The following is a 55,767-nucleotide window of genomic DNA, read 5'->3' as shown; positions in this document are numbered from 1 at the left end:
TTGCAGGAGACGCTGGCGGGTCTGATTGATTTCGACCTGATCAATTCCGGCGCCATCCGGCTGAGCCTCGGCGCCGTCGATGTGATGAGCGGCAATTTCAACTATTTCGACAATCGGCACTGCGAATTCACCACCGAACATATCGCCGCCTCCGGGGCGCTACCGCCGGCTTTCGCGCCGGTCGAGATCGACGGGCGCTACTACTGGGATGGCGGCATCGTTTCCAACACGCCGCTGCAACGCATTCTCGCCGGCGAGGAACTGGAGAGCGACCTCTGCATCTTCCAGGTCGATCTGTTCAGCGCCCGGGGACCACTGCCCAAGGACCTGTTCGATGTCGATGCCCGCGAAAAGGAAATCCGTTTTTCCAGCCGCACCCGTTTGAACACCGACCAGTTCCGCAAGCTGCAGACTATCCGCATGGCGGCCAAGCGCCTGATGGAGAAACTGCCCGACGAACTGAAGGACGATCCGGACGCGCGGCTGCTTGAAAAGATCGGCAATGATTCCGCCGTCACCATGGTGCACCTGATCTATCGCCATGCGGCCTATGAGGGCGGGTCGAAGGATTACGAGTTCTCGCGGCTTTCTGTCGAGGAGCACTGGAAGGCCGGGCATGACGACGTTGTTCATACGCTCACCCATCCGGACTGGCAGGAGCGCACCCGCCCGACAAACGGTATCCGTGTCTTCGATCTCTGCGAAAAACACGTACGGGAGAAAAAATAGTGAAAATCGATGACGTGAAGCGCAATGCCTTCGCCATGCCACTGACCAGCCCGTCCTATCCGCCGGGTCCCTATCGGTTCATCAACCGCGAATATATGATCATCACCTACCGGACCGATCCGGAAGCGCTGCGCCGCGTGGTGCCTGAACCGCTGCAGTTCGACGAGCCGCTGGTGAAATACGAGTTTATCCGCATGCCGGATTCTACTGGCTTTGGTGACTACACCGAATCCGGTCAGGTCATTCCCGTCACCTATGAAGGCGTCCATGGCGGCTATGTGCATTCCATGTATCTCAACGACGACGCGCCGATCGCCGGCGGCCGCGAGATCTGGGGGTTTCCGAAAAAGCTCGCCGAGCCGTCGTTGACTTCGGTCAAGGATGCCCTCGTCGGTACACTGGATTACGGCGGCCAGCGCGTCGCCACGGCAACGATGGGCTTCAAGCATCGCACGCTCGACAAGGCCAAGGTGCTAGAAAGCCTGAAACAGCCGAATTTCATGCTGAAGATCATTCCGCATGTGGACTGCACGCCGCGCATCTGCGAACTGGTCCGCTACTATCTGGAGGATCTGACGGTCAAGGGCGCTTGGGAAGGGCCGGGCGCGCTCGCGCTGTTTCCACACGCGCTGGCGCCGGTCGCCGACCTGCCGGTGCTTGAAGTCAAATCCGCCATCCATATTCTCTCGGACCTGACGCTGGGCCTCGGCGAAGTGGTCCATGATTATCTTGCGCAATAGGGAGTTAGAACCATGAAACTCAAGGACAAGGTCTGCATCGTCACCGGCTCGGCCAGCGGCATCGGTCTGGCGATCGCGAAGAAATACGTGTCGGAGGGGGCCAAGGTCGTGATCGCGGACCTGAAGCTCGACGCGGCGGAAGCGACGGCGAAGGATCTGACGTCCGCCGGCCCGGGCGAGGCCATCGGCGTCGCCATGGATGTGACCAGCGAAGACGCCGTCAATACCGGCGTGGCCGAGGTCATCGCCAAGTGGGGCAGGGTGGATGTGCTCGTCTCCAATGCCGGCATCCAGATCGTCAACAAGATCGAGGACTATGCCTTTTCCGACTGGAAGAAGATGTTGTCGATCCATCTCGATGGTGCCTTCCTGACCACCAAGGCCTGCATCCCGCACATGAAGGCGCAGAAGGGCGGCGCCATAATCTATATGGGGTCGGTGCATTCGCACGAGGCCTCGCCGCTGAAATCCGCCTATGTCACCGCCAAGCACGGCCTGCTCGGGCTTGCGCGCGTTGTTGCCAAGGAAGGCGGGCCGGACGGCGTGCGCGCCAATGTCATCTGCCCCGGTTTCGTCAAGACGCCGCTGGTCGAAAAGCAGATTCCGGAACAGGCCGTGCGGCTCGGCATTTCCGAGGAGGAAGTCGTCAAGAAGATGATGCTCGGCGGCACGGTCGATACCGAATTTACGACGCTTGAGGACGTCGCTGAAGTGGCGCTGCTGTTTGCAGGCTTCGAGACCAATGCGCTGACCGGCCAGTCGCTTGTCGTCAGCCACGGTTGGTACATGCAATAGGCTAATGCCCTGATCCGGCCGTGGTCCTCACGGCCGGATCACGTTTACGTCAAGTTAACGGGTCGGCCGTTGCCACCTGCGGGCGATGTCGCAATTCTGTTGCTCTCGTGCCCGCAGTATGCCGGACAGGAACATTGCTTGCCACCATCAAGCGCGCTTGCCTTGAGCGCAGGACGCGCCTCACCCCGGGAGGAACGACAATGGAACAGCCGAAGATTACCCAGGCGATGATCAACGCCTATGACGAATACACGCACCTGAGCCTCGACCGCCGAGGCTTCATGCAGAAGCTGACGGCCCTGACCGGCTCGGCGGCAAGTGCCGCTGCCATCGCGCCTCTGCTGGCCGCCAACAGCGCCCAGGCGGAAATCATCCCGGAAGCCGATCCGCGCGTGAAAGCGGAAGACGTCACCTATCCCGGCGAAGGCGGCGACATGAAGGGTTATCTGGTGCGCCCCGCCGATGCCTCCGGAAAGCTGCCCGCCGTCATCGTCATCCATGAAAATCGCGGCCTCAACCCGCATATCAAAGATGTCGCCCGCCGAATGGCGCTGGAAGGTTTCGTTGCGCTGGCCCCGGACTTCCTGTCGCCATCGGGCGGCACGCCTGCCGATGAGGACAAGGCACGCGAAATGATCGGCGCGCTCGATGGCAAGCAGACCATCGGTAATGCGGTTGCGACCGTCACCTATCTCGAAGGCAACGAGGCCACGACCGGCAAGGCCGGCGCCATCGGTTTCTGCTGGGGTGGCGGCATGGTCAACAAACTCGCCGTCGCGTCCCCCAACCTCAAGGCCGGCGTTGCCTATTACGGTTCCCAGGCACCGGCCGAAGATGTGCCGAAGATCAAGGCCGCGCTTCTCCTGCACTATGCCGGCCTCGACGACCGCATCAATGCCGGTATCGACGCCTATAAAAAGGCGTTGACCGACGCCGGCAAGGATTTCACCATCCAGATTTACGACGGCGTCAACCACGCCTTCAACAACGACACCTCCGCCGCCCGCTACGACAAGGCCGCCGCCGATCTCGCCTGGAGCCGGACGGTGGAGTTTCTGAAGGCGAAGGTGGTGTGATAACTTTCCGAGACATCTGAATTCGAGGCTCACCCCCCTCTGTCACTCCGTGACAGAGGGGGGTGAGCCTCCGCAAACTCGGAACGTTGTCTCAACTGTGCTTCTTCTTATCACCCCAACAACTCCCCCGCCGCCTCGGTTACCAAAGCCGCTAGTGCCTGCTGGTCGCCGTCGCGGCCGCTGCGGTTGCGCCAGATGAGGCCGATCTGGCGGGAGGGCTGCGGTTCGGCGAAGGGGACGATGCGCATGCGGTTGCGGGTGCGCTCGTCCTTCACCGCGATCTCCGGAATGAGCGTGATGCCCATGCCATGGCTAACCATCTGCAACAGCGTCGCCATTGACGTTGCACCATAATTGGCGACGCTGCGGCCGGCATTGGTGCCGCAGACAGCGAGCGCCTGGTCGCGCAGGCAGTGTCCTTCTTCCAGCAGCAGCAGCCGGTCCATGTCCACCTGCGCTTCCGTCATCGGCGAGACCAGGACGGTGTTTTCGTCCTCGGCACTGGCGATCAGGAAACGGTCCTCGAACAGTGGGCGCGATTGAAGGCTATCGTCTCCGTGGGGAAGCGCGATGATGGCGCAGTCGAGCTTGCCGTGCTTGACGTCATCGACGCAGCCGGTGGTCAACAGTTCGCGCAGTTCCACATCCAGTTTCGGATAACGCTGTCGCATCATCGGGATGAGCTTGGGCACCAGATATGGCGCGACCGTGGGGATGATGCCGAGCCGGAGGCGTCCCTCCAGCACGCCGGTGGCTTGCCGGGCACGGTCATACAGAGCATCGACAGACAAAAGGATGGCGCGGATATCCGGCAGCAGCGCCTCGCCCTGCCGTGTCAGAAGCGCGCCGCTGCGGTTGCGCTCGATGACCTTCACGTCGAGATGGCGCTCCATTTCGGCGATCTGCGCGGAGAGAGCCGGTTGACTGACATTGACCATTTCGGCGGCCCGCCCGAAGTGCCGTGTGGTTGCCAGAGCATCGAAATAACGCATTTGTCGCAGGGTGATCATGATAAGTCTATCCTATCGATAATCCTATTAAATACAATTGGAAACTATGGAGAATATGGACGAAGGTGCGGCCGAACCAATTCCATTGCGTTAAAAACAGGAGGCACACATGGACGCCAAGGTCGAAAAAACGGGTAAGTGTCCGGTCATGCACGGCTCGCTCACCAGCAATGCGGGCGAGGGCACGTCGAACCGGGAGTGGTGGCCGAACCAGCTCAATCTGAAGATTCTGCATCAGAATTCCGCCCTGTCCGATCCGATGGGAACCGGCTTCGATTACGCCGAAGCGTTCAAGACGCTCGATCTTGCCGCCGTCAAGCAGGACCTGTTCGCGCTGATGACGGATTCGCAGGAATGGTGGCCGGCCGACTTCGGTCATTACGGCCCCTTCTTCATCCGCATGGCCTGGCACAGCGCCGGCACGTACCGGACGGGCGACGGTCGCGGCGGCGCTTCCTCGGGTACGCAGCGCTTCGCGCCGCTCAACAGCTGGCCGGATAACGTCAACCTCGACAAGGCCCGCCGCCTGCTCTGGCCGATCAAGCAGAAGTACGGCAACAAGCTCTCCTGGGCCGACCTGCTGATCCTCACCGGCAATTGCGCGCTCGAATCCATGGGCTTCAAGACCTTCGGTTTCGCCGGCGGCCGTCCCGATGTCTGGGAGCCGGAAGAAGACATCTACTGGGGTGCCGAGCGTACCTGGCTCGACGACAAGCGCTACACCGGCGAACGTGACCTCGAAAACCCGCTCGCAGCCGTGCAGATGGGCCTGATCTATGTCAACCCAGAAGGCCCGAACGGCAATCCGGACCCGATCGCTTCTGCCCGCGATATCCGCGAAACCTTTGGCCGCATGGCCATGAACGACGAGGAAACCGTCGCGCTGATCGCCGGTGGCCACACCTTCGGCAAGACCCATGGTGCGGGCGATGCCGCCCATGTCGGCCGCGAGCCGGAAGCCGCCGATATCGAACTGCAGGGCCTCGGCTGGGCGAGCAGCTATGGCAGCGGTCATGGCGGCGATACCATCTCCAGCGGTCTCGAAGTCACCTGGACCTCAACGCCGACGAAATGGAGCAACAACTTCTTCTGGAACCTGTTCGGCTATGAGTGGGAACTGACGAAGAGCCCGGCCGGTGCACACCAGTGGACCCCGAAGCATGGCATGGGTGCGGGTTCAGTGCCGGATGCGCACGACGCATCGAAGCGCCATGCGCCATCCATGCTGACCAGCGACCTCGCGCTGCGCGCCGATCCGGCCTATGAGAAGATCTCGCGCCGGTTCTATGAAAACCCCGATCAGTTCGCCGACGCCTTCGCCCGCGCCTGGTTCAAGCTGACCCACCGCGACATGGGACCGAAGGCTCGTTATCTCGGTCCGGAAGTGCCGAGCGAAGACCTGATCTGGCAGGACCCGATCCCGGCCATCAACCACGTCCTGGTCGATGACGCCGATATCGCATCGCTGAAGGAAAAAATCCTTGCCTCGGGCCTGTCGGTCTCGCAGCTGGTTTCGACAGCCTGGGCATCCGCCTCGACCTTCCGCGGGTCGGACAAGCGTGGTGGTGCCAACGGCGCCCGTATCCGCCTTGCCCCGCAGCGCCATTGGGAGGCTAACCAGCCCGATCAGCTCGGCACGGTGCTTGTTGCGCTCGAAGCGATCCAGGCGGCCTTCAACGACGCCCAGTCCGGGGCTAAGAAGGTCTCGATTGCTGACCTGATCGTTCTGGGCGGTGTTGCCGCCGTCGAAAAGGCAGCCAAGGACGCCGGTCACGACGTCTCGGTTCCCTTCACGCCGGGCCGCACCGACGCCACGCAGGAAGAGACCGATGTCGAATCCTTCTCGGTTCTCGAGCCGGTTTCGGAAGGTTTCCGCAACTATCAGAAGACCGCGTTCACGGTTTCGGCCGAGGAACTGCTGATCGACAAGGCTCAGCTTCTGACGCTGACCGCGCCGGAAATGACGGTTCTCGTCGGTGGCCTGCGCGCGCTGAACGCCAATGTTGGCCAGTCCCAACACGGTGTCTTCACCAAGAGCCCGGAAACCCTGACGAACGACTTCTTCGTCAACCTGCTCGACATGGGCACGGTGTGGAAGGCTGTTTCGGCTGACAAGGACGTCTTCGAAGGCCGTGACCGCAAGACCGGCGAGGTCAAGTGGACCGCAACCCGCGTCGATCTGGTCTTCGGCTCGAACTCGCAGCTGCGCGCTCTTGCCGAAGTTTACGGCCAGAGCGATGCAGGTGAAAAGTTCGTTCGCGACTTCGTCGCTGCCTGGACCAAGGTGATGAACGCGGACCGGTTCGATCTGAACTGATCGTCACCGTCGCTGTGAAATCGAAACCGGGCTCCGCAAGGCGCCCGGTTTTTTCATGTCTCCGCCTGTTTTGAGTGCAATCCGCAGATAAGACCAAAAATGGTTCACCAGCCCCTCTTGGGACATGACCCGTGTTCGTCTATGAGTTCCCCGCACCGGCGATTAAGCCTTTGCGACTGTTAACTATTTTGATGACGAGAAGCTAATGTAGGGTGCCTTCAGGGGCGCATTTGGCCATACGGCAATACCGGCTGCGTAAAGCAGAGCCGCGCCCTTTCCACCGAAAGAGCGCGGTTTTTTATTGTCACGATGGTTGGTTTACCAGCCGGGCAGCATATGGCTCTGGCGCAGGCGCGGATAGCGAGGGAAGCTCTTGATGTCTGTGTCGAGATCATCGGTGGCCGCGTTCGGCGTGATGTTGTCGAGGCAGGCCGTGATGTGATTGGTGATCGCGTTCGACAGCGATGGCGAGAGGCCTGGACGCTTCATGATGCCGATCTGCACCGGCGCCAACGCCGGAAAGCCGTCCGCCTGGGTCAGCACCTTCATGCCGGTGCGCAGCGCCGATTCCGGCAGGACCGAAACCGCCATGCCGGCGAGCACGGCCGCCGCGACAACGGTCGATGACCAGCTTGTGAACAGGATGTTGTATTCCTTGCCCGTCGCGTCCAGCGCAGAACAGGCAGCTTGCCGCCATTGGCAATCGCGTTTGCCGACGGCCAGCGGCACCGGCGCATTCTCCGGCAGCGGATGATTGATGGAACTCACCCAGCAGAGCGGCTCGGTGCGCACGACATCCGAAGCGCGCGCGCGCGGATTGTGCGTCACCAGCGCGATGTCGAGTTCGCCCTTCGCCATCTTCTCGGCGAGGTCGACGGATGGTTCGCAGACGATGTTAAGCTCGACATTCGGATGCGTCTTGGCAAAGCGGACAATGATTTCAGGCATATAGCGGTCGGCATAGTCGTCGGGTGTGCCGATCCGCAGCGTGCCTTCGAGCCTGTTGTCATCGAAGGAGGCAATCGCTTCGTTGTTCAGCCGGATCATCCGACGGGCGAAGTTCAAGAGCCGGTCGCCCTCCGCCGTCAGCCGGTTGCCGCGGCCATCCTTGGCGAAAAGCTGCTTGCCGATCCGCTCCTCGAGACGCCGCATCTGCATCGACACGGCTGACTGGGTCTTGAAGACCCGATCCGCCGCCTTGGTGAAGCTGCCGGTGTCGGCGATGGCCACGAACGTCTGCAATTGATCGATATCGAGCGGTGCGGCCATGGCCCCAGGTCCTTCGAAAGAGTACCTATAAAATTGTTTGATGAATATCATTAGAAACATTCGTTGGACTGATCAATAAGGATTTGCGAATTTGATCGTGCAAATCGCATCAAACAAGCGGCCAGCCAGTCTCTGGCGACACCGATCACCATCAAAGTTTCGACCCGACCCCCGCGCTGACCTCCCTGCGGGGGATGGGTCGCTTCGTGCCCAGGAAAAAGGAGTAGTATCATGCGCACGACCGATTCCACCCTCGATCTCACCCTGACCGGGAAGCTGACCGCCGCATCCCGCCTTGCGGGGCTGACGGGCGTGATGACGTCGGTTTGGCGCCTGCTGCGAAACCGAAGCGCCATCGGCCGCTTGGACGATCTCGACGATCATCAGTTGCTGGACATGGGTCTCAGCCGTCATGAAGTCCGTGAAGCCCTGACCTCGTCGTTCTTCGACGATCCCAGCCGTCATCTGACGCAGGCTTCTCGCAACCGAGCGAATATTTTCTACAGGAATGCGCGCCAAGATTGACGTATTCCTCCGCTGCAGTATGGTGTCGGCCGATTAAACCGACCAGCAGCTTCAAAATTTTGTTGCGCTCCTCATGCGTCGAAAGATGCGCCGCGCAACAGGGACGCGCAGCCGCCTCTGCGCGTTACCGTTCCCCGCAGGGTTGAGCCAATATGCCCTGCTGCTTGCCCGGTGCGCGGTCCCGAGCCCGCACCGGGCTTTTTCTTTGATGGCGATCCCGATAAAGGCGGACACGTCTCAGACGAGCACGAAATCCGCCGCTGTCAGTGTCGAATTGACCCCCGACGTGTTGTCGATGATGGCGAACTTGATTGCGGAGTAAGTCGCCCCGGATCCGTCACGGTCATAGAAGAGCTCTCCCGTCGTGCGGTTGTAGATGATCCGGTCGCTGGAATCGGCTGCGCCGCTGCTCAAGTCCTTGAAAGCGGCGGAGACGAGTGTGCCGTCAGGATGCTTCGCAATGTTGACGAAGATCGAATCCTCCAGATGGATCGTATCGTCCAGGCGGACATAATCGTTGATCGTGTCGACATTGGTGCCTGCGCTCAGGGTGGTATTGAAGAGGAAGAAGTCCTTGCCGGCGCCGCCTGTCAGCAGATCGTTGCCAGTGCCTCCATTGAGGATGTCATCGCCGCTGGCACCATCGAGAATGTCATTGCCTGCGCCGCCAAGAATCGTGTTGGCGATCGAGTCCGCACCGGTCAGATTGTCGGCGTGCGCGCTCCCCTCAATGTTCTCGATCACATTGTAGGTGTCGCCCGATGCATCCCCCGTATTGACCGCCGGATTTTTCAGACTGACCACGACGCCCGCGGTTGCCGTTCTGTAGGAAGCCGTATCGGAACCTGGTCCGCCGATCAGGGTATCCGCGCCCGCACCGCCAATTAGGATGTCGTCGCCATCCTGGCCTCTGAGCGCGTCGTTGCCGGCCCGGCCATCCAGCGTATCATTGCCTGTTCCGCCATAGATCGTGTTGGCGGTGCTGTTGGCGGAAAGGGTATCGTTGAAGCTGGAGCCGAGCAGGTTTTCGATCGAATTGTAGGTGTCGCCCGCCGCCTCACCAAGATTGCCGGCGGGGGTCGAGAGATCGACCTTCACGGCAGCGGCCGCATTGGCGTAGGACGCCCAATCGGCACCGGTTCCGCCGATCAGGTAATCGGCCCCCTTGCCGCCTTCCAGGGTGTCACTGCCACCTTGGCCATAGATCTTGTCGTCGCCGTCGAGGCCCTGCACAATGGCGCCGTCAATCCGGCTCGTCAGCACGTCATTGGCGCTGGTGCCCTGGATCGGGCTGGTGCGCGGATCGAAGATGGTGAGTTGGATGTCCCTGTCGCCACCAACGTCGGCGGTGAAGGTCGCCACGAAGCGGCCGTCATCGAGCAGCGCGAATTGCATCTGCGAGGGATTGCCCGTTGTTGCAAGTGTGAATTCCGTACCCACTTCCTGGCCGGATGCGTTGAAGCGCTGCCCTTTCAGGCTGTGAGACGTGCCATCAGCCCAACCGAGAACGAAACCGCCGTCGGCGAGCGCCGTCACCGTCGGTGCGCTTTCGGCACCCGAAGTCTCGCGCAACACTTCGACACCGACGACGCCCGGCGCGGAAAAGTAGCGGGCGATCGCGCCCGGCGCGCCGGGACCGGCATCGGAATCTGTCCAGGCGATGACGAAACCGCCATTCGAAAGCGTGGCGATGACAGGCTTGGCGGCCGTGCCAAGATCGGTGCTGGCAACGAGCCTCTGGGTCAGCGTGCCGCCGCTTGTTCTGACCGAATACCAGATCTGGGTATAGTCGGTGCCCGCGCCGATGGTCAGGTCGCGCTCATAGGTTACGATCAGGCTGCCGTTCGACAGCACAGCGAGATCGGCCGCGCGGGTGGCTTCCGCCGTCGTCTCGAAATTGATCAGCGTGCCCGCCGCCTTATTCGAGAGGATATGCCCGACGATATTGGAGGCGGCGCCATTGTCGCTTTGCTCATAGACGATCGCCGCATCGCCATTGGCGAGCGCAACAATCGACGGCGCGCGATCATCGACCCCGAGCGGACCCGCAAAGTTCTGCCGCAGATCGATATTGTAGTCGAAGCTGCCGTCAGCTTTGAAATAATCGATGTTGATGTTCTCGGCGTCGCCGATCGGCACGGCGTCCGTCGATTGGTAGGCGACGGCAAAACTGCCGTCGTCGAAAGAGATGATGTCCGGAGCCTGCTGGTTGTCGTCGTTGTATATGACGCTGGCAGTAAATTCGTCGCCGACCGGACGCCCCAGCGCATCATAAATCTGGCCGAGCACTTCCAAGCCCGGAAAACCGAACTGACCGCCGGAGTCATCGATCCATGTAACCAGAAAACGGCCATCGGCGAGCGCTACGACCTTGGAACCGTATTGTGTGTTCCCGTAGGTGCCGTCGTCGATGGTATTCACTTGGAAACGCGACTTCCACAGCGTGGGCTTCGTTGTCATGGTGCTTTCCCCGGCAATATCTCATCCTTGGCGTCCTCCATCGATTGATGTCGCGATTGGTCGGAGCGCTTCGGTGCTGAATGTATGATGCGATATGTCACATGCCGCCAGTCATGCAGATGCTTCGGCATCATAGCTGCACGGCTTTATTCAACTTCAGGTATAGAATATGCGTCAATCTTGTCGCTGTGTCAGGCTTTGTCAATCTGAGTTTTATGACATCACCAAAACACCGGATTCGGGTCTTGTCAGCCCGACGTATTCTTCCGGTAGGTCTCGAACAGACCGTCGATGGTCTTCTGATATTCCTTCTGTGCCTCAAGCCCGCTGTCAAACATCTTGTTCATCATGTCGGTAAATGGAACCATGGGGCTGGTGTCGGTTGTTTTCTTTTCCGGTTCGGGTTTTCCACCCGGCGCGCTCATCATGTCCTGAAACGCCTTCATGAACGGATTGCCGGCAAACATATCCGGCGCAGTTGGCTGTTTTTCCTCCGGCTTGCTCATACCGAAGAACCCCTGCATGGCCTGCGTAAAGGGATTGTCAAAGGGATTGGGGGCGGGTTGCGGCTTCTTGATGAAGCCGGAAGCCTCCAGCCACGGCTTCATCATCGTTTCCATGGGCGTATTGGCGAAGGGATTCTGCATTCCGCCCAATTGGCCGGACGCCTGCTTGAACAGGCCACCCATGATGGCGCTCGCTATGGCGGGCATCATCTGCTTGTAGATTTCCTGCCCTATACCGGTTACGTGCGCCGCCTGTACCGAGACGGCCTGCAGCATCTCCTTCGAACCGAAAAGCTGGTTGAGGACATTGTTTCCATCCGTGAGGCCTTGGGGCGTGAAGGCCTTGTTCAAATCCTCGAAATATTGCGCATAGTTGCCGCTCGACATCGCGGTCAGCATGGCCCCGACATCATAGGGATTGGCCGAGTTGTGCTTCAGCGCTGCGGAAAAGGCCGGCATCAGCGCCGCCGTCGCCTTGGTCATCTGTTCCTGCGCGAGTCCGAATTGCTTGGCCATCACGTCGATCGCCTTGCCGTTCTGCGCCTGCATCATCATGTCAAAAAGCGGGATCATGTCCTGTTCTCTCCTGCAGGCGAAACGACGCATCTCGTTGCACTATAACGAGGAAATGACAGGTGGAAACCGCTTTTTCAGAAAGCCGGCAACCATCGGTTCCCGGATCATTGATAGCCGAGCGCCGAAAACTGTTCCTTGAACCACCAGAAGCCGGCAGCCGTCGCAAGCGCAACGAGGCCAAACAGAAACCATCCTGTCGGTGTGAATGTCTGGCGCTCCACATTGCGGTAGGAAAGGTTCGATCCCTTCACGACAAACGCCGCACCGAAAATGATGCACAGGGGAACGATCAGGAAAATCTTGAGGGAGTAACTGACCTCCGGCGCGCCCTGCCGTGCCTCTTCAAGTGGGCGGATTGCAAAGAACCAGCCCAATGCGACGCCAAGCGCGATCAGCGCCAGCCCCGCCAGCCTTGCCTTCAGTTCCTGCATGCTTGCTCTCCCCCCCCCTCGGGACGGCAATCAGGACGTGGCGCCCATCAATATTGATAGTCGGCGAACACCGGATCGACCGAACCGTTCCAGCGCCCGTTGTAAAGAGCCAGCAAATCCTCGGCAAGCGTTGCCTTCTTGGCCAGCACTTCGTCGAGAGGCGCAAGGAAGATCGTCTCGTCAACTTCGTCGCCGTTCAACCGCTTGCGGTTCTTAAGGCCGAGGCGCGAGATCGACAGAACCTCGCGGGAAACGTCGTAGAGCGACTTACCGCCATGCGCGGTTTTAAGTCCCTGCGCCGGGACGGCGTTGCGCATGGCAAGTGTGTCCTCGTAGGTCCATTCGCGCGTAAGGTCTTCCGCCGCTGCAAGCGCTTCGTCGTCGTAAAGGAGCCCGACCCAGAAGGCCGGCAGCGCACAGATCCGCCGCCAGGGGCCACCATCGGCGCCGCGCATTTCGAGGAAGCGCTTGAGGCGCACGTCCGGGAAGAGCGTCGAGAGGTGGTTGGTCCAGTCGCCCATATTGGGTTCCCAGTCGGCCAATTCACCCTTCAGTGCGCCGTTCATGAACTGCCGGAAGGTCACATGCGTACAGTCGTGATACCTGCCGTCGCGGACGACGAAATACATCGGCACGTCGAGTGCCCATTTGACATAGTCCTCGAAGCCGAAATCGGCGTTAAACACGGCTGGCAACACGCCGGCGCGCTGGTTGTCGGTGTCGCGCCAGATGTTGCCGCGCCAGGACAGAAGGCCGTTCGGCTTGCCGTCGGTAAAGGGCGAGCTTGCAAACAGCGCCGTGGAGAGCGGCTGCAGCTTCAAGGAAACCTGCATCTTGCGGCGCATGTCTTCTTCGGACGAGAAGTCGAGATTCACCTGAATCGTGCAGGTGCGATACATCATGTCGAGGCCCTGCGTGCCGACCTTCGGCATGTAGCGGCTCATGATGTCGTAGCGGGATTTCGGCATGCGCGGGGTTTCCGCCAGCGTCCATTTCGGGCTGCCGCCGATACCGAGGAAACGGATGCCGAGCGGTTCGGCGATTTCGCGCAGCACGGCCAGATGCTGGTTGGATTCCTTGCAGGTCTGGTGCAGGTTTTCGAGCGGCGCACCCGACAGCTCGAACTGTCCGCCGGGCTCCAGCGAGATCGCGCCCTGTCCGGACTGTTCGGCGAGACCGATGATGTTGCCGGCGTCGATGATCGGCTCCCAGCCGGTCTTTTCCGCCATGCCGTTCAGGAGCGCAGAAATGCTGGCTTCGCCGAAATAGGGAACGGGGCTGTTATCGGCCTTGAAGAAGGCGAATTTCTCATGCTCGGTGCCGATGCGGAACCTGTCCTTCGGCTTGTTGCCTCCGGCCAGATATTCGGTCAGTTCTGCGACGGAGCTAACCGGCGTCTGGTCGGTGGTATCTCTGGCCATGGGCGTCTTCTTTTGAATGGGCTTAAGCCTGCCGGACGGCAGAATTCAGGAGGGTGATTGAACCGGTTTCACGTGTGGTGCAAGTGAAATTCTTTCAAGTCCGGTTCAATTTTTCAACACCTTGCAGTCGCGAAAATGTCGCATGTGCTATTGCCAATCGCCGATGGCCGCTTGGATAACCGCCATGGCTGCGACGGCGGCGGTATCGGCCCGCAGGATTCGGGGGCCGAGTGGGATCGCGGTGACGAAATCGAGGCTGCGCAGCAGGCTGCGTTCCGTATCGGAAAAGCCGCCTTCCGGGCCAATCAGCAGCGCATGCTTACGCTCCTTGATCCCGGCCAGCACCGGCAGGGGATTCTGGCCTGCATCGCCTTCGTCGCAGAAGATGATTCGACGGTCGGTCGGCCAGTTTTCCAGAACATCTTCCAGCCTGCGTGGTTCGGTGACATCCGGAATGCCGAGCACCCCGCATTGTTCGGCCGCCTCGATGACATTGGCGCGGACACGATCGAGATTGGTGATCTTGCCCTGGACATGCTGGGTCATCACCGGCTGCAGCAATCCGGCACCCATTTCAACGGCCTTCTGCACGAGATAATCCAGCCGCCCGACTTTTAGGGGAGCGAACAGATAATGCAGATCGCAAGGCGCGGGCTGCGGTCGTGTCTGCTCGACCGCCGTCAGGAACAGCCGCTTCTTGGTCGGGAAGGACAGGTCTGCCCGCCACTCGCCATCCCGGCCGTTGAAGATCAGGACCGCATCGCCTGCCTCGAAACGCAGCACATTGACCAGATAGTTGAACTGTTCCTTCAAGACCTCGTAGATCGCGCCCTTGGCAAGCGGCACATCGACAAACAGCCGCTGCATGCGGAAATTGGCGCGCATGGGATACGTCCTTAGATGAAGAGGGCTGTGAAAATGAAATAAAGCGCGGCGGATAGCAGCGCCGAGATTGGAACGGTGATAACCCAAGCGCCGACGATTGTCATGAAATGCGAGCGCCGGACCAGGCGCCGCCGATGGCTTTCCTCGGGGCTGTGCTGAACACGCCGTTCGAAATCCATCTGACCGGTTTTCTTGCGGACATATTCCAGTCGCCGCGTGGAGTTGCGGGTATACCACTCGCGGAAGAAACCGATGCCGAAAACAGCGCCGACCGCCGTATGGGTGGTCGAGACCGGCAGGCCGAGCGATGTGGCGATGAGCACGGTGATCGCCGTCGCCAACGCCACGCAATAGGCGCGCATCGGATTGAGCTTGGTGATTTCCTCGCCGACGACGCGGATGAGCTTTGGTCCGAACAGCAGAAGGCCGCAGGAAATGCCGAAGGCGCCGATCAACATCACCCAGAGCGGAACATAGGTTGTCTTGACGATCGCCAGCCCGTTGACATTGGCGACGATAGCCGAGAGCGGGCCGACGGCATTGGAGACGTCATTGGCGCCGTGGGCGAAAGAGAGCAGCGCCGCGGACAGGATCAGCGGCATGCGAAACAGCTTGCGCAGAGACTGATTGCGGTTTTCGAGGCCCCGCGCCTGCCGGGCAACCCATGGGCGTGTGACGAGAATGGTGACAGCCGCGACCGCAAGGCCGATCAGGATGCCGTTGGTCAAAGAAACAGTAACGACCTTTTCCAAGGCGATGACGGCGAAATAGGCGGCAAAGGATCCGGTCATCGCGGAGATGAGGAACGGTGTCCAGAACACGGCCGCACGTATCTTGTCTTCACGATAGATGATGAAGGTCTTGATGAACGCCAGCAGGATGGCCGCGATACCACCGCCGAGGATCGGTGACACCATCCAGCTTGCGGTGATCCCGGCAAGCGAAGTCCAGTGGATAGCGTCCATACCGGCCGCCGCAACACCGGAACCAAGAATACTGCCGACGATCGAGTGGGTGGTCGAAATCGGTGCGCCGGACCAGGTGGCGATATTGATCCAGACGGCGGCCGAGACGAGCGCCGCCATCATGACCCAGACGAAGGAAAGCCCGGTCGGCATTTGCGCTGCATCGACGATACCGGCCTCGATGGTAGACACCACACGGCCACCGGCGAAGACAGCGCCAGCGATCTCGAAGATTGCGGCGATGACGAGCGCCATTGCCATGGTGATCGCCTTCGATCCCACAGCGGCGCCGACATTGTTGGTCACGTCATTGGCGCCAATATTCATGGCCATGTAAGCGGCAACAGCGGCGGCAGCGACGATGATCAGGAAGCCCGGTTCCTCGGATACATAAGCCGCCGCAAGGATCATGCTGAGAACGAGGAAGAGCATGCCGAGCCCGATGCCCGCCCACGGCCGCAGCACATGGTTAGTCGCCTGCTCATTGAGCGTGACCTTGTCGAGGTAGCTGTCGAGTGTCGGCTTTTCGAGGCTCGGGAGCGGTTTCACCGTCTTTTCTCCATTCATGCAGGCGACGGGCTGTTCTGTCGGAACTATGCCCGGTCGGCCTTACGTCACGCTATCCGCTTTACCGGATGGCGGACGTCTATCGCGCCATCGATTCGGGAGCGGAATGCATGGTGGCCAAAAGCCGTTTTTCAAAATTCAGGATCAGGTCCTTGAGCATCGGCTCGGCGACACGGTTGGCCGCCTCGTCGAATGTCACCCACTCCATCTTCCGGCTGCCCTTTTCCGGAAAATTCTTCAGCATGTCCAGCACGACAATCGGGTAAACCTGCACCATGCACTGAACTTTCAGTCCATGGTCCATGCCTTTGTCATACATGTAGAAACCGATACGTTCCGCGCCGGCCTCACCCTTGACGCCAGCCTCTTCATACGCTTCGCGTGCGGCAGCCTCGTGACACAACTTGCCTTCCATCGGCCAACCCTTGGGAATGACCCACCGGCCAGTATCGCGGCTGGTGATCAGCAAGATTTCGGGTATGGCCGTCTTCTTCTTGAATCGATAACACAGTGCAGCGCACTGCATTCGCACCGGGCGGCGGAACATCAGGCGGACGTCTGTGGCGATTCGATTCAAAATGTTCAACGTCAGGGTGACCTTTCAACCAATAGAATCATCAAACTGTAATATCGTTTCACTATGCTCGCTTCGTGCAGGCTGTAAACGGGTAGATTTAGTGAGACACATATAGTGCCGCAGCGCGCCCACGGGAGAGGGTACGAAGCGGAAGGCGGCTAATTTAGGTGGATTGCACCAGCGAAACGTGTCGTTCGCGCCGTCCTAGAGTTTGTTTGCGGCATTGGCGAGGCAATCCACGCCATTTTTCACAGAAATCTCGATCAGTGCTCGTCGTCGATAGCCGTTTTCGGGTTGGCGGCGGACGGCTGGCGGCCGCGTTGCTGCATGCGCAACTGAGAGATGCGCGCCCACTCGCCGGAGCGCTCGGCGTCGCGCGTCGCCGTGATGATGAAGTCGATATGGTTCTGCGCCGCTTCCCGCGCCTGCTGCGGATTGCCGGCCATGATCGCTTCGTAGATTGCTTCATGCTGGGCCAGCAGCCTGTCGCCGGCGCCGGGGGCAGCAAACAGGACCTCGCGATTGAAGAAGATGCCGCCGCTCAAGAGCCGGTAACAAGCGCGCAGCGTATGCAGCAGGATGATGTTGTGGGCCGCCTCGCCGATCGCGCTGTGCAGGTCGACATCCGTCTTCAAGCCACCTTCGGCAGAGCCCGCCAGATGGGCTGCGCGCATCTCCTCCATGATCCGTGTCAGCATGTCCTTGTCGAAGCGCGTCGCGCGCCGCGCTGCCAGTTCCGCCGTCATGCCCTCAAGTTCGCGGCGATATTCGAGATAATCCTGCGTCGCCTCCTGGTGACGGGCGATCAGTTCGATCACCGGCTTGGAGAAGACCTGGCCGATGACATCGGCGACGAAGGTGCCGCCGCCATGATGGCTGACGAGCAGCCCACGCGCTTCCAGTTCCTTCAGCGCTTCGCGCAGAATGGGGCGGGAGACATCGAGACGACGTGACAGGTCGCGTTCGCTCGGCAAACGCTCGCTGTCGCGCAGCACGCCGTCCAGGATCAGGAGTTCGATCTGCTCGATGATCTCGTCGGAGGTTCGGCTGTGCGGGATGCGGGCAAAGGCATCGATGATCTCGTCTGTCACGGCAAATCTCCTTGACCGGCAATCTAGCTGCCCGTGAAAAAGTGGTCAAATTCTTTAGCCACTTTGACCGCCGTTGCGACGGAGAATGTCGGGGCTGCGTCAATGCGTCCTTTCCCTTTTGCTCATCCTGTTGATAAGAGGGTTCTGATTGATGCGTGAGAGGGGAAAACGCTTCATGGCAAAACGCAGCTTTGCTTTTCCATCGGCACCGGCTCGCGCGCAGGCGCTGGGCGAGATCCATGCGCGTCCATATGCATTGGTGAGATCGCCGCGGGTGATCTTCCAGCTTGCCTTCATGACGGACGGTGGCTCGGGCGTCGATCATGCCGTCCTGTCCGATCTGTCGCGTGCCCGCGGCGTTTCCCCGCCCAGCCGAGAAGCCAATCACCATGCCTTGTCCTGGGGGCAGGGCACGCTGCGCTGGGAGCGGCACACAGAATTTTCGACCTATTTCTGGGACGGCGAAATCCCCGACCGCTTCGGCGGCGAAGTCACGACTCATCCGTTCGGCGACGGCTTTTCTCCGCCCGGCACGCTGATCTCCGGCATCCGGCTGGAAATCCGTCCTGACACGCCGGAAACGCGCGCCGCCATGAGCCAGTTCGATCCGACCAGCCTCTGTTACAGCGACGTCAAGGGTGGCCAGGCCGTCGTGCTGACGGATTTTCGCCAGAACGGCGATGGCCTGACGCCGATCCTGGTCATTGATCGCGGCATGACGGAAGCCGGCACGGGCGCGCTCATCCAGCGTCTGCTCGACATCGAAACCTACCGCACACTTGCCATGGTTGGACTGCCTCTGGCGCAGTCGCTTTCGCCCGATATCCGCCGGATTGAGGATGGGCTCACCGGGGTGACCCAAAGGATGCGCACGTCAGCCCGCGAAAAGGCGGACGAGATGTTGTCCGAGATCACGCTGCTTGCCGCCGAGCTTGAGGCCGGAGCCGCGCTCAGTCTCTATCGTTTCGGCGCTAGCCGCGCCTACTACGGCATTGTGCAGGAGCGTATCCGCTCGCTGACGGAAACCGGAGTGCCCGGGTACGAGACGCTAGGCACCTTTCTCGAACGGCGGCTCGCGCCGGCCATGCGCACCTGCCAGTCGGTCGAAGAGCGGCAGGCCAACCTGTCGCGCAAGCTGACCCGCGCCACCGCCCTGCTGCGAAGCTGGGTCGATGTCGAGCTGGAGCGGCAGAACAGCGTTTTGCTCAATTCGATGGATCGCCGCGCCAAGCTGCAACTGCGGCTGCAGCAGACCGTCGAAGGCCTGTCGGTCGCCGCGATCTCCTACTATGTCGTCGGCCTGTTCGGCTATCTCGCCAAGGCGCTGGAAAGCGAGGGCCTGCCGATCAAGTCGAGCGTGCTGACCGGCCTGTTCGTCCCCATCGCCGTGCTGGTGCTGTGGCTGGTCGTCCGTGCGATCCGCAAACATCATGCAGACGAAGACCGCGAAAGCCACTAAACCTTGAAACCGCATCAGAGAGATTCGGTCAGTCGGTGAATGGCGAAAGCGGCGAAAAAGGCGAAACTGGACAAGAATGGGCTGACCGCGCTTGGTCTCGACAAGCTCATCGAGCTTGCGCTGGATGAGGCGGCACTCAACCCATCCTTCAAGAAGCGCCTGAATGCGGCGCTCGCCGGCATCGGTGGCGGTGCCGGGATTGCCAAGCTCGTCGATACCCGTCTCACCACACTGGAAAAGGCCACCTCACGTATCCGCTGGCAAAAGGAGCGCGCTTTCGGCAACGACCTCGAAAGCATTTCCGCCAGCATCATCAAGGAGTTCGGTGCCGTCGATCCCGGCATGGCGCTGGAACGGCTGATCCGCTTCGTGCTTGGCTATGACGGTATCGCGGAGCGCGCCAACGATTCCAGCGGCCGCATTGCCGGCATCTATGCGCAGGCCTGCGAGGCGGCATCGGACCTTGCACAACGGGCGTCGGCCGAGCAGCAGGCGCATATCGCGTCGCTCATCACGCCCGCGCTGTCGGGGATGGATTATCATGGGTTCCGAACACTCCTGGCTGTGCGCATTGCTGCAGGCCTTTCTCCGGAAGTTCTGAAGGCATGGGACGCTGCATTGGCGCCGGTGATGAAAATCCCGGCGAGCGCCACCCTTCTTCCGGCAGTCGTTCCAGTCCGTCGTGCCATCGTTGATGCGCTCGGCGATCTCGATGCCTATGTCGCGATCGAGGAGGCGCTTCCCGATGCACTGCGTGATCCCGTCGTCGTTGCCGACCGCCTTCATGAGGCGGGCCGGTTTGCTGATGCGCTGGCCTGGATCCGCCGGCCGCGCAAGTCGCGCGTCGGTTTTGTCCGCCGCAGCGAGCTGATCAATGGCGCGCCGAAGCCCCTGCCGGACCGGGACCGGCTGGAGGCAGCCATCCTCGAAGGCATGAAGGACCGGCCGGCCGCGCAGGCGCTTCGCTGGAAGATTTTCGGGCAGGCACTCGATGTCGAAATCCTCAGGGAATACATCGCCAAGGCCGGGGATTTCGAGGAGTTCGAGGCGCTTGACCGGGCCTTTGCCTTCGTCGAGGACTATCGAGAGCCGCATGCTGCGCTGCGCTTCTACCTCGCCTGGCCGAGGCTCGATCTTGCGGCACGTTATGTCATTCGGCGCTGGGGCGTGTGGGAGGGGGAGTTTTACGAATTTCTCCTGCCCGCCGCCGAAGCCTTCGAGGCGGATTATCCGGCGGCGGCCACAGCGCTCTATCGCGCGCTTCTGGAACGCATTGTCGGCCGTGGCCTGCTGGAATTTTACGGGACGGGCGCGGACTATCTGGTGAGGCTCGCGGCACTTGCGGCGCGGCCCGGCGGCAATGATGGGCTGATGCCGCATGAGGACTATGTCGCTGATCTCAAGCGCAGGCACGCCCGCCGCTATGGTTTCTGGGACAAGGTTGCTACCGCTCCCAGTAAGGCTCCGGGCCATAAAGGCTTGTCAGGTAATCGATGAACAGCCTCACCTTGGCCGGCAGGAACTGGCGGCTGGGATAGAGGGCGGAGACGAACAGGTTGCGCGAACCCTCCCAGTCGGGAAGGACCTGCACCAGTTTTCCCGATTTCAGGTCGCCGCCGACATCCCAGGTCGAGCGCAGCGCGATACCGGCGCCGGACAAGACCGCCTCGCGCACCACTTCCGATGAATTGGTGATCAACCGGCCCTGCGGCTTGTAGCTCATCGTTCCCTCGCGGCTTTCCAGCTTCCAGGTATCGTGATTGTGCTGGCGCAGACAGATATGGCGGCTGAAATCTTCGGTCGTCTCCGGCATGCCGAAGCGTTCGATATAGGCAGGCGAAGCGCAGAGGATGCGCCGCACCGGCGCGAGTTTCCGGGCGACCAGCGTCGAATCGCTGAGCTCGCCGATCCGGATCGCCAGATCGAAGCCGTCAGCGACAATGTCGGAAAACTCATCGGAGAGGACGATGTTGAGCACGAGATCGGGATGATCCTCGATGAAGCGGGCGAGATGCGGCGCGACATGCATGCGGCCAAACGAGGTGGGCGCCGTGATGCGCAGCGTTCCCTGAGCCTGCCCCGAACGCCCGGACGCAAAGGCTTCGGCCTCCTCGATCCCGGCCATGATACCGAGAACCCGGTCGTAGAACCCTTGGCCAGCCTCGGTTAGCGAGATCTGCCGGGTGGTTCGTTGGAACAGCCGCGTGCCCAGCCGGTCTTCCAGCCGCTTGATCCGCTTGGAGATGACGGCGGGCGAAAAACCGAGTGCCCGCCCGGCGGCGGACATGCTGCCAGTCGCCACGACACGGGTGAAGACCTCAAGATCGCCCAGATTTGTCATCAATCTTGACCATTGTTTCGGAAACCGAAAAACTGATTATCATTTGCCGGAACGCGAGCATAGTGGTAAAGAAAAAATACCACTTCTCGAAATGCGCAGGGAGGACGAGATGCCCGAGACGATCGCCTTTCTGGAGCCAAAGCCATCGGTGCTTGCCCGCCGCGATGCCATCATTGCCGATCTTGCCGATCTCCTGCCGAAGGGCTGTCTGATCAGCGAAACGCGCGGGCTGGTTCCGTTCGAGACAGATGCCTTCATCGCCTATCGCCAGGTGCCGCTCGCCGTTGCCCTACCGGAAACGACGGCGCAGGTGGCCGCGGTGCTGAAATATTGCAGTCGCTACGGCATCCCGGTCATTCCGCGCGGGGCCGGGACGTCGCTGTCGGGCGGCGCCATCCCGCAAGCCGATGCCGTGGTGATTGGCCTGTCGAAACTGTCGCGCATTCTCGATATCGATTTTGCCAACCGCACCGCGACGGTGCAAGCGGGTGTCACCAATATCAACATTTCCGAAGCCGTCTCTGCCGACGGCTTCTTCTATGCGCCGGATCCGAGTTCGCAGCTCGCCTGCACGATCGGCGGCAATATCGGCATGAATTCCGGCGGCGCCCACTGCCTGAAATACGGCGTCACCACCAACAACCTGCTGGGCGTGAAGATGGTGCTGTTCGATGGCACGATCATCGATCTCGGCGGCAAGGCGCTGGATGCGCCGGGTTATGATCTGCTCGGCCTCGTCTGCGGTTCGGAAGGCCAACTCGGCATCGTCACCGAGGCGACCGTGCGGCTGATCGCAAAACCGGAGGGCTCACGGCCGGTGCTATTCGGCTTCATGTCCTCGGAGGAGGCGGGAGCCTGCGTCGCCGAAGTCATCGGCTCCGGCATCATCCCCGTCGCCATCGAATTCATGGACAAGCCGGCCATCAGCATCTGCGAGGCCTTCGCCCAGGCCGGTTATCCGATGGATGTCGAGGCGCTGCTGATCGTCGAGGTCGAGGGATCGGAGGCCGAAATGGAGGCGATGCTGGCCTCGATCATCGCGATCGCCCGTCGCCATGGCGTCTCGACGATCAAGGAGAGCCAGTCGGCAACCGAGGCGGCGCTGATCTGGAAAGGCCGCAAATCCGCCTTCGGCGCGACCGGCCGTATCGCCGATTATATCTGCATGGATGGCACGGTGCCGCTCAGCCAGCTGCCCTACGTCCTGAAGAAGACCAGCGAGATCATCGATGGCTACGGGCTGCGGGTCGCCAATGTCTTTCACGCCGGCGATGGCAACATGCATCCGCTGATCCTCTATAATATCAACGACCCCGAGGACGCCGCGCGTGCCGAGGCTGCCGGCAACGATATCCTGCGCCTCTGCGTCGATGTCGGCGGCTGTCTCACCGGCGAGCATGGTGTCGGCATCGAGAAGCGCGACCTGATGCTGCACCAGTTCAGCCAGGTGGATCTCGACCAGCAGATGGCAGCCCGCGCCGCCTTCGATCCGCAATGGATCCTGAACCCCTCCAAGGTCTTCCCGCTGGAAGGGCGCCCGGCTGCATGAGCATGGATTTCGAACCCGCATCTGAAGAGGAGGCCGCCGATGTAGTCCGGCAGGCCTTGGAAAACGCAACACCGCTCAGGATCGTCGGAGGCGGAACGCGCGCCGGACTTGGCAATCGCGTCGAGGCCGAGCAGGTGCTTTCGACCCGCCGGCTCACCGGTATTGTCAGCTACAACCCGGCGGAAATGACCATGAGCGCCAGGGCGGGCACGCCGATGGCGGAGATCGAGGCGGCGCTGAAGAAAAACCGCCAGATGCTCGCCTTCGAGCCGATGGATCACCGCGGTGTCATGGGCACGTCGGGAGAACCGACCATTGGTGGTGTCTTTGCCGCCAATGTGTCCGGTCCCCGCCGTTTCACCGCCGGCGCCGCGCGTGACCATCTGCTCGGCATCCGCTTCGTCAATGGCGCCGGTGATGTCATCAAGTCCGGCGGCAGGGTGATGAAGAACGTCACCGGGCTCGATCTGGTCAAGCTGCTGTGCGGCGCGCATGGAACGCTCGGGCTCATGACCGAGGTTACATTCAAGGTGCTGCCTCTGCCGCCCGTCGCCGCGACGGTCGTCGCCTTCGGCCTGGACGATTCACAGGCCGTCGCTGCCATGGCGCATGCGATGGCGATGCCCGTCGAGGTGTCCGGCGCCGCCCATCTGACGGCGACCGTGCGTTACCGCTTCATCGGCAGCAATTTTCCGGAGGGCGCGGCAACCGTGTTGCGCATCGAGGGCCTGGCTGCCTCGGTTTCCGTCCGCTCCGAAAAACTGAGGGCGGCGCTGGCAACTGTCGCGCCCGTTGCCGTCCTTGATCCGGAAGTGACGGAGAAGCTCTGGCACGATATCCGCGATGTCAAACCCTATGCGGACGGCACAAGGAAGGCGCTCTGGCGTGTCTCCATCGCACCAACCGCCGGCCACCAGCTTGTCGCCGCGCTGCGGCTCGAGGCCGGTGTCGATGCCTTCTACGACTGGCAGGGCGGCCTCGTCTGGCTGCGCATGGAAGCGGACGCGGAAGCCGATCTCCTGCGCCGCTACATCAAGGGACTGGGCGGCGGCCATGCGACGCTGATACGCGCGTCCGATGCCGTGCGCGCGGAGACTGCGGCCTTCGAACCGGAACTTCCGCCCGTCGCGGCCTTGTCAGCGCGGATCAAGGAAAAGTTCGATCCCAAGGGAATTTTCAATCCGGCGAAGATGGGGTGAGTACCAGTATGCCGAACCTTACCCCCCTCTGTCACTGCGTGACATCTCCCCCTCAAGGGGGGAGATCATTCCGTTCCCTTGCCGCCCTCTGTGTAAGGCGGGCAAGAAGTCAGCGGCCAATCTCCCCCCTTGAGGGGGAGATGTCCCGGAGGGACAGAGGGGGGTATGCCTCCGCACATTCGGAGCAAAATACCTGATGCAAACCACCTTCACCCCCGAACAGCTTGCCGATCCGCATGTGGCCGAATCTGAATCCATTCTGCGCAAATGCGTGCATTGCGGCTTCTGCACCGCTACCTGTCCGACCTATGTGACGCTCGGCAACGAGCTCGACAGTCCGCGCGGGCGCATCTACCTGATCAAGGACATGCTGGAAAACGGCCGTCCAGCGGATGAGGAGGTCGTCACCCATATCGACCGCTGTCTGTCCTGCCTCGCCTGCATGACCACCTGTCCCTCGGGCGTGAATTACATGCATCTGGTCGATCATGCGCGTGTGCATATCGAAGAGACCTACCGACGGCCGCTGAAGGATCGTCTGGTGCGTGGCGTTCTGGCCGCGGTGTTGCCCTATCCATCCCGCTTCCGGCTGTCGCTGAGAGTGGCAAGGCTTGGCCGGCCCTTTGCCGGGCTGATGAAGAAGGTGCCGTTCCTGAAGACCTTCGGCGTCATGTTGGATCTGGCGCCAACCGAGATCGCTGCGCCATCCGAAGCCTCGAAACCGGGTGTCCGGCCGGCAAACGCTGAGAAGCGCGGCCGGGTCGCGATCCTCACCGGCTGCGCCCAGCCGGTGCTGAAGCCGGGGATCAACGAGGCGACGATCCGGCTGTTGACCCGGCTCGGTGTCGAGGTCGTGGTGCCGGAAGGCGAGGGCTGTTGCGGCGCGCTGGTGCATCACATGGGCCGCGAGGAACAGGCGCTCGCCTCGGCGCGGCGCAATGTCGATGTCTGGACAAAGGCGATCGAGACGGGCGGTCTGGACGCCATCATCATCACCGCGTCGGGCTGCGGCACGACGATCAAGGACTATGGCCACATGCTGCGGCTCGATCCCGATTACGCGGAGAAGGCCGCGCGGGTCTCGGCCCTCGCAAAGGATATCACCGAATATCTGGCTGGCCTCGACCTGCCGCGCCAGGAACCGAAGAACCTTTCCGTCGCCTATCATTCCGCCTGCTCGATGCAGCACGGCCAGAAGATCACCATGGCGCCGAAACTGTTGTTGAAGAATGCCGGTTTTGTCGTGCGCGATCCGGCGGAGGGGCATCTCTGTTGCGGGTCGGCCGGCACCTACAACATTCTCCAGCCGGAGATTTCGGCGACGCTCAAGGCGCGCAAGGTAAAAAATATCGAGGCGACGAAAGCGGATGTCATCGCCACCGGCAATATCGGCTGCATCACCCAGATCGCGACAGGCACGGCGATCCCGATCCTGCACACGATCGAACTTCTCGATTGGGCCTATGGCGGAGACAAGCCGGCTGGCATAAGCTGACCGGCAGGATGATCTTGCCGTCGGGGGAAACCGCATGCGTCTCGTGCCAATTGCCACTGTTCTTGCCATTCTCTCCGCCGGGCCGGCCTTCGCCTCCGGCGGTTTTTCATGCACGGTCGATGACAAAGTGCTGTCGCTCGATGCGGAAAGCGCGTTCAGCCATGGACTGGGCGAGGGGCTGCTGAATTTTCACGGCACGGCCGAAATCCGCGATCCCTTCGCGCCCGACGGCCTGCGCAGGGTAACCCTCGCTGCGAGCCATCTGCCCCATCACTGGCTTTCCGGAAACGAACTCAAGTTGCGGATCTATTCCGAAACCACTGACGGCCCGTTCGCCTCCTTCGATCTTACCGTCGAGACGACGAGCAGCGAGGCCGACGATCCGGCCTATACCGGCACATACCGCCTGCAGATCTATCGTGCCGAAGCGCCGGCGGGTTCGGATGAGCAGCAGGTGATCCGGACCGGCACGGCGGAATGTTCGGTCGGCTGAGGAGACTTGAAAGCAGGAAGTCCGCTGTTGATAGCTTGCTGCGACTATTGTCGCAGACAACCCCGCAACCGGTTGTTTGACGACCGCCGCGACCTGACTCTCCCTCATCCTCGCCCTTGTGGCGGGGATCCAGCGACCCGACGTCCGTCGGGTCAAAAGACCCTTTCAGCCCAAGGACTTGGTCTGGCTGGATTCCCGTGACAAGCACGGGAATGAGGGTGGTTGTGGATGTCGTCAAACACCCCAGCAGCCTTTAAAAAGATTGAAAGCACCCCATCAGCAAGAAAGCCGCCATGGATCGCTCCAGGCGGCTTTCAAAAGTGGACGCTGATCTCTCAACCGCCGAAAATCGTGCGCAGGATATCGATGCCGCGGTCGTCGTAGGAGACGTCGCCCTGCCTGTTGCCGGGGCCGATGACGATCACCTTGGAACCGATCGAGGCGCGATCGTAGAGATGCTCCACATCCTTGTTCATCATGCGGATGCAACCGGACGACATGTTCTGGCCGATCGTCCAGGGCTGGTTGGTGCCATGGATGCGGAAGCCGGAATCGTTCTTGCCCTTGTAGAGATAGAGCGCGCGGGCGCCGAGCGGATTGTCGATGCCGCCTTCCTGATAGGCCGGCAGGATATGCCCCTTCTTGCGTTCGCGGATGATCATTTCCTTCGGCGGCGTCCAGCCCGGCCATTCGGCCTTGCGCTGCACCTTGACGACACCGGACCAGCCAAAGCCTTCGCGGCCGACACCGATGCCGTAGCGCGTCGCCCGATTCGGGCCATCGATGTAATAGAGATATTTGTTGTTGGTATCGACGATGATCGTGCCGGGCGCTTCATCGGTGCTCAGCCGCACCTTGGTGCGCCAATATTGCTTGGCCGGCATTTTCTGCATGGCGACAAGCGTCACATCCGAATTCGTCTTCGTGTTCGCCGGTTCCGCCGGCATGAAGGCAGCAGCACCCGACGCGCCAAGGAGGATAGTGGTCGCAACCGCGGCGGCCAAAGTTCTCAACGCATGTTTCATATAGAATCCTCTCCAGTCCCAAGGCAGGAAACGCTATTCACAATCGCGTTTTCTGCAAGTCTCGCGGAGGCTGGATAGAGCGATTGTGATCGCAAGCGCTGTAACGATGGGAACAGTTGTTGCCGAAAGGTCACTTTTGGACCTCTCGGCACACTGTGGAGGCGCTAGATGACGATGACCTTCGTGCCGACCTTCACGCGTTCGTAAAGGTCCGTCACGTCTTCGTTGCGCATCCGGATGCAACCGGATGAAACAGCATAGCCGATCGTCCAGGGCGCGTTCGTGCCGTGGATACGATAGAGCGTCGAGCCGAGATACATGGCACGCGCGCCAAGCGGATTTTCGACGCCGCCTTCCATCGTGGCCGGCAGGTAGTGACCCTTGGCGGCTTCGCGGGCGATCATTTCGGACGGCGGAGTCCAGGTCGGCCATTCCGCCTTGCGGGTGATCTTGTGGGCACCGGCCCATTCGAAGCCCGGCTTGCCGACGCCGACGCCGTAGCGCCTTGCCTCGCCGTTGCCAGTGACCAGATAGAGAAAGCGGTTGTTGGTATCGATGACGATCGTGCCGGGCTTTTCCTGGGTCTCATAGGCCACCATCTGGGGCAGGAATTGCGGATCCATCTGCCGCGGCTTCGGTTGCGCGCGCGTCATCGCAACCGGCTCGACGTTCCGCTGGAAGAGATAATTCTTTTTTCGGGTGGCGACCGGTGCCTGAACGGCGATACGACGCTGCTGCTGCCGGTAGACAACCGGCTGGACGCCGCCGCCAAGCTGGGTAACCCAGGGGGCGGTGAGGTCCGGGCTGAGGATGACGGGTGGACGGTTGCCATATCGGTCCTGCGCCTCGGCAAGGCTGGTGAATGCGACAAGCATGGTTGTGGCAAGGATGAGGGTTTTTTTCAGCATCGGACGGTTACGCTACCTTTCGCCGGGGACATGTCATAGCTTCGCCATCCGCGGGGCGGGCGCAGCCAGACGGAAATCATGAACGCCAGAAACACTAGCGGGATGGGGCGATCGTGGCACCGGGCAGCAACCGAATGGTAAATGCCCGTTCATTAAAAGGCCTTCGGACACTGAAAGCTTTGGGTAGGGTTATCGCCCGCTTTAGGACTATGGTTGGCGAATGGTAAAGCGTGGAAAAGAACGGAGAAGCGTGTGACGGCAAAGGGCATCATCACCGGCGAGGACGGACGCGACCGCTGCGCCTGGCATGCCAATCTGGAGGATTACCAGCGCTACCACGACGAAGAGTGGGGCAAGCCGATGGCCGATGACATCCGCCTGTTCGAGAAGATCTGCTTGGAAGGCTTCCAGTCCGGCCTGTCGTGGTTGACGATCCTGCGGAAACGGGAGGCGTTTCGCGCTGCGTTTGCGGGCTTTGATTTCGATCTCGTCGCGGGCTTCGGGGACGACGACATCGCCCGCTGCCTCGCCGATCCCGGCATCGTGCGCCACCGCGGCAAGATCGTCTCCACCATCAACAATGCAAAGCGCGCCCAGGAACTGAAGGCCGAGTTCGGTTCGCTCGCTCGCTATTTCTGGAGCCACGAGCCGGGTGGCAACGAACGGCCGAAGATCGTCACCTGGGAAGCGATCGCGGCCAATCCAACCACGCCGACCTCGACACTGATCTCGAAGGATCTGAAGAAGCGCGGCTGGACCTTCGTCGGCCCGACGACGATCTACGCCTTCATGCAGGCGATGGGCTTGGTCAACGACCACATCGAAGGCTGCTTCTGCCGGGAGAAGGTCGAGCAGATGCGCGCCGGATTTGAGCGGCCCTGACGTTTTAGTGGAAGCGCGCCGTGGTCGACCGGTTGTTTTCATAGAGGAGGCCGAGGCCGAAAGCGACGAGGATGGCGCCGATCACCAGCCATTCCTTGTTGTCCGACATGGGGCTGCCGGTCAGGATGTTGGCGCCTTGCAGCATCCACAGCGCGCCTAAAAGAACAACGACGATACCCGCAATATTCTTGAAGATCTTCATAACGTCCTCCACGTTCTGACACAGGAAGTATGTGCCTGATGGGGAAGATCGTCAATGCTGGCAAAACGCTGGAATTGCAGGCGCCGGAGGCTTGCTCCGGCGCCGTTTTCGTCAGGCTTGAGATCAGCCGCCATTGCGGGCCAGCCAGTCCTTCATGGTCTTTATTTCTGCTTCCTGGGCCGAGATGATGCCCTCTGCCAGTTTGCGCAAGTTTTCATCCTTGCCGTATTCAAGCTCGATCTTCGCCATGTCGATGGCGCCCCGATGATGGGCGATCATGCCGCGCACGAAGTCGATATCGGCATTACCCGTGAAGGTAATGTCCATGCCTTCATGCATCGTGGCGTTGGCTTCGGCAAAGGCCTGGCTCGACGGGCCGTTATCGCCCTTGGGCTGCGCCATGGTTTGCATGGACCCGTGGCCCATCTTGCTGTGATCCATCTCCTGCGCGACAAGAGGTGAGGTGAAGGTGGCGGCCAGCATGACGGCAGCCGTGATCAGTTTCAGAGACATCCTGTGCTCTCTTTTCTATCTGTTTTGAAATATGCGGGTGTCACCCGCGTCTAGGACAGCAGGACGAAGCGCTTGGGAGGTGGAAACTGCGGCTTGATGCTGGTTGCCAGCAAGGGCTTTTGCAGCGCCGGCAAGACCGTGCCCGCCTCGATCGCATCCCGGTCAAAGCCGAAATCATCGATCATAACAGCGACACAGGCGGCACAGAGCATCGGATGAACCACCTTCGGATGATGCGAACAGGCCTTGTCCCCCGGTGGACAGGCGAGGTCCGTCGAGGCTGCCGGTGTGGCATGCGCCGCCGGTGCGTGATGCATCGCTACGTTTTTGTTCATCACGCCGATGTCCTGCAACTGCGCGAGCGCGGCGGTCCAGCCGCTGATCAGGGCGCAGAAAACAGCAAGGACGATAAGTGAAAGGCGCATACCGGCAAGATAGGCATGTCTGTCCGCGATGAAAAGGAGGGTGGCATTTTTTCAATCGAAGATATTCAATCCACCGGCGTGAAGGCGAAGATGCCCTGCATCCGGCCGGCGGATGACGCGCCGCTGCCGATGGTCGAGGTGCCCACGCAAAACAGCGGGGCATCCTCTTGCGCCTCTTCCCGCATCGTCGTGCAGAAAAAGAAGGAGGATGCGGCGGCTGTAGCTTCCTCCAGGATGTTGAGCACGGTCTTGTGGTGGTCCACGTGATACTCGCGGATGATATCGAGAAGCCCGCAGAGATTGTCGCCGAGACCGTGGCGGTCGCGGGCAATGTCGCCAACGGTGAAGATGCCGGTGGAAAGGTCGCAGTGCCAGGTTTCGATGATGTAGTCCTGCCGCATCAGGACCTCGACCCATTCCTCATGGGCGCGCCTGTCCTCGGGCAGAATGGTGCCGAAGCCCGGTTTCATGAACTGCAGCATGCCGTCCGTCGCTCCCCGCTTCTCGCCCGCGCATGCACTCCTGGCAGGATCGAGGCAATTTTTGAATTCAGGACCGTTTTGTCGCGATTTAGGGCTTTACCTGTGGGAAGAAAAGGATTGATCTTGTCCTTCATCGTGCCGTTGCAGCCTGCAGGAGAAGTTCTCCGTCAAATTTGAAAATATCGCATAAAAACCGTAACTTAAATGCCTGTGATTGATCGTTTGCTAATCCTTTGATTTTAATTTTTAAAGCTGATCAACTTTTGATTTTAGGAAAGATACATGCCGAACACGCTGAGGAGTGAGCTGATAAGGCAATTGCGCGCTTACCGGTTGAAGACCGGCTTGAGCCAGAGTGACATTGCATGGAAACTGGGATTTTCCCTGCCGACGGTCTCCCGCTGGGAGCGTGGTGTGGCGACACCCGACCTGCGCGCCGTCGGCGCCATCGTCGATTTTCTCCGCCGCGCCGATATCTATGCCGGTCGGGTTCTCATGCAGTCTATTGTGACGGCGCGCGACAGCCGCAATCTCTGGGAAGGCGAGGATATCCGCTATCTCGCCGGCTCGAAGCAGGAGTTCATCGAAACCCCGCAGATGAAGGCCTTTATCGGCAAGAGCATCCGCCGTTACATGACCGGCCTTTACCAGCAATTCATCGAGGACAGGGCGATGGTGGCGAGCCTCAAGGCCGGCGAAATCGCCAGTGTCGATTTCTATGGCGGCGCATCGATGTCGGTGACATCCATCCCGGACGGGTTCGTTCAGCTGAAGCGAATGAGCTTCCAATCGGAATTGAAGGGCGTCATTCGCGGCGATACGCATTCGATCCTGATTCCACGGGCCGAGGCATCCATCGCCGAGGGTGCTGTCGTCCATGACTGGGATACGCTTTCGCAGCGTCTTTAGGTCAGGTTTCGGGCTTTTGGACGCGGCGCAAAGGCTTGCCGGGCCGAGCGTGATCGGATAGGGAAAGCCCCGAAAGACTTGACCGATCGACGCTGAAAGTGCTGCCGCCATGAACGATAAAAAGAAGAAGCCACAGAAGCTGAAAGCCCGCCTGCCGCGCGGCTTCGTCGATCGCTCCGCCGCCGATATCCGCGCCGTCGATGAGATGACCGCCAAGATCCGCGAAGTCTATGAACGCTATGGCTTCGACCCCGTCGAAACGCCGCTGTTCGAATATACCGACGCGCTCGGAAAATTCCTGCCCGATAGCGACCGCCCGAACGAAGGCGTCTTCTCTCTGCAGGATGACGACGAGCAGTGGATGAGCGCGCGCTACGACCTCACCGCGCCGCTCGCCCGCCATGTGGCCGAGAATTTCAACGAAATCCAGCTGCCTTATCGCACCTATCGCGCCGGCTACGTCTTCCGCAACGAAAAGCCAGGCCCCGGCCGCTTCCGACAGTTCATGCAGTTCGACGCCGACACGGTTGGCGCCGCCGGCGTCCAGGCCGATGCCGAAATGTGCATGATGATGGCCGACACGATGGAAGCGCTGGGTATCCAGCGCGGCGATTACGTGATCCGGGTGAACAACCGGAAGGTTTTGGATGGCGTGCTTGAGGCAATCGGGCTGGGCGGGGATGAGAATGTCGGGCGGCGGCTGACTGTGCTTCGTGCAATCGACAAACTGGATAAGTTCGGTGTGGAGGGCGTGAAACTCCTACTTGGCGCAGGGCGCAAAGACGAAAGCGGAGATTTCACCAAAGGAGCAGGGCTTAACGAGGATCAAATCGAACGTGTGGGCCGCTTGTTTCAATACGTCAACGAAAATGATACCCAATCGATCGCTCGCCAATATGAAAATAGTGAAGATTTCGCGTTCGAAACGGTTGTTGGGCGGTTGGATTCTACGAGCGAACAGAATATCGTCGAGATGGAAGCTCGATCTAAAATCGGTCGTACAAATCAAATCGCGCTTGGTTATATCACCGCAGCTTTAGCTCCCAGTGAAGCTGAATTTAACGCTGGCGGGCAGGCGTTAGCTGGTCTCACTGAATTACTTCAACTAGCGATGATTGTTGGAAGTTGCGGTTACTCCGATCGTGTACTTATTGATCCCTCCTGTGTCCGCGGCCTCGAATACTACACTGGCCCTGTCTTCGAAGCCGAACTCCAGTTCGCCGTCACCAACGAAAAAGGCGAGAAGGTCGTGTTCGGTTCGGTCGGCGGTGGTGGCCGGTATGATGGGCTCGTTTCGCGCTTCATGGGTCAGCCGGTTCCGGCAACGGGTTTCTCCATCGGCGTCTCACGTCTGATGACGGCGCTGAAGAATCTCGGCAAACTCGGCATGGAAGAAGTCGTCGCCCCCGTCGTCGTTTGCGTCATGGACCGCGACACCGACAGCCTCGGCAAGTACCAGCAATTTACGCAGGCGCTGCGCCATGCCGGCATCCGCGCCGAAATGTACCAGGGCAACAAGAAGAATTTTGGCGACCAGCTGAAATATGCCGACCGCCGCAACTCCCCGATCGCCATCATCCAGGGCGGCGACGAGCGCGCTGATGGCGTGGTGCAGATCAAGGACCTGATCGAAGGCAAACGTCTCTCGGGCGAGATCGAGGACAACGCAACATGGCGGGAGGCGCGTGTGGCTCAGGTTTCCGTGCCGGAAGCCGAGCTTGTCGCCAAGGTGCGCGAGATGCTGGCGGCGCAGGCCGAGGATCGGGCGCGGGCGAAATGACATTTGGCGGGGTATCAATAAAACCCCTCCCCAACCCTCCCCACAAGGGTGAGCGGGCAGGGCGGCGTTTGCCTCGATTTAAGGGAACTCTATCTCCTTTTCTCAGCCATGACGGTTTGATCTGGAACCACAGGCTCATTCGCCTTGCAGGAATCTCGGCAAACTCGAAATTGCCAATCGGAAACGGCAGCGGCGCCTTGCCTGCTCCCTCCCCCTCGTGGGGAGGGTTGGGGAGGGGCCTTTTGACCGATATCGGACTTTACCCATGCCCCTGATCAACCTCCCGACCTTCGCGGCCGACCTATTGGCGGATTTCGAACGTCTTGGCACGACGCGTGTTGACACCCCCGTCATCCAGCCCGCCGAGCCGTTCCTCGATATGGCCGGCGAAGACCTGCGCCGGCGCATTTTCCTCACCCAGAGCGAAACAGGCGAAAACCTGTGTCTGCGGCCGGAGTTCACCATTCCCGTCTGCATGCGCCATATCGAGACCGCGACCGGAACGCCGAAGCGCTATTCCTATCTCGGCGAGGTGTTCCGCCAGCGCCGAGAAGGCGGTAGCGAATTCTATCAGGCCGGGATCGAGGATCTCGGAACCCGTGATTTCGCCGGTGCCGATGCCCGCGCCGTGGCCGATGCCGTGTCAATCCTCGGCAAGCTTCTGCCCGAACGCCCGCTGGCCGTCACCATCGGCGATCAGGCAATGTTCGAGGCTGTCGTCGCCGCACTTGGCCTGCCGGCCGGTTGGCAGAAGCGGCTGATCCGCGCTTTCGGCGAGCAGACCCAGTTGGAAGCACTGATGCTGCGGCTGGCGAAGCCGGAGCATGTGCCGGGGATCGACGCCAAGGTCGAGGCTCTGCTGGCCGGCGATGACGAGGAAGGCCTGATCGCCCATATCGACGGCGTGATGGAGGCGACGGGCTACCTCACCAATGCCAGCCGCGCCCCGAAGGAAATCGCTCGCCGCCTGAAGGAAAAGCTGGCGCTTGCTGGTACCTCGCTCGATCCCGGCAAGCTGGATGTGCTGCGAGAATTCCTGTCGCTCAATGTCAGCCTGCGCTATGCGCCGGGCGTGCTCGCCGATTTTGCCAAGAGCACCAACCTGCCGCTGCAGGCTGCCGTCGAGCGTTTCGATGCCCGCGTTGCGGCCTTTGCCAATGCCGGCGTCAAACTGTCCGATATCACCTGGCGGGCCGCCTTCGGCCGTCCGCTCGACTATTATACCGGCCTCGTCTTCGAGGTGACCTTGCGCAACGATCACCGGGTTCTGGCCGGCGGCGGGCGCTATGACCGCATGTTGACGCTGCTCGGCGCGGCGGACACCATTCCGGCTGTCGGTTTCTCGCTCTGGCTCGACCGGATCGAAGCGGTGAGGGGAGAGCGCTGATGATCACCATTGCCTTGCCCTCCAAGGGCCGCATGAAGGAAGACGCCTCCGCAATCTTCGACAAGGCCGGTCTGAAGATCGTCGCCGTCGGTAACGAGCGCTCCTATCGCGGCCGCATCGAAGGCCTCGACGATGTCGAGATCGCCTTCCTGTCGGCCTCGGAAATTTCCCGCGAGATCGGCGCCGGCTCGATCGACTTCGGCGTCACCGGCGAAGACCTGATCCGCGAGGGCCTGTCGGAGGCCGATGCCCGCGTCGAATTCTGCGCCCGGCTCGGCTTCGGCCATGCCGATGTCGTCGTCGCCGTGCCGGACATCTGGCTCGATGTCGATACGATGGCAGATCTCGGTGATGTCGCCGCCGATTTCCGAGCCCGCCACGGCCGCAGACTGGCGATCGCCACCAAATACTGGCGGCTGACGCAGCAGTTCTTCTCCAGTCAGCACGGCATCCAGCTCTACCGCATCGTCGAAAGCCTCGGCGCCACCGAAGGCGCGCCGGCAGCCGGCCTTGCCGATATCATCGTCGATATCACCTCGACCGGTTCGACCTTGAAGGCTAACCACCTGAAGATCCTGTCCGATGGCGTCATGCTGAAATCGCAGGCCTGCCTGGTGCGGGCGCGCAAGGCCGAGCATGAGGGTAATCCGCTGGTGGGCAAGATCATCGCCGCAGTGAACGCGGCCTGCTGAGCGCGTCAATGCAGCAACCGGTATCGGCGTCCCGCGCCGAGCCGGTAGGCACCGCGTGACAGGAATGCGGTAAGGCTGGTCATGAACCATCCTGCGGCAAAGCCTATCCCGGCCCATATCAGGCCTGGAACACTGACCGGCACGGCGGGAATGAAATCTCTCCAGGTATTCGTGAGTACCGCGCTGTCCGCATCGCGCAGCAACACGAAAGGCTTGAGGATCGGTGTCGCATCGGCCAGCGCCTCATCCTGTGCCTTGAGCGCCTGAAAACGATCGATCGCACTGCGCATGGTCGCGCCCTGTTGCCTGAGAAAGGGTTCGATGGACGCGGCGTAGATGCCGAGTGCCTTTTCCCGATCAAGTGCATTTTCGCTTGCCTGCCGGTCGAATGTCTCGACAAGCACACGCAATTCATCCAGCGCGCCGCCAATGCGTTGGCGATATTGCTGGGTCAGCTCCGGCGCCTGAGAGGTGACGATGCCCCCAAACGTTGCGAGCCCCAGTGCAAGAAGCCGGGCAAATGGTTTCATGATCTCCAACGCCTTCATGCTTGATTGCCTGAAAGCATAACGAGCTTGTGTTGCAAAGGTTCGATGGACATCCATAACCGCGCAGATCATGGTCCCCGATTTTTTCGCCATGCCGGCTGTTCGCCCCTGAAAATTGAGACATGACTGACTTATATTCCGGCTCCCACCCCCGAGGAGTTCTCCATGGCCGATCTGTCCGCTTTCCCGATCACCACCCGCTGGCCCGCACAAAACCCCGACATCATCCAGCTCTATTCCCTGCCGACGCCGAATGGCGTCAAGGTTTCGATCGCGCTCGAAGAGCTCGGCCTTGCCTATGAGCCCCATCTGATTTCCTTCGGCACCAACGACCAGAAGTCGCCCGAGTTCATCTCCCTTAATCCGAACGGCCGTATTCCGGCGATCATCGATCCCAACGGCCCGAACGGCAAGCCGATCGGCCTGTTCGAATCCGGCGCCATCCTCGTCTACCTCGCCGAAAAGACCGGCAAGCTCATCCCGGCCGATCCGGCGGCGCGGTATGAAACGCTGTCCTGGATCATGTTCCAGATGGGCGGCGTCGGGCCGATGTTTGGCCAGTTCGGCCATTTCTTCAAATTCGCCGCCGACAAGGTCGCCAACAATTCCTATCCGATGGAGCGTTACCGCGACGAATCCAAGCGGCTGCTCAGCGTGCTGGAAGCGCGGCTGGAAGGCCGCCAATGGCTGATGGGCGACGAATACACGATCGCCGATATCACCACCTTCCCGTGGATCGAAGGCGCCCGCAAATTCTATGGCGGCGGCGATGTTCTGGAATATTCGAGCTTTCCGAACGTGATGGCCTGGGTCGATCGCGCCCTGGCCCGCCCGGCGGTCCAGAAGGGTTTCGATATCCCCAAGCGCGACTGATCGCGCCATCCACTGCCGTCCGCCCGAGTTGACGAAACTCGGGCGGACAGGCTACGTCTGGGGAAAAGAAGCTTTCTTGACGGGTGGAACAAAAGTGGCAGGCAGACTTGTTGTTGTGGGCGGCGGTCAGGCCGCCTTTGCTTTGGTGGCCAAGCTCCGGGCCTTGAAGGACGAACGTCCGATCACGGTCATCGCGTCCGAAGCCAGCCACCCTTACCAACGACCACCGCTTTCCAAGAAATACCTTCTGCGCGAAATGGATCTCGATCGCCTGCTGTACCGGCCCGAAAGCTGGTATGGAGAACACGATATCGACATCCGCCTCTCCACCTCCGTCACCGGCATCGACCGCGACAGGAAGACTGTCACCCTCAGCGACGGTTCGACGCTGGAATACGCAGATCTGGCGCTGGCAACCGGCTCGACGCCACGCAAGCTGCCGGCCAGTGTCGGCGGCGATCTCGCCGGCGTCTTCGTCGTGCGCGATTTCACCGATGCCGACCGGCTCGCCGAGGAGATGAATCCCGGCAAGCATGCGCTGATCATCGGCGGCGGCTATATCGGTCTCGAGGCCGCTGCGGTCGCTCGCTCCAGCGGGCTGGATGTCACCGTCATCGAAATGGCCGACCGGATCCTGCAGCGCGTGGCGTCGGCGGCGACGTCAAATCTTGTCCGCAACATTCACACGTCGCGCGGTGTCGATATCCGCGAAGGCGCAGGCCTCGTTCGCTTGGTGGGTACGGATGGCCGGGTGACAGCGGCCGAGTTGACGGATGGCACGACCATTCCGGTCGATCTGGTGATCGTCGGCATCGGTGTCACCGCCAATGACGCGCTTGCCGGCGAGGCCGGGCTCGAAATCGCCAACGGCATTGTCGTCGACCAGTTTGGCCGCACCTCGGATCCGCATGTCTACGCGATGGGCGACTGCGCCGTGCAGCCGTGGAAGGATATGCGCATAAGGCTGGAATCGGTGCAGAACGCCGTCGATCAGGCCGAAGCCGTCGCGGCCCTGCTTGCCGGCGGCGAGGCACCCTATGAGCCGAAGCCTTGGTTCTGGTCGGATCAGTATGACGTCAAGTTGCAGATCGCTGGCTTTGGCCTGGGCCACGACGAAACGGTCGTGCGCGCCGGCCAGCGGGAAGGCAGTGTCTCGGTCTGGTATTTCATGGGCGGCAAGCTGATCGCCGTTGACGCGCTCAACGATGCCAAGGCCTATGTAACGGGCAAGAAGCTCATCGATCTCGGCCTCACACCGGACCGGGCAATCCTCGAAAATCCGCAGGCGGATTTGAAGACATTGCTGCCGTAGCAGGCATCATCTTACTGGTGGATGTTGAACAGCCGACCCTTCGTTTCCAGCTGGAAACGGGGGAAGAAAAACACGCCCAGCATCGAGCCTGAATAACGCTGTTCCAGTCCGCTGGATTCGCCGACGCAAAAGACCGGCTGCTTCTGCCCGGAGGAAAGGCTGATCGTCGTCGAGAAGCAGAAGGATGAGGATATCGTCGCAGCCTGTTCGAACAGTTCGAGCACATGGTTGCGGTCTGCACTGTCGTAGCAGCGGACGAGATTCAGCAGGCCACATTCCGGCTGCTGCAGACCATGCATGGCGGCCGCGCTGTCGCCGAGCCGAAACAGGCCGTTCGACAGGTCACCCGACCATCCCTCGGAAAAACAGAATTGCCCCAACAGGTCCTGCCCGCTCTCGCCCATGGCAAAAGAACCGGGACCGGGAACCGGTGAAAGGCCTGTTCTTGCAATCTTAAACAAAGTCCACCCCAGCATATGCACGAAATTCGAAGTTCATTCAGCCGCTCCCGTCAAAGGGAGCGCAAGAAACGATTTCCATTTTGCAGCAAAGACTTAGTCGAGCGGAGTTCACGTCACGCTGTTTTGCGGCTGCAAGTTATAGAAAACGCAACTACCAAGTCTTGTCCGGTTATCTGCGGAAGACGAAGCAAATTGTATCCGAGGAAAATCTATACGCTTTATGGTTCGGGATCAAAGTGATGTTGGGCACACAGTTAATAGAGAAAATTTGACTGATCTTATTGTCAAACGTTCCGGCCTTTAAATCCCCGTGAATCTCAGGTTCACTTGGGCGCTGTTATAGTTGCTTTTGTATCCGCTTCAATGGTGTTTCGAGAAATATTTCTCGCGTCCGGTCTGCATCACTGAACCACCGCATTGTGGAACAATCGCGGCGATGCAATCAGAAACAGATTCGTGCCCGGTTCGGCAATGGGGCAAATGCCGTAGCTGGCGGCCATTTTCGGGACGATAGAGCGCCCGAAACGAAAAAGGCGGACCTTGCGGCCCGCCTTTTCCTCATTCCAAAGCTTGGAAGTGGTCATTCCGTAATAAGGCGGATGCCTTATTACATCATGCCGCCCATGCCGCCCATGCCACCCATGTCCGGCATGCCGCCGCCAGCCGATTCCTTCTTCGGCAGTTCAGCGATCATGGCTTCCGTGGTGATCAGCAGCGAAGCAACCGAAGCTGCGTTCTGCAGAGCCGTACGGACAACCTTGACCGGGTCGACGATACCCATGGCGATCATGTCGCCGAATTCGCCGGTCTGGGCGTTGTAGCCGAAGTTGTCGGTGTTGCTTTCGAGGATCTTGCCGACGATGATCGAGCCTTCGTCGCCTGCGTTTTCAGCGATCTGGCGCACCAGCGACTGAAGTGCCTTGCGGATGATCGAGATACCGGCAGTCTGGTCGTCGTTTGCACCCTTAAGGTCGAGAACGATCGAGGCGCGCAGCAGGGCGGTACCACCACCAGGAACGATACCTTCCTGAACGGCAGCGCGCGTTGCGTTCAGCGCGTCGTCGATACGATCCTTCTTTTCCTTCACTTCGATTTCGGTCGCACCGCCAACGCGGATGACGGCAACGCCGCCAGCGAGCTTGGCAAGGCGTTCCTGCAGCTTTTCGCGGTCGTAGTCCGAAGTGGTTTCTTCGATCTGGCCCTTGATCTGCGCGACGCGGCCTTCGATTTCAGCCTTCTGGCCGGCACCGTCGACGATCGTCGTGTTTTCCTTGGAGATCGAAACCTTCTTCGCACGGCCGAGCATTTCGAGCGTGACGTTTTCGAGCTTGATGCCGATGTCTTCGGAGATGACCTGGCCACCCGTCAGGATCGCGATGTCTTCCAGCATGGCCTTGCGGCGGTCGCCGAAGCCCGGAGCCTTGACGGCAGCGATCTTGAGGCCGCCACGCAGCTTGTTGACGACGAGCGTAGCAAGTGCTTCGCCTTCGACGTCTTCCGAGATGATCAGGAGCGGCTTGCCGGTCTGAACGACGGCTTCCAGAACCGGGAGCATGGCCTGCAGGTTGGAGAGCTTCTTCTCATGGAGAAGGATGTAGGCGTCTTCCAGCTCGGCAACCATCTTTTCCGGGTTGGTCACGAAGTAGGGCGAGAGGTAGCCGCGGTCGAACTGCATGCCTTCGACGACTTCCAGCTCGGTGTCGGCGGTCTTGGCTTCTTCAACCGTGATGACGCCTTCATTGCCGACCTTCTGCATCGCTTCAGCGATGTACTGGCCGATTTCCTTTTCGCCGTTGGCCGAGATCGTGCCGACCTGGGCAACTTCGTCCGACGTCGAGATCTTCTTTGCCTTGGCAACGAGGTCCTTGACGATAGCCGAAACAGCGAGGTCGATGCCGCGCTTCAGGTCCATCGGGTTCATGCCGGCTGCAACAGCCTTGCCGCCTTCGCGAACGATGGCCTGGGCGAGAACGGTTGCGGTCGTGGTGCCGTCGCCGGCGATGTCGTTGGTCTTCGAAGCAACTTCGCGGACCATCTGGGCGCCCATGTTCTCGAACTTGTCTTCCAGTTCGATTTCCTTGGCGACGGAAACGCCGTCCTTGGTGATGCGCGGAGCGCCGAAGGACTTGTCGATGATGACGTTACGACCCTTCGGGCCGAGCGTGACCTTCACTGCGTCTGCGAGGATGTCGACGCCGCGCAGCATCTTTTCGCGCGCGGTGCGGCCGAACTTAATTTCTTTGGCTGCCATGATAAAAACTCCCGGGCTGATGCCCAATTGGTTTTCTGGAATGTGTGAAGCGGGTACCGGCTAAAATCAGCCGATGATGCCCATGATGTCGGCTTCCTTCATGATCAGAAGGTCTTCGCCGTTGAGCTTGACTTCGGTGCCCGACCACTTGCCGAACAGAACGCGGTCGCCAGCCTTGACGTCGAGAGCGATCAGGGCGCCCTTGTCGTCACGGGTGCCGGTGCCGACGGCGACGATTTCGCCTTCCTGCGGCTTTTCCTTGGCGGTGTCCGGAATGATGATGCCGCCCTTGGTCTTGGCTTCGGATTCAACGCGACGAACGACGACGCGGTCGTGCAGCGGACGGAAATTGGTTGTCATTGTCTAATCCCTCGATCAAATGACTTCACGGATCGTCATGCGACCCGATGGATGGATGTTAGCACTCCTATTGTTTGAGTGCTAGCGGCTTGCAGATAGGGGTGGCCGCGAGATGAGTCAAGGATGAGGCGGAGCGTTTTTTTTAATCAAAACGTCGATTGACTCGATTTCCCGTTTTTTGTTTAACGGACCCATGGGGTCTGCGAATACCCCACGAGGCGTCATGCCAGAATTTCGCGTCCATTCTTTCCAAAAAAGGGACGTAATCATGGCCTCGTACAATTCCATTTCCGTTGAAAAACTTGCTCGACTTGCCGGCATCCCAAAGGGACCGATTGTCATCGACGTGCGCGACGACGATGATTTCGCCGCACGGCCGGCTCTGCTGCCTGCTTCGACGCGCCGACCCTATGCCACCGTGTCGCAGTGGGCAGCCGACTATCGTGGCCTTTGGGTCGTCGTCGTTTGCCAGAAGGGCAAGAAGCTCAGTGAAGGTGTCGCCGCCTGGCTGCGGCATGCCGGAGCGCAGGCGGAAAGTCTCGAAGGCGGCCTAGAGGCCTGGGCTGCAGCCAGTCTCCCGCTGGTGCCGATCTCGGCGATTCCCGGAAGCAACACCGGAGGTGGCTCGGTCTGGGTCACCCGCTCCCGCCCAAAGATCGATCGCATTGCCTGTCCCTGGCTGATCCGCCGTTTCGTCGATCCCGCCGCATCCTTTCTTTTCGTCGCCGCCTCCGAGGTCGAAGCGGTCGCCGACCGTTTCGGCGCGACGCCTTTCGATGTGGAAGGTGTCTTCTGGAGCCACCGCGGAGAAGAATGCACTTTCGACACGATGGTCTCGGAGTTCGGTCTGAACTTTCCGGCGCTACAGCGCCTTTCCCTGATCGTGCGTGCCGCCGATACAGACCGGCTTGATCTTGTGCCCGAGGCGTCCGGCCTGCTTGCGGCTTCCCTTGGCCTGTCGCGCATGTTTGCCGACGATCTCGAACAGCTCGATGCTGGCCTGATTCTCTACGACGCCTTCTATCGCTGGGCCCGGGACGCCACGCAGGAAAAGCATGAATGGGTATCGCATGTCTCAAGGAAGGGCCGGGAAAATGAATGAGGCCGTCACCGCTTTTGCGCCGCCACACCCGTCGTTCGTTGAGGCAACGAAAGTCTGGGCGAAGATCGGACTTCTGAGTTTTGGCGGCCCCGCCGGGCAGATTGCCCTGATGCACAAGGAACTGGTGGAGGAGCGGCGCTGGATTTCCGAAAGCCGGTTCCTGCATGCGCTGAATTTCTGCATGCTGCTGCCCGGGCCGGAAGCGCAGCAGCTCGCCACTTACATCGGTTGGCTTCTGCACGGCTCGCGTGGCGGCATCGTCGCCGGCCTGCTGTTCATCCTGCCGGGCTTTTTCGTCATTCTCGGAATGTCATCGGCCTATGCGCTGTTTCATCAGACGGACTGGCTCTCCAGCCTGTTCTTCGGCCTGAAGGCAGCGGTGCTGGCGATCGTTGTGGAGGCTGTCATCCGGGTCGGCCGGCGAGCGCTGAAGACGCAGTTTGCGCTGGTGGTCGCGGCACTCGCCTTTGCCGCGCTCTTTCTGTTCGATCTGCCGTTTCCGCTGGTGGTGCTGGCCGCCGGTATTGCCGGCTATGTTGCCAGCCGGATGCAACCTGCCGCCCACCGTACCGCAGCGGCTGCGAAGCAGATCATGGCCGACAAGCCCTCGGTCATTGATGCCAATATGCCGGATATCGCCTCCAGTTGGGCGCGTACCGGCCGTATTCTTGGTCTCTGGCTGGCTCTGTGGATCGCGCCTTTCGTCCTGATTGCCGGTGCGATCGGCTTCGGCAATGTCTATCTCGCCATCGGCCTGTTCTTCTCGAAAATGGCGGTGGTGACCTTCGGCGGCGCCTATGCCGTGCTGGCCTATGTCGCGCAGCAGGCGGTCGAGACCTATCATTGGCTGAAACCCGGCGAGATGCTCGATGGTCTGGCGCTCGCCGAGACGACGCCGGGGCCGCTGGTGCTCGTCCTGTCCTTCGTAGGCTTCATGGCCGCCTTCAGAGCACCACTCGGCCTCGATCCGCTTGCGGCGGGTATGCTCGGTGCGACGCTTGCTACCTGGGTCACCTTCGTGCCTTGCTTCCTGTGGATCTTTCTCGGCGCGCCCTATGTCGAAACCTTGAGGAACAACAGGGCGCTGTCGGGCGCCTTGTCGGCAATCTCCGCCGCCGTCACCGGCGTCATCCTCAATCTCGCCGTCTGGTTCGGGCTGCATGTGCTGTTTGCCGAGGTGGCAAGGGTTGAGGCTGGGCCGTTGTCGCTGCCGTTTCCCGTCTGGCAGAGCTTCCAATGGGGCGCCTGCCTGCTGACGCTTCTGGCCGTCGTTCTGCTCTTCGGCCTCAAACGCGGGATCGTGACGACGCTTTCGATCTGTGCCGTGGCGGGGTGGCTGATCGGCAAATTTTAGGAACCGGGCATCCCCGAATGCCCGAAACCTTGGGATTCGGTTGCCACTTTCGGCATCCAGTCTTGTGTTTTTTCCGCCTGCCTGCCATGTCAGCCCGACCAATTCTTTCTGCGGGAAGCCAGCATGGCCGTTCGGATCAACAGTTTTCGCGACATTGCCAGCCGCTACGACGTCGTCCTGTGCGATGTCTGGGGCGTCCTGCACAATGGCGTTGCGGCCTTCAAGGAAGCCTGTGAGGCGCTGACCGAAGCGCGTGCCAGGGGTCTGACCGTCGTCCTCATCACCAATTCGCCTCGTCCGCATCCCGGTGTCATCGTGCAGATCCGCGGTCTTGGTGTTCCGGATAGCGCGTATGATCGCATCGTCACCTCCGGCGACGTGACCCGCGCGCTGATCTCGGCTGGCCCGAAGAAGATCTATTTCATCGGCGCCGAGCGCGACCTGCCTTTGATCGAAGGGCTGGGCGTCACCATGGCCTCGTCCGAGGACGCCGAGATAATCGTCTGCGCCGGTTTCTTCGATGACGAGACGGAGACCGCCGAGGATTACCGCGCGACGCTCGCGGGCATGGCCAAGCGCAAGCTGCCGCTGATCTGCGCCAATCCCGATCTTGTCGTCGAGCGCGGTCACAGGCTGATCCCCTGCGCCGGTGCCATCGCCAAGGTCTATGAGCAGCTGGGCGGCGAAACCCGCATTTCCGGTAAGCCGCATGTGCCGATCTACCGTGCCTCGCTGTCCGAGGCGAAGGCGGCGCGGGGCAGCTTCGACCTGTCGCGGGTGATCGCGGTCGGCGACGGCATGCCGACCGACGTCAAGGGCGCACAGGATTTCGGCCTCGATGTCCTCTATATCAGTGCCGGTATTCACGCCGCCGAGTATATGACGGGCGAGAAGACCGACGAAGGGAAGCTGACGGCCTTCCTGAAAAACGAGGGCGCCACGCCGAAATGGTGGATACCGAGACTGGCTTAGTGGCGGCGGCGCGCTACAGCATGTCTCCCGAAAGTGGTCACCGGTTTCGGGATCAAGACATGCGCAAAAAACAAAAGGCGAAAGCACAGGAAGCGAATCTGAAAGATTCCGACGTGCTTGAGCACTGGCCGATCGAATGGCAGAAGAGATGACTGGCGTGACGGATATGACGGTTTTCCATCGCAACGAGACCCGCGAACCCCTGCCGCAGGCGCTGCGCGGCGGCGTCATCGCCATCGGCAATTTCGATGGCGTCCATCGCGGCCACCAGTCGGTGCTGAACCGTGCCCTGGAAGAGGCGAGCGCGCGCGGCGTTCCGGCGCTCGTCCTGACCTTCGAACCGCATCCGCGCACCGTCTTCCGGCCGGATCGCCCGGTGTTCCGTCTGACGCCAGCGCCGCTCAAGGCGCGCATCCTGGAAGGCATGGGCTTTTCCGCCGTCATCGAATATCCGTTCGATCGCACCTTCTCCGAACTGTCCGCCTCCGATTTTATTCGCTCGATCCTGATGGACTGGCTGCATGCCAGCCATGTCGTCACCGGTTTCGATTTCCATTTCGGCAAGGGCAGGGAAGGCGGCCCGGCATTCCTGATGGCCGCCGGTGGCGAAAACGGTTTCGGCGTCACGCTCGTCGATGCCTTCCGTGATGAAAACGCCTCCGTCATCTCATCCAGCCATGTCCGCGGCCTGCTGGGCGAAGGCGACGTCGTGCAGGCGGCCGGCATGCTCGGTTATCGTTATACGGTCGAAGCCGAGGTAATTGGCGGCAAGCAACTCGGCCGCACGCTTGGTTACCCCACGGCGAACATGCAGCTGCCGCCGGAAGTCGAGTTGCGCAACGGCATCTATGCCGTCCGATTCCGCTGTGCCGATGGCGTCATCCATAACGGCGTCGCCAGCTTCGGCAAGCGCCCGACAGTGGACAGCAACGGCACCGCGCTGCTGGAAACTTTCGTGTTCGATTTCTCCGGCGATCTCTATGGCCAGGTCTGTTCCGTCTCCTTCTTCGGCCATCTGCGCGACGAGCTGAAATTCGATGGCCTTGAGCCGCTGGTGGTGCAGATGAAACAGGACGACGCCGAGGCGCGCGCCCTTCTGTCGGGCGTGCAGGCCCTGAGCGACATCGACCGGCATATCGCATTCTGAACCGATGGGTCGGCATGCTGCCGCCCCCTACAGAGGATCACATCATGGCCACCACGCCCCGCCGCCCCGTCAGCGCCATGGACGCCGCCGAAGCCCTGTTCAAGCCCGCGAAGAAGGCACCTGCGCCTGCCGTCGAAAAGCGTGCTTTGCCGGAAACCAAGGAACAGGCCTCCCTGAAACTCGACAGCTCCGTGCTGCAGTATTTCCAGGACGACGGCCCCGGCTGGCAGGACCGCATCAACGATGTTCTGCGTGCTTTCGTGGCGGCAAATCCGAAGGACTAGGCGACCTCAGAGCTTGCGATCGGAGCCAGCTGTCTTCAGGATGCCGTTGGCGGTGTGCCGGCTTTTCAGGTTACGTGGGACAAGAACGAGTTTTCCCGTTTCGAGGGATCGCCACTTCTCGTGCGAACCTTTGGCATTCGTCTGATATTCGTATCCGAGAGCGAGAAGAATGTCGCAGACGACCTTGTAGTACCCTTCTGCCACTATGCCGCCGCCGGGATATCTGGTCTTTGCCAGAGAATGGCCGGAATGAGATCGCGTAACGGTGTGTCGGCAAGATCGGGCGCGCTGATATGATTTGCCACGATCAGGTCGATTGCCGTGTCGAACATCACGTCTTCGAACTGCTCGACCGTATCGGCTTCGATATGCAGGCCTTCGATGTCGCTTTCCGAGTAAAAGACCTTGGCGTCCGCATCCCAGAGCGCTTTCACAAAAAATGTCCGTTTGACCATATCATGCTCCCGCAACAGATCGTTTTGTTCGGAAACGATCCTCGCAATGTTATCACAGGAAGAACCAACAGTTCCATCCGCTGATCATAGCCCCCATCCTTGTTCGAAACTTTGGCGTTTTCATCTTCCTTTTCGCCCGAAAACCGCTTAAACAACCGGCCACCATGACCCGATATCGTCGATTGATACGTGATCTGCGAATTATTGGCCCGGCCTTCCCAGCGCTTTGATAGCCGCCGGAAGGTCCGGGTTTTCGGCGTTCCGGCGGAGCGCCACCGTTATCCCCTTGAAGATATCCCGTTCGCACGCGCGGCGACACGCGCTCAACAGTGATTGCAAAAGCTATGACCGAAACTGCCGAAAAGCTCGATTATTCCAAGACCCTCTATTTGCCTGAAACCGAATTCCCGATGCGCGCCGGCCTGCCGCAGAAGGAGCCGGAAACGGTTGCCCGCTGGCGCCAGATGGACCTCTACAAGAAGCTGCGCGCCTCCGCCGCAGGCCGCGAAAAGTTCGTCCTGCATGACGGCCCGCCCTATGCCAACGGCAACATCCATATCGGCCACGCGCTGAACAAGATCCTGAAAGACGTCATCACCCGCTCGTTCCAGATGCGTGGGTTTGACTCAAACTATGTTCCGGGCTGGGATTGTCACGGCCTGCCGATCGAGTGGAAGATCGAGGAAGAAAACTACCGTTCCAAGGGCAAGCCGAAGCCTGACCTGAAGCAACCGGCCGCGATGATCGAGTTCCGCAAGGAATGCCGCGCCTATGCCGAAAAGTGGATCAAGGTGCAGGGCGACGAGTTCCAGCGTCTCGGCATCGTAGGGGATTTTGACAATCCGTATCTGACGATGAACTTCCACGCCGAAAGCCGCATCGCCGGCGAACTCCTGAAGATCGCCATGAGCGGCCAGCTCTATCGCGGCTCGAAACCGATCATGTGGTCGGTCGTCGAGCGCACCGCGCTGGCGGAGGCCGAGGTCGAGTATCACGACTACGAGAGCGATACGATCTGGGTGAAGTTCCCGGTTGAAAGCGTTGCGACAATTGGCGAGCCTGCGCAGGCTGCGTCCTACATGGATGATCTCCGTGGAGCCTACGTCGTTATCTGGACGACTACCCCGTGGACGATCCCAGGCAACCGTGCCATCGCCTATTCGCCGAAGGTCGCCTACGGCCTCTACGAAGTCACGGCTGCCGAGAACGATTTTGGCCCGCGCCCGGGCGAAAAGCTTATCTTTGCGGATGCGCTTGCTGAGGAATCTGCGGCCAAGTCCAAGCTGACCTTCAAGCGCCTCCGCGATGTCTCGGCTGACGATCTGGCCGCCATCACCGCAGCTCACCCCCTTCACGGCCTCGGCGGCGGCTACGACTACACCGTCCCGCTCCTCGCCGGCGACCACGTCACAGACGATGCCGGTACCGGCTTCGTCCACACCGCCCCATCCCACGGCCGCGAAGACTTCGAAGCCTGGATGTCGTCCGTCAAGGAACTCGAAGCCCGCGGCATCGACACCCGCATCCCGTTCCCGGTCGACGATAGCGGCACTTACACCGCCGACGCCCCCGGTTTCGAAGGCGCGCGTGTCATGGACGATAGCGGCAAGAAGGGCGATGCCAACGACCGCGTCATCAAGGCGCTGATCGAGCGCAACGCGCTGTTCGCCCGCGGCCGCCTGAAGCACCAGTATCCGCATTCCTGGCGCTCGAAGAAGCCGATCATCTTCCGCAACACGCCGCAATGGTTCGTCTACATGGACAAGGACCTCAAGGACGGCACGACGTTGCGCACCCGTGCGCTGGGCGCCATCGACGACACCCGCTTCGTGCCCGCCGGTGGCCAGAACCGCCTGCGCGCCATGATCGAGCAGCGGCCGGACTGGGTGTTGTCGCGTCAGCGCGCCTGGGGCGTGCCGATCTGCGTCTTCGCCGATGAGGAAGGCAATGTCCTGCAGGACGAAGATGTCAACAAGCGCATCCTGGAAGCCTTCGATGCCGAAGGTGCCGATGCCTGGTTTGCCGAAGGCGCCAAGGATCGCTTCCTCGGCAACGGCCACGACCATGCCAAGTGGACTCAGGTCATGGACATCCTCGATGTCTGGTTCGATTCTGGCTCGACCCACACCTTCACGCTGGAAGACCGTCCGGACCTGAAATGGCCGGCCGACGTTTATCTGGAAGGTTCCGACCAGCACCGCGGCTGGTTCCACTCCTCGCTGCTTGAGTCGGCTGCCACCCGCGGCCGCGCACCCTATGACACGGTCGTCACCCATGGTTTCACCATGGACGAGAAGGGCCAGAAGATGTCGAAGTCGCTTGGCAACGTCGTGTCGCCGCAGGACGTGATGAAGGATTCCGGCGCCGATATCCTGCGTCTCTGGGTCATGACCACCGATTATTGGGAAGACCAGCGCCTCGGCAAGACGATCATCCAGACCAACGTCGATGCCTATCGCAAGCTGCGCAACACCATCCGCTGGATGCTCGGCACGCTGGCGCACGACAAGGGCGAGGAGATCGCCTATGCCGAGCTTCCGGAACTCGAAAAGCTGATGCTGCATCGCCTGTTCGAGCTCGATCAGATGGTGCGCGAAGGCTATGACGCGTTCGAGTTCAAGAAGATCGCCCGTGCGCTGATCGATTTCGCCAATATCGAACTGTCGGCCTTCTATTTCGACATCCGCAAGGATACGCTCTATTGCGACGCGCCGTCCAGCCTGCGCCGCCGTTCGGCCCTGCACGTGATCCGCAAGATCTTCGATTGCATGGTCCTGTGGCTTGCGCCGATGTTGCCCTTCACCACCGAAGAGGCATGGCTTTCGCGTGATCCGTCGGCGGTCTCGGTGCATCTCGAACAGTTCCCGGATGTCCCGGCCGAATGGGAAAACGCCGCGCTCGACGAAAAGTGGGTCAAGATCCGCAAGGTTCGCTCGGTCGTCACCGGCGCCTTGGAAATCGAGCGCAAGGACAAGCGTATCGGCTCCTCGCTGGAAGCTGCGCCGGTCGTCCATGTCAACGATCCGGAACTGCTGAACGCACTCGAAGGCCAGGATTTCGAGGAAACCTGCATCACCTCCGGCATCACGGTCGTGGCGGGCGAGGGGCCGGCTTCGGCCTTCCGTCTCGATGACCTGTCGACTGTCAGCGTCGAGCCGGTGCTGGCCGAAGGTGTGAAGTGCGCCCGTTCCTGGCGCATCACCGCCGATGTCGGCTCGGATGCCGCTTTCCCGGATGTGTCGGCGCGTGACGCGGCGGCCCTTCGCGAGCTTGGCTACGCTTCTTAAGGGATTGTTTACCGGGTGAATTGCGCTTTTGCGGCTCATCCGGTAAAACCTGCCTGAAATTTGGCGGATTTATGCGTTATGGGGCGCAACAATGCCGCTCGTTATCGGTCGTGCCGGCACCGCTGGAAGGGTTTTCATGGGAATGACGCGAGAGTTTCGACTGTATGCCGGCCTGTTCGGCATTGTGGCTGGCAGTCTTGTTCTGACCGGCTGCATTGGCGGCCCGACCTACGGTACGGACAAGACCGCTGGCGAGCAGTTGATCGAGGGTCTTGGCAGCGCGGTCAGTCTCGAAGGTGAAAAGCCCAAGAACGTCAAGTACCAGCCGCGCCCCGGTCTCGTCCTGCCGCCGGAAGGCGAGCAGACCGCGCTCGTCCAGCCGCAGACCAATCTCGCCTCCAAGGAAAACCCGCAGTGGATCGAATCTCCCGAAGAGACGCGCCAGCGTCTGCGTGAGGAGGCCGACGCCAATGCTGACAATCCGGGCTACGTCTCGCCGCTCGCAAAGGCCAGCGCCAATGGCCGCGCCCTGAGCAAGAGCGAGCAGACCCAGGCCTATCGTGAAGCCCGCAAGATCCAGATGGGTGCCTATGCCGACAAGCGCCGATTCCTGAGCGACCCGCCGCTGGAATATCGCAAGCTGCCGGAAGAGGCGACGGCCGATCTCGGCGAGCCCGAGCAGGTCAAGGAGCGCCGCCGCAAGAAGGAAGCTGCGATCAAGGGCAGCGGCAAGAAGTGGTATCAGATTTTCTGATCGCCGATGTTCACCATTCGCGACGCCACCCCCGATGACGCGGGAACCATCCTGCGTTTCATCACCGAACTTGCCATTTATGAAAAGGCCGAGCATGAGGTCGAGGCGACCGTCGAGTCCGTTACGGATTCGCTATTCGGCCTGGCCTCGGTGTCACAGGCCGCGATTTGCGAGCGCGATGGCATGCCGGTCGGTTTCGCCGTCTGGTTCTACAGCTATTCCACCTGGCTTGCCCGCAACGGGCTCTATCTCGAAGATCTCTATGTGACGCCCGACCAGCGCGGCACGGGCGCCGGCCGTTCGATGCTGCGGCATCTGGCGCGGATCGCGGTGGAAAAGGGTTGCGGCCGCTTCGAATGGAGCGTGCTCGACTGGAATGAACCGGCGATCAAGGCCTATGAGGCGATCGGCGCCGAGCCCTTGAGCGAATGGACGCGCTATCGCCTTGCCGGCCCTGCGCTTGAAGCCTTCGCCGCCGGTTGAGGCTCCTCGTCAGCGCCGTGCGGCAAAGAAATCCCGGAGGATTTCGGCGGCACTTGTTTCTGACAGTCCCGAATAGACATCCGGTGCATGATGGCAGGTCGACTGGCTGAAGAAGCGCACACCATTGTCGACGCCGCCACCCTTTGGGTCTTCCGCGCCATAGTAAAGCCGGCGCATGCGGGCAAACGAGATGGCGGCCGCGCACATGGTGCAGGGTTCGAGTGTGACGTAGAGATCGGCGCCGGTCAGCCGTTCGTCTCCGATCGCGCGGGCCGCCTGGCGGATCACCTCGATCTCGGCATGGGCAGTGATGTCGTTGCGTTCGCGGGTGCGATTGCCGGCGCGGGCCAGCACTTCGCCGTTGAGGACGAGAACGGCGCCGACAGGCACTTCACCGCGTTGTGCGGCAGCTCTTGCCTCATCCAGCGCCAGATCCATGAACCGGCCGGTTTCAGCCCCAGTTTCGCTCATCGTCGAGACCCGTGATAATTTCTCTTAACCCCAGGGCTTCGACCTGATAGGACAGCCCAAAAGGCAGGCAACACAAATGACATTCAAAGACAAGCCCCAGCGGCCTGGCGGTAAGCCCGCACGGTCCGACAAGAAGCCCTATACCGGCGCGCGCAAGGCCGCTGCCGATCACGCGGGCGACGAAAAGAGCGAAACCGCCAAGCCGCGCAAGCCACGGCCGACGGCAACGGAAACTGTTGGTGTGGATACACCACAGCGCATTTCCAAGATTCTGGCGCGCGCCGGCGTGGCCTCGCGCCGCGATATCGAGCGGATGATCATGGAGGGCCGTGTATCGTTGAACGGCAAGCTGCTTGACAGCCCGGTCGTCAACGCAACGCTTGCTGATCATATCGAAGTGGACGGTCAGCCGATCCGCGGCATCGAGCGCACCCGCCTCTGGCTCTATCACAAGCCGTCCGGCCTGGTGACCACCAATTCCGATCCGGAAGGCCGCCCGACAGTGTTCGACAACCTGCCGGAGGACCTGCCGCGCGTTTTGTCTATCGGCCGCCTCGATATCAACACCGAAGGCCTGCTGCTGCTGACCAATGACGGCGGCCTTGCACGCGTGCTGGAACTACCCTCGACCGGCTGGCTGCGCCGCTACCGCGTCCGCGCCCACGGCACGATCGAGCAGGCGGAACTCGACAAGCTGCGCGATGGAATTGCCGTGGATGGCGTGCTCTACGGCGCCATCGAAGCGACGCTGGACAAGGTTCAGGGTTCCAATGTCTGGATCACCATGGGCCTGCGCGAAGGCAAGAACCGCGAAATCAAGAATGTGCTCGGCGCGCTGGGTCTCGACGTCAACCGGCTGATCCGCATTTCCTACGGTCCGTTCCAGCTTGGCGATCTGCCGGAGGGACACGCCCAGGAAATTCGTGGCCGGACACTGCGCGACCAGCTCGGCCCGCGCCTGATCGAGGACGCCAAGGCGAACTTTGACGCGCCGCTGTTCGACAACGAGCCGGCCGAAGAGACAAAGCCCCAGAAAAGCGAATGGGCCGCCGGCAAGCCGGAAGGCCGCGAGCGTGGCGGCTTCAAGGAAAAGGCCGGCGACAAGCGCGAGCGTGCCCTGTCGCGTCTCGACACCCGCCGTGACGACAAGGGCGGCGCGCGCCCGGACCGCAAGGAGCGCGGCGGACGCGATGCGCCGGCTGCACGGTTTGACGACCAGCCGAAGCGCGAGCCCGGTTTCCGTGCCCGCAAGACCAATGTCTGGATGGCGCCAGGTGCCAAGCCCTTGCCGGAAAAGAAGCCGAAGGACGCCCAGGCGGCAGACGTGTCGGAAAAGCCGGTGCGCCGCGAGCGTCCGGAAGGTGCCCCCGCCGTCAAGCGTTATGGCAAGACCAAGGACGGCCTGCCGACAAAGTCGAACCGCAAGTTCGATCCGGATCGCAAGAAGGCCTCCGTCTACGATCGCCCGGATCGCGGTCCGCGTGTCATCGTCACACGTGATGATGACGACAGGGACTGGATCAGGGCATCCGAAGAACCGAGCCGCGATGAAGGTCGCGGTGGCGACCGCAGGCGCGGCGATGACCGCGGCGCCCGCAGCTTCGGCGATCGTCCTCCGCGTGGCGACAGCCCCCAGGGAGATCGTCCGCCGCGCCGTGATGGCGACCGTCCGGCCCGCCGCGAAGGTGGCGAAAAGCCGTTCGGCGAGCGCAAGCCGCGTGCCGAAGGTGCCCGTTCCTTCTCCGATCGCCCGCGCAGCGACCGCCCCGCAGGCGACCGCCCGCAGGGTGACCGGCCGCGCAAGCCGTTCGGCGAAAAGTCGTTCTCGCGCGAGGATGGCGACCGCAAGCCACGTGATTTCGGTGATCGTCCTCCTCGCGGCGATCGTCCGGCCGGTGACAAGCCGCGCGGAAAGTCCTTCGGTGGCAAGCCGGGTGGCGCTAAGCCGTTTGCCGGCAAAACCGGTGGTCCCCGTGGCGGCAAGCCCGGCGGCGGCGGAAAGCCTTCTGGTGGTGGCCGTCCGGCAAGTGGCGGCAAGCCGCGCGGACGCGGGAACTAAGCGCGGGTGCGGATCGTCGGTGGCGAGTTTCGCGGGCGCGTTCTGGAGACGCCCAGATCCAACGACATCCGGCCAACCACGGACCGGACGCGTGAAAGCCTTTTCAATATCCTGAGCCACGCCTTTCCGGAGGCTCTGGATGGTGCGCGTGTTCTCGACCTGTTTGCCGGCACCGGCGCGGTCGGGCTCGAAGCCCTGTCGCGCGGTTGCCGTCAGGCCCTGTTCGTCGAAATGGGCGCCGAGGGCAGGGGGCTGTTGCGCACCAATATCGAAGCGTTCGGCCTGACCGGCCGGGCGCGTGTCTTCCGCCGCGATGCCACAGACCTCGGCCCGGCCGGCACGGTCGAGCCGTTCCATTTCCTGTTCGCCGATCCGCCCTATGGCAAGGGCCTGGGCGAAAAGGCGTTGACATCGGCGGCGAAGGGCAACTGGCTGGTCGATGGCGCGCTTGCCATCCTGGAAGAACGGGCCGATGTCGTCCCGGCGTTGCAGGACGGGTTCACCTTTATCGAAGATCGCCTGTTCGGCGATACGAAGATGCATTTCTACCGCTACAGCGCTGCCTGATACGGAGCGACGCCGGACATGACATCAGGCCTCGAAACAACGTCATCGGATCCGACAATCGCCATCGCCTTCGGCGGTGGAGGTGCACGCGGTCTGGCGCATATCCATGTCATCGAAGCGCTGGATGAACTCGGCATTCGCCCGGTCGCCATCGCCGGCTCGTCGATCGGTGCGATCATGGGTGCCGGCATGGCGTCGGGCCTCACCGGCGCGGATATTCGCAGCCACACGCTGGCAACCGTTGGCCGACGCACGGAGATCTTCAATCGGCTGTGGAGTCTTCGCCCGACAAGCCTCACCCAGGCGATGACCGGCGGTTTCCGGTTCGGCCAGTTCAATATCGAGCGGATTCTGCCGGCCTTCCTGCCGGATACGATCCCCAAAGATTTTGCCGATCTGCAAATCCCGCTCAAGGTGATGGCGACGGACTATTACGGCCAGACGGAACGCGTCTGCACCAGCGGCGACCTGTTTCAGGCGTTGGCGGCTTCGGCGGCGCTTCCCGCTGTGTTCATGCCGGTGCGCATCGACGGCCGCGTGATGATCGATGGCGGCATCTACAATCCCGTGCCGTTCGATCATCTGACAGGCCTTGCCGATATCGTCATCGGCGTCGATGTCGTCGGCGGGCCGGATGGCGATGGCGAAACCATGCCGAGCCGGATCGACAGCCTCTTTGGCGCCAGCCAATTGATGATGCAGTCGATCATCGCCATGAAGCTGAAGGCGCATCCGCCGCAAATCCTGCTGCGCCCCGAGGTCAGCCGCTTCCGCGTCATGGATTTCCTGAAGGCGCAGGACGTGCTGGCGGCAACGGCCGGCGTCAAGGATCAGTTGAAGACGGCGCTTGATGCCGCCTTCAAGGTCCATCAAAAAGCCTGATCAGCCTCTATCGGCGCTTGCGATAGCGTCACTCACCGGCTTGGGCTTGGCGGCCGGGAGCATGTCGTCGTCCGCGGCGAGTGATGGCGCCTGTTCGCGTTTCGGCTTCATCAACGGCTCGGGCTTGACGGGCTGGAAATGCAGCATGTCGCGGCCGGCGCTGATGCCCTCCGCTTCCTGGATCACCAGCCGGGCTTCGTCGCGGCGGCGAATATCGTCGGTGATCGCCAATGCCTCGTCGTCGCCTATCCCGAGCCCTTCCAGCGTCTTGCGGCCGAACACGAGGCCGGACTCGAAGGTTTCTCGCAATTCGTAATCGACCCCGCGCGCCCTGAGCGACAGGGTGTGCTGACGGTCGTAGGCGCGGGCATAGATGCGGGCATTGGGATATTCCGCCTGCACCATGTCGACGATCTTGTCGGTGATCTCCATGTTATGCGTACAGACGGCGACGATCTTGGCTC

The 55,767-nt window shown here is 61.1% G+C and carries 56 protein-coding genes (2 of these 56 cut by a window edge); 31 read left to right on the top strand and 25 right to left on the bottom strand.

Annotated elements, in window-relative coordinates; all coding sequences use genetic code 11:
- From ASG68_RS01920 to ASG68_RS01905, 4 genes are all read left to right on the top strand, one after another.
- On the top strand, nt 1-729 hold the 3' portion of the coding sequence (locus tag ASG68_RS01920; protein ID WP_062583715.1) for a DUF3734 domain-containing protein. 399 nt of this gene lie to the left of the window's left edge; 729 of the gene's 1,128 nt are visible here — the last part of the coding sequence; its start codon lies beyond the left edge, outside the window; the stop codon is at nt 727-729.
- Nucleotides 729-1,469: an acetoacetate decarboxylase gene (locus ASG68_RS01915; RefSeq protein WP_062583593.1), complete on the top strand. Its 741-nt coding sequence runs from the start codon at nt 729-731 to the stop codon at nt 1,467-1,469. Before ASG68_RS01920 ends, ASG68_RS01915 begins: the two co-directional genes overlap by 1 nt.
- 12 nt (nt 1,470-1,481) lie before the next feature.
- On the top strand, nt 1,482-2,264 hold the full coding sequence (locus ASG68_RS01910) for a 3-hydroxybutyrate dehydrogenase (protein WP_062583594.1): 783 nt from the start codon (nt 1,482-1,484) through the stop codon (nt 2,262-2,264).
- Between the two features lie 200 nt (nt 2,265-2,464).
- Complete coding sequence (locus ASG68_RS01905) at nt 2,465-3,340, top strand: dienelactone hydrolase family protein (protein WP_062583595.1); 876 nt, start codon at nt 2,465-2,467, stop codon at nt 3,338-3,340.
- 110 nt (nt 3,341-3,450) lie between these two features.
- Here the strand turns inward: ASG68_RS01905 and ASG68_RS01900 are convergent, their stop codons facing one another.
- The gene (locus ASG68_RS01900; RefSeq protein ID WP_062583596.1) at nt 3,451-4,350 is read right to left on the bottom strand and encodes a hydrogen peroxide-inducible genes activator; all 900 of its coding nucleotides are present in this window, start codon (nt 4,348-4,350) and stop codon (nt 3,451-3,453) included.
- Nucleotides 4,351-4,459: 109 nt separating this feature from the next.
- Between ASG68_RS01900 and katG the strand changes: the two genes are divergently transcribed.
- Nucleotides 4,460-6,667 (top strand): catalase/peroxidase HPI, encoded by a 2,208-nt coding sequence (gene katG / locus ASG68_RS01895; protein WP_062583597.1) that lies wholly within the window; start codon nt 4,460-4,462, stop codon nt 6,665-6,667.
- Nucleotides 6,668-6,985: 318 nt separating this feature from the next.
- Here katG and ASG68_RS01890 read toward each other — a convergent pair whose 3' ends face one another.
- Complete coding sequence (locus ASG68_RS01890; RefSeq protein ID WP_062583598.1) at nt 6,986-7,936, bottom strand: LysR substrate-binding domain-containing protein; 951 nt, start codon at nt 7,934-7,936, stop codon at nt 6,986-6,988.
- A 231-nt stretch (nt 7,937-8,167) separates the two neighbouring features.
- On the opposite strand from ASG68_RS01890, the gene ASG68_RS01885 reads away from it, so the two are divergent.
- Nucleotides 8,168-8,461, top strand: a complete 294-nt coding sequence (locus ASG68_RS01885; protein ID WP_062583599.1) for a DUF1127 domain-containing protein — start codon at nt 8,168-8,170, stop codon at nt 8,459-8,461.
- Nucleotides 8,462-8,698: 237 nt separating this feature from the next.
- Here ASG68_RS01885 and ASG68_RS32705 read toward each other — a convergent pair whose 3' ends face one another.
- From ASG68_RS32705 to ASG68_RS01845, 8 genes are all read right to left on the bottom strand, one after another.
- On the bottom strand, nt 8,699-10,921 hold the full coding sequence (locus ASG68_RS32705) for a calcium-binding protein (RefSeq protein WP_062583600.1): 2,223 nt from the start codon (nt 10,919-10,921) through the stop codon (nt 8,699-8,701).
- Nucleotides 10,922-11,169: 248 nt separating this feature from the next.
- Nucleotides 11,170-12,000, bottom strand: coding sequence for a DUF937 domain-containing protein (locus ASG68_RS01875; protein ID WP_062583601.1), 831 nt, complete (start codon nt 11,998-12,000; stop codon nt 11,170-11,172).
- A gap of 107 nt (nt 12,001-12,107) precedes the next feature.
- Nucleotides 12,108-12,434, bottom strand: coding sequence for a hypothetical protein (locus tag ASG68_RS01870; protein WP_062583602.1), 327 nt, complete (start codon nt 12,432-12,434; stop codon nt 12,108-12,110).
- A gap of 47 nt (nt 12,435-12,481) precedes the next feature.
- On the bottom strand, nt 12,482-13,855 hold the full coding sequence (locus ASG68_RS01865) for a glutamate--cysteine ligase (protein ID WP_062583603.1): 1,374 nt from the start codon (nt 13,853-13,855) through the stop codon (nt 12,482-12,484).
- A gap of 147 nt (nt 13,856-14,002) precedes the next feature.
- Entirely contained in the window at nt 14,003-14,740 is a 738-nt protein-coding gene (locus ASG68_RS01860; protein ID WP_062583604.1) for a 16S rRNA (uracil(1498)-N(3))-methyltransferase, read from the bottom strand.
- 11 nt (nt 14,741-14,751) lie between these two features.
- On the bottom strand, nt 14,752-16,272 hold the full coding sequence (locus tag ASG68_RS01855; RefSeq protein ID WP_062583605.1) for an inorganic phosphate transporter: 1,521 nt from the start codon (nt 16,270-16,272) through the stop codon (nt 14,752-14,754).
- A gap of 79 nt (nt 16,273-16,351) precedes the next feature.
- Complete coding sequence (locus tag ASG68_RS01850; RefSeq protein ID WP_062583606.1) at nt 16,352-16,858, bottom strand: NUDIX hydrolase; 507 nt, start codon at nt 16,856-16,858, stop codon at nt 16,352-16,354.
- 254 nt (nt 16,859-17,112) lie between these two features.
- Nucleotides 17,113-17,940: a FadR/GntR family transcriptional regulator gene (locus tag ASG68_RS01845; RefSeq protein WP_062583607.1), complete on the bottom strand. Its 828-nt coding sequence runs from the start codon at nt 17,938-17,940 to the stop codon at nt 17,113-17,115.
- Between the two features lie 175 nt (nt 17,941-18,115).
- Between ASG68_RS01845 and ASG68_RS01840 the strand changes: the two genes are divergently transcribed.
- Together ASG68_RS01840 and ASG68_RS01835 are read left to right on the top strand one after the other, a co-directional pair.
- The gene (locus ASG68_RS01840; RefSeq protein WP_062583608.1) at nt 18,116-19,399 is read left to right on the top strand and encodes a DUF3422 family protein; all 1,284 of its coding nucleotides are present in this window, start codon (nt 18,116-18,118) and stop codon (nt 19,397-19,399) included.
- Between the two features lie 39 nt (nt 19,400-19,438).
- The gene (locus ASG68_RS01835; RefSeq protein ID WP_062583609.1) at nt 19,439-20,896 is read left to right on the top strand and encodes a DUF6880 family protein; all 1,458 of its coding nucleotides are present in this window, start codon (nt 19,439-19,441) and stop codon (nt 20,894-20,896) included.
- Here the strand turns inward: ASG68_RS01835 and ASG68_RS01830 are convergent.
- Nucleotides 20,844-21,740 (bottom strand): LysR family transcriptional regulator, encoded by an 897-nt coding sequence (locus ASG68_RS01830; RefSeq protein WP_062583610.1) that lies wholly within the window; start codon nt 21,738-21,740, stop codon nt 20,844-20,846. The genes ASG68_RS01835 and ASG68_RS01830 overlap by 53 nt on opposite strands.
- A gap of 109 nt (nt 21,741-21,849) precedes the next feature.
- Between ASG68_RS01830 and ASG68_RS01825 the strand changes: the two genes are divergently transcribed.
- The 4 genes from ASG68_RS01825 to ASG68_RS01810 all read left to right on the top strand — a co-directional run bounded on the left by ASG68_RS01825 (nt 21,850) and on the right by ASG68_RS01810 (nt 26,476).
- Nucleotides 21,850-23,289, top strand: a complete 1,440-nt coding sequence (locus ASG68_RS01825) for an FAD-linked oxidase C-terminal domain-containing protein (RefSeq protein ID WP_062583611.1) — start codon at nt 21,850-21,852, stop codon at nt 23,287-23,289.
- Nucleotides 23,286-24,488, top strand: coding sequence for a glycolate oxidase subunit GlcE (gene glcE, locus ASG68_RS01820; protein WP_062583612.1), 1,203 nt, complete (start codon nt 23,286-23,288; stop codon nt 24,486-24,488). Before ASG68_RS01825 ends, glcE begins: the two co-directional genes overlap by 4 nt.
- A gap of 196 nt (nt 24,489-24,684) precedes the next feature.
- On the top strand, nt 24,685-25,983 hold the full coding sequence (gene glcF, locus ASG68_RS01815; protein ID WP_062583613.1) for a glycolate oxidase subunit GlcF: 1,299 nt from the start codon (nt 24,685-24,687) through the stop codon (nt 25,981-25,983).
- 34 nt (nt 25,984-26,017) lie between these two features.
- Nucleotides 26,018-26,476 (top strand): hypothetical protein, encoded by a 459-nt coding sequence (locus ASG68_RS01810; RefSeq protein ID WP_062583614.1) that lies wholly within the window; start codon nt 26,018-26,020, stop codon nt 26,474-26,476.
- A 335-nt stretch (nt 26,477-26,811) separates the two neighbouring features.
- On the opposite strand, the gene ASG68_RS01805 is transcribed toward ASG68_RS01810, so the two are convergent.
- Both ASG68_RS01805 and ASG68_RS01800 read right to left on the bottom strand, forming a co-directional pair.
- The gene (locus ASG68_RS01805; protein WP_062583615.1) at nt 26,812-27,501 is read right to left on the bottom strand and encodes a L,D-transpeptidase; all 690 of its coding nucleotides are present in this window, start codon (nt 27,499-27,501) and stop codon (nt 26,812-26,814) included.
- A 164-nt stretch (nt 27,502-27,665) separates the two neighbouring features.
- A complete protein-coding gene (locus ASG68_RS01800) occupies nt 27,666-28,409 on the bottom strand; it encodes a L,D-transpeptidase (RefSeq protein WP_062583616.1) in 744 nt (247 codons plus the stop codon).
- A gap of 252 nt (nt 28,410-28,661) precedes the next feature.
- Between ASG68_RS01800 and ASG68_RS01795 the strand changes: the two genes are divergently transcribed.
- Nucleotides 28,662-29,291: a DNA-3-methyladenine glycosylase I gene (locus tag ASG68_RS01795; protein WP_062602618.1), complete on the top strand. Its 630-nt coding sequence runs from the start codon at nt 28,662-28,664 to the stop codon at nt 29,289-29,291.
- A gap of 4 nt (nt 29,292-29,295) precedes the next feature.
- Here ASG68_RS01795 and ASG68_RS01790 read toward each other — a convergent pair whose 3' ends face one another.
- From ASG68_RS01790 to ASG68_RS01775, 4 genes are all read right to left on the bottom strand, one after another.
- Nucleotides 29,296-29,493, bottom strand: coding sequence for a hypothetical protein (locus ASG68_RS01790; RefSeq protein ID WP_062583618.1), 198 nt, complete (start codon nt 29,491-29,493; stop codon nt 29,296-29,298).
- Nucleotides 29,494-29,616: 123 nt separating this feature from the next.
- The gene (locus ASG68_RS01785; RefSeq protein WP_062583619.1) at nt 29,617-30,006 is read right to left on the bottom strand and encodes a DUF305 domain-containing protein; all 390 of its coding nucleotides are present in this window, start codon (nt 30,004-30,006) and stop codon (nt 29,617-29,619) included.
- A 50-nt stretch (nt 30,007-30,056) separates the two neighbouring features.
- Entirely contained in the window at nt 30,057-30,341 is a 285-nt protein-coding gene (locus tag ASG68_RS01780; RefSeq protein WP_156373779.1) for a hypothetical protein, read from the bottom strand.
- A gap of 155 nt (nt 30,342-30,496) precedes the next feature.
- Complete coding sequence (locus ASG68_RS01775) at nt 30,497-30,913, bottom strand: hypothetical protein (RefSeq protein ID WP_062583621.1); 417 nt, start codon at nt 30,911-30,913, stop codon at nt 30,497-30,499.
- Nucleotides 30,914-31,195: 282 nt separating this feature from the next.
- Here ASG68_RS01775 and ASG68_RS01770 point away from each other — a divergent pair, with 282 nt between their 5' ends.
- The 4 genes from ASG68_RS01770 to hisG all read left to right on the top strand — a co-directional run bounded on the left by ASG68_RS01770 (nt 31,196) and on the right by hisG (nt 35,681).
- The gene (locus ASG68_RS01770) at nt 31,196-31,822 is read left to right on the top strand and encodes a helix-turn-helix domain-containing protein (protein ID WP_082478263.1); all 627 of its coding nucleotides are present in this window, start codon (nt 31,196-31,198) and stop codon (nt 31,820-31,822) included.
- Between the two features lie 109 nt (nt 31,823-31,931).
- A complete protein-coding gene (gene hisS / locus ASG68_RS01765) occupies nt 31,932-33,602 on the top strand; it encodes a histidine--tRNA ligase (RefSeq protein ID WP_062583623.1) in 1,671 nt (556 codons plus the stop codon).
- A gap of 265 nt (nt 33,603-33,867) precedes the next feature.
- Nucleotides 33,868-34,989 carry an ATP phosphoribosyltransferase regulatory subunit gene (locus tag ASG68_RS01760; RefSeq protein WP_062583624.1) on the top strand — a complete coding sequence of 374 codons (1,122 nt, stop codon included), beginning with the start codon at nt 33,868-33,870 and terminating at the stop codon, nt 34,987-34,989.
- Nucleotides 34,986-35,681, top strand: a complete 696-nt coding sequence (hisG, locus tag ASG68_RS01755) for an ATP phosphoribosyltransferase (RefSeq protein WP_082478265.1) — start codon at nt 34,986-34,988, stop codon at nt 35,679-35,681. The genes ASG68_RS01760 and hisG overlap by 4 nt, the downstream gene beginning before the upstream one ends.
- Nucleotides 35,682-35,686: 5 nt before the next feature.
- On the opposite strand, the gene ASG68_RS01750 is transcribed toward hisG, so the two are convergent.
- The gene (locus tag ASG68_RS01750) at nt 35,687-36,211 is read right to left on the bottom strand and encodes a DUF2937 family protein (protein WP_062583716.1); all 525 of its coding nucleotides are present in this window, start codon (nt 36,209-36,211) and stop codon (nt 35,687-35,689) included.
- Between the two features lie 183 nt (nt 36,212-36,394).
- On the opposite strand from ASG68_RS01750, the gene ASG68_RS01745 reads away from it, so the two are divergent.
- Entirely contained in the window at nt 36,395-37,102 is a 708-nt protein-coding gene (locus ASG68_RS01745; protein ID WP_062583626.1) for a glutathione binding-like protein, read from the top strand.
- Between the two features lie 94 nt (nt 37,103-37,196).
- On the top strand, nt 37,197-38,414 hold the full coding sequence (locus tag ASG68_RS01740) for an NAD(P)/FAD-dependent oxidoreductase (protein ID WP_062583627.1): 1,218 nt from the start codon (nt 37,197-37,199) through the stop codon (nt 38,412-38,414).
- Nucleotides 38,415-38,425: 11 nt separating this feature from the next.
- Here the strand turns inward: ASG68_RS01740 and ASG68_RS01735 are convergent, their stop codons facing one another.
- The 3 genes from ASG68_RS01735 to groES all read right to left on the bottom strand — a co-directional run bounded on the left by ASG68_RS01735 (nt 38,426) and on the right by groES (nt 41,486).
- Nucleotides 38,426-38,875, bottom strand: a complete 450-nt coding sequence (locus ASG68_RS01735; RefSeq protein ID WP_062583628.1) for a hypothetical protein — start codon at nt 38,873-38,875, stop codon at nt 38,426-38,428.
- 607 nt (nt 38,876-39,482) lie between these two features.
- Nucleotides 39,483-41,126 carry a chaperonin GroEL gene (gene groL, locus ASG68_RS01725; protein ID WP_062583630.1) on the bottom strand — a complete coding sequence of 548 codons (1,644 nt, stop codon included), beginning with the start codon at nt 41,124-41,126 and terminating at the stop codon, nt 39,483-39,485.
- Between the two features lie 66 nt (nt 41,127-41,192).
- The gene (groES, locus tag ASG68_RS01720) at nt 41,193-41,486 is read right to left on the bottom strand and encodes a co-chaperone GroES (protein WP_062583631.1); all 294 of its coding nucleotides are present in this window, start codon (nt 41,484-41,486) and stop codon (nt 41,193-41,195) included.
- 268 nt (nt 41,487-41,754) lie between these two features.
- Here groES and ASG68_RS01715 point away from each other — a divergent pair, with 268 nt between their 5' ends.
- The 6 genes from ASG68_RS01715 (at nt 41,755) to ASG68_RS01695 (ending at nt 46,345) form a co-directional block, all read left to right on the top strand.
- Entirely contained in the window at nt 41,755-42,588 is an 834-nt protein-coding gene (locus tag ASG68_RS01715) for a chromate resistance protein ChrB domain-containing protein (protein WP_062583632.1), read from the top strand.
- Entirely contained in the window at nt 42,581-43,942 is a 1,362-nt protein-coding gene (chrA, locus tag ASG68_RS01710; RefSeq protein ID WP_062583633.1) for a chromate efflux transporter, read from the top strand. The genes ASG68_RS01715 and chrA overlap by 8 nt, the downstream gene beginning before the upstream one ends.
- Nucleotides 43,943-44,065: 123 nt before the next feature.
- Nucleotides 44,066-44,914, top strand: coding sequence for a TIGR01459 family HAD-type hydrolase (locus tag ASG68_RS01705; RefSeq protein WP_062583634.1), 849 nt, complete (start codon nt 44,066-44,068; stop codon nt 44,912-44,914).
- Nucleotides 44,890-45,066, top strand: coding sequence for a hypothetical protein (locus ASG68_RS31060; protein ID WP_156373780.1), 177 nt, complete (start codon nt 44,890-44,892; stop codon nt 45,064-45,066). Before ASG68_RS01705 ends, ASG68_RS31060 begins: the two co-directional genes overlap by 25 nt.
- Before the next feature lie 14 nt (nt 45,067-45,080).
- Nucleotides 45,081-46,061, top strand: a complete 981-nt coding sequence (locus tag ASG68_RS01700) for a bifunctional riboflavin kinase/FAD synthetase (RefSeq protein WP_062583717.1) — start codon at nt 45,081-45,083, stop codon at nt 46,059-46,061.
- Nucleotides 46,062-46,105: 44 nt separating this feature from the next.
- The gene (locus ASG68_RS01695; protein ID WP_062583635.1) at nt 46,106-46,345 is read left to right on the top strand and encodes a BrnA antitoxin family protein; all 240 of its coding nucleotides are present in this window, start codon (nt 46,106-46,108) and stop codon (nt 46,343-46,345) included.
- Between the two features lie 6 nt (nt 46,346-46,351).
- On the opposite strand, the gene ASG68_RS01690 is transcribed toward ASG68_RS01695, so the two are convergent.
- Entirely contained in the window at nt 46,352-46,549 is a 198-nt protein-coding gene (locus tag ASG68_RS01690; protein ID WP_062583636.1) for a type II toxin-antitoxin system HicA family toxin, read from the bottom strand.
- Nucleotides 46,549-46,800 (bottom strand): DUF1902 domain-containing protein, encoded by a 252-nt coding sequence (locus ASG68_RS01685; RefSeq protein WP_062583637.1) that lies wholly within the window; start codon nt 46,798-46,800, stop codon nt 46,549-46,551. The genes ASG68_RS01690 and ASG68_RS01685 overlap by 1 nt, the downstream gene beginning before the upstream one ends.
- A gap of 344 nt (nt 46,801-47,144) precedes the next feature.
- Here ASG68_RS01685 and ileS point away from each other — a divergent pair, with 344 nt between their 5' ends.
- The 3 genes from ileS to ASG68_RS01670 all read left to right on the top strand — a co-directional run bounded on the left by ileS (nt 47,145) and on the right by ASG68_RS01670 (nt 51,324).
- Nucleotides 47,145-50,087 carry an isoleucine--tRNA ligase gene (ileS, locus tag ASG68_RS01680; protein ID WP_062583638.1) on the top strand — a complete coding sequence of 981 codons (2,943 nt, stop codon included), beginning with the start codon at nt 47,145-47,147 and terminating at the stop codon, nt 50,085-50,087.
- A 136-nt stretch (nt 50,088-50,223) separates the two neighbouring features.
- A complete protein-coding gene (locus ASG68_RS01675) occupies nt 50,224-50,841 on the top strand; it encodes a hypothetical protein (protein WP_062583718.1) in 618 nt (205 codons plus the stop codon).
- 6 nt (nt 50,842-50,847) lie between these two features.
- A complete protein-coding gene (locus ASG68_RS01670; protein ID WP_062583639.1) occupies nt 50,848-51,324 on the top strand; it encodes a GNAT family N-acetyltransferase in 477 nt (158 codons plus the stop codon).
- A 9-nt stretch (nt 51,325-51,333) separates the two neighbouring features.
- Here the strand turns inward: ASG68_RS01670 and ASG68_RS01665 are convergent, their stop codons facing one another.
- The gene (locus tag ASG68_RS01665) at nt 51,334-51,795 is read right to left on the bottom strand and encodes a nucleoside deaminase (RefSeq protein ID WP_062583640.1); all 462 of its coding nucleotides are present in this window, start codon (nt 51,793-51,795) and stop codon (nt 51,334-51,336) included.
- A 76-nt stretch (nt 51,796-51,871) separates the two neighbouring features.
- On the opposite strand from ASG68_RS01665, the gene ASG68_RS01660 reads away from it, so the two are divergent.
- The 3 genes from ASG68_RS01660 to ASG68_RS01650 are packed head-to-tail and all read left to right on the top strand — an operon-like array spanning nt 51,872 to nt 55,303.
- Entirely contained in the window at nt 51,872-53,854 is a 1,983-nt protein-coding gene (locus tag ASG68_RS01660; protein ID WP_062583641.1) for a pseudouridine synthase, read from the top strand.
- Nucleotides 53,855-53,860: 6 nt separating this feature from the next.
- Nucleotides 53,861-54,421 (top strand): 16S rRNA (guanine(966)-N(2))-methyltransferase RsmD, encoded by a 561-nt coding sequence (gene rsmD, locus ASG68_RS01655; RefSeq protein ID WP_062583642.1) that lies wholly within the window; start codon nt 53,861-53,863, stop codon nt 54,419-54,421.
- A gap of 18 nt (nt 54,422-54,439) precedes the next feature.
- A complete protein-coding gene (locus tag ASG68_RS01650; RefSeq protein WP_062583643.1) occupies nt 54,440-55,303 on the top strand; it encodes a patatin-like phospholipase family protein in 864 nt (287 codons plus the stop codon).
- Here the strand turns inward: ASG68_RS01650 and ASG68_RS01645 are convergent, their stop codons facing one another.
- A protein-coding gene (locus ASG68_RS01645; protein WP_062583644.1) for a monovalent cation:proton antiporter-2 (CPA2) family protein crosses the window boundary here: on the bottom strand, nt 55,304-55,767 show its 3' portion. The gene runs 1,393 nt beyond the window's last position; only the last 464 of its 1,857 coding nucleotides appear in the window; its start codon lies off the right edge, out of view; the stop codon is at nt 55,304-55,306.

This window comes from Rhizobium sp. Leaf453 (assembly GCF_001425605.1).
Taxonomy (GTDB): Bacteria; Pseudomonadota; Alphaproteobacteria; order Rhizobiales; family Rhizobiaceae; genus Pararhizobium.
This window is presented reverse-complemented; position numbering and strand designations above follow the sequence as displayed.

Excerpts from the sequence above, each read along its gene's own strand:
- ASG68_RS01910 (WP_062583594.1), top strand. The coding sequence starts at position 1,482 with ATGAAACTCAAGGACAAGGTCTGCATCGTCACCGGCTCGGCCAGCGGC.
- ASG68_RS01905 (WP_062583595.1), top strand. The coding sequence starts at position 2,465 with ATGGAACAGCCGAAGATTACCCAGGCGATGATCAACGCCTATGACGAA.
- ASG68_RS01900 (WP_062583596.1), bottom strand. The coding sequence starts at position 4,350 with ATGATCACCCTGCGACAAATGCGTTATTTCGATGCTCTGGCAACCACA.
- katG (WP_062583597.1), top strand. The coding sequence starts at position 4,460 with ATGGACGCCAAGGTCGAAAAAACGGGTAAGTGTCCGGTCATGCACGGC.
- ASG68_RS01890 (WP_062583598.1), bottom strand. The coding sequence starts at position 7,936 with ATGGCCGCACCGCTCGATATCGATCAATTGCAGACGTTCGTGGCCATC.
- ASG68_RS01885 (WP_062583599.1), top strand. The coding sequence starts at position 8,168 with ATGCGCACGACCGATTCCACCCTCGATCTCACCCTGACCGGGAAGCTG.
- ASG68_RS32705 (WP_062583600.1), bottom strand. The coding sequence starts at position 10,921 with ATGACAACGAAGCCCACGCTGTGGAAGTCGCGTTTCCAAGTGAATACC.
- ASG68_RS01875 (WP_062583601.1), bottom strand. The coding sequence starts at position 12,000 with ATGATCCCGCTTTTTGACATGATGATGCAGGCGCAGAACGGCAAGGCG.
- ASG68_RS01870 (WP_062583602.1), bottom strand. The coding sequence starts at position 12,434 with ATGCAGGAACTGAAGGCAAGGCTGGCGGGGCTGGCGCTGATCGCGCTT.
- ASG68_RS01865 (WP_062583603.1), bottom strand. The coding sequence starts at position 13,855 with ATGGCCAGAGATACCACCGACCAGACGCCGGTTAGCTCCGTCGCAGAA.
- ASG68_RS01860 (WP_062583604.1), bottom strand. The coding sequence starts at position 14,740 with ATGCGCGCCAATTTCCGCATGCAGCGGCTGTTTGTCGATGTGCCGCTT.
- ASG68_RS01855 (WP_062583605.1), bottom strand. The coding sequence starts at position 16,272 with ATGAATGGAGAAAAGACGGTGAAACCGCTCCCGAGCCTCGAAAAGCCG.
- ASG68_RS01840 (WP_062583608.1), top strand. The coding sequence starts at position 18,116 with ATGGCAAAACGCAGCTTTGCTTTTCCATCGGCACCGGCTCGCGCGCAG.
- ASG68_RS01835 (WP_062583609.1), top strand. The coding sequence starts at position 19,439 with ATGGCGAAAGCGGCGAAAAAGGCGAAACTGGACAAGAATGGGCTGACC.
- ASG68_RS01830 (WP_062583610.1), bottom strand. The coding sequence starts at position 21,740 with ATGACAAATCTGGGCGATCTTGAGGTCTTCACCCGTGTCGTGGCGACT.
- ASG68_RS01825 (WP_062583611.1), top strand. The coding sequence starts at position 21,850 with ATGCCCGAGACGATCGCCTTTCTGGAGCCAAAGCCATCGGTGCTTGCC.
- glcE (WP_062583612.1), top strand. The coding sequence starts at position 23,286 with ATGAGCATGGATTTCGAACCCGCATCTGAAGAGGAGGCCGCCGATGTA.
- glcF (WP_062583613.1), top strand. The coding sequence starts at position 24,685 with ATGCAAACCACCTTCACCCCCGAACAGCTTGCCGATCCGCATGTGGCC.
- ASG68_RS01810 (WP_062583614.1), top strand. The coding sequence starts at position 26,018 with ATGCGTCTCGTGCCAATTGCCACTGTTCTTGCCATTCTCTCCGCCGGG.
- ASG68_RS01805 (WP_062583615.1), bottom strand. The coding sequence starts at position 27,501 with ATGAAACATGCGTTGAGAACTTTGGCCGCCGCGGTTGCGACCACTATC.
- ASG68_RS01800 (WP_062583616.1), bottom strand. The coding sequence starts at position 28,409 with ATGCTGAAAAAAACCCTCATCCTTGCCACAACCATGCTTGTCGCATTC.
- ASG68_RS01790 (WP_062583618.1), bottom strand. The coding sequence starts at position 29,493 with ATGAAGATCTTCAAGAATATTGCGGGTATCGTCGTTGTTCTTTTAGGC.
- ASG68_RS01785 (WP_062583619.1), bottom strand. The coding sequence starts at position 30,006 with ATGTCTCTGAAACTGATCACGGCTGCCGTCATGCTGGCCGCCACCTTC.
- ASG68_RS01780 (WP_156373779.1), bottom strand. The coding sequence starts at position 30,341 with ATGAACAAAAACGTAGCGATGCATCACGCACCGGCGGCGCATGCCACA.
- ASG68_RS01775 (WP_062583621.1), bottom strand. The coding sequence starts at position 30,913 with ATGCTGCAGTTCATGAAACCGGGCTTCGGCACCATTCTGCCCGAGGAC.
- ASG68_RS01770 (WP_082478263.1), top strand. The coding sequence starts at position 31,196 with ATGCCGAACACGCTGAGGAGTGAGCTGATAAGGCAATTGCGCGCTTAC.
- hisS (WP_062583623.1), top strand. The coding sequence starts at position 31,932 with ATGAACGATAAAAAGAAGAAGCCACAGAAGCTGAAAGCCCGCCTGCCG.
- ASG68_RS01760 (WP_062583624.1), top strand. The coding sequence starts at position 33,868 with ATGCCCCTGATCAACCTCCCGACCTTCGCGGCCGACCTATTGGCGGAT.
- ASG68_RS01750 (WP_062583716.1), bottom strand. The coding sequence starts at position 36,211 with ATGAAACCATTTGCCCGGCTTCTTGCACTGGGGCTCGCAACGTTTGGG.
- ASG68_RS01745 (WP_062583626.1), top strand. The coding sequence starts at position 36,395 with ATGGCCGATCTGTCCGCTTTCCCGATCACCACCCGCTGGCCCGCACAA.
- groL (WP_062583630.1), bottom strand. The coding sequence starts at position 41,126 with ATGGCAGCCAAAGAAATTAAGTTCGGCCGCACCGCGCGCGAAAAGATG.
- groES (WP_062583631.1), bottom strand. The coding sequence starts at position 41,486 with ATGACAACCAATTTCCGTCCGCTGCACGACCGCGTCGTCGTTCGTCGC.
- ASG68_RS01715 (WP_062583632.1), top strand. The coding sequence starts at position 41,755 with ATGGCCTCGTACAATTCCATTTCCGTTGAAAAACTTGCTCGACTTGCC.
- chrA (WP_062583633.1), top strand. The coding sequence starts at position 42,581 with ATGAATGAGGCCGTCACCGCTTTTGCGCCGCCACACCCGTCGTTCGTT.
- ASG68_RS01705 (WP_062583634.1), top strand. The coding sequence starts at position 44,066 with ATGGCCGTTCGGATCAACAGTTTTCGCGACATTGCCAGCCGCTACGAC.
- ASG68_RS31060 (WP_156373780.1), top strand. The coding sequence starts at position 44,890 with ATGGTGGATACCGAGACTGGCTTAGTGGCGGCGGCGCGCTACAGCATG.
- ASG68_RS01700 (WP_062583717.1), top strand. The coding sequence starts at position 45,081 with ATGACGGTTTTCCATCGCAACGAGACCCGCGAACCCCTGCCGCAGGCG.
- ASG68_RS01695 (WP_062583635.1), top strand. The coding sequence starts at position 46,106 with ATGGCCACCACGCCCCGCCGCCCCGTCAGCGCCATGGACGCCGCCGAA.
- ASG68_RS01685 (WP_062583637.1), bottom strand. The coding sequence starts at position 46,800 with ATGGTCAAACGGACATTTTTTGTGAAAGCGCTCTGGGATGCGGACGCC.
- ileS (WP_062583638.1), top strand. The coding sequence starts at position 47,145 with ATGACCGAAACTGCCGAAAAGCTCGATTATTCCAAGACCCTCTATTTG.
- ASG68_RS01675 (WP_062583718.1), top strand. The coding sequence starts at position 50,224 with ATGGGAATGACGCGAGAGTTTCGACTGTATGCCGGCCTGTTCGGCATT.
- ASG68_RS01670 (WP_062583639.1), top strand. The coding sequence starts at position 50,848 with ATGTTCACCATTCGCGACGCCACCCCCGATGACGCGGGAACCATCCTG.
- ASG68_RS01665 (WP_062583640.1), bottom strand. The coding sequence starts at position 51,795 with ATGAGCGAAACTGGGGCTGAAACCGGCCGGTTCATGGATCTGGCGCTG.
- ASG68_RS01660 (WP_062583641.1), top strand. The coding sequence starts at position 51,872 with ATGACATTCAAAGACAAGCCCCAGCGGCCTGGCGGTAAGCCCGCACGG.
- ASG68_RS01650 (WP_062583643.1), top strand. The coding sequence starts at position 54,440 with ATGACATCAGGCCTCGAAACAACGTCATCGGATCCGACAATCGCCATC.